This is a genomic window from Siminovitchia acidinfaciens, from assembly GCF_003605385.1.
Classification (GTDB): Bacteria; Bacillota; Bacilli; order Bacillales; family Bacillaceae_C; genus Siminovitchia; species Siminovitchia acidinfaciens.
This window is the reverse complement of sequence record NZ_QYTV02000005.1, coordinates 57672-115342: the sequence shown is the minus strand read 5'-3', so window position 1 is coordinate 115342 and position 57671 is coordinate 57672. Positions and strand designations below refer to the sequence as shown.

Genomic DNA, 57671 nt, shown 5'->3' with positions numbered 1-57671 from the left:
AAAATCATGGAAGGGTGCCAACCGTATCGGAAATTGCCGATCATCTTGAGGTGCCTCTAGAGGATGTCATTATGGCACAGGATGCAGGGCGGACCCCGGCATCCATACATGAAACTGTGTATGAGAATGACGGTGATCCAATAACTTTGATGGATCAATTGTCAGACCAGAATGAGCATAAATGGTTTGATAAAATTGTCCTTGAGGAAGCGATACGTGGACTAGATGAACGCGAACGGCTGATTGTTTACCTTAGATATTATAAAGACCAAACGCAGTCTGAGGTAGCAAAACGTCTGGAAATCTCCCAAGTTCAGGTTTCCAGGCTGGAAAAGAAAATACTTGAACAAATGAAGGAGCGCATGGATACCTCGTAAACGGGGTTCTGTGCGCTTTTCTTAATGTTAGAGAAATTATGGGAGAATTAGGGATTTACATTCGAAAAGGATAGCTCCAGGCGCCATCGGCTCGAGGTCACAAGCCACAGGAAGCTTATTCAGGATGAATGTTCTCCTGCCCCATAACTTATTCGAAGAAGCTTTGTTCAGCTCGTCGCAAAGCTGCATAATGCAAATTCAGAGATGTTTCTCACGGTGTGCTTGAAATCAGTAGCTTTGCTGTGGTGGCTGAAAAGCTTCCTCATCAAAATTTGTCTTGTGCTTGTCGCAGATCGCTTTTCTAATCAATGCATGACTGTAAATAATATGAAGCATAATAAAACATACACAAACGCATAATTCAGGAAGTGGAATGATGGAGAATACGATATATATTCAAATGAAGCACCGGATGAAGCTAAAAAAGGGTGCCGTTATAAGGCTCGGAGACATCGCACAGCTCATAGTCCCGGATAGTTTAAAACACCTGCATGAATTACAGGTGTTGAAAAATACAAAAGATGTTGAAAAGAAATTTATTGTACTGGACGTTATGGCTGTAATCAGTAAAATCAAGAATCGTTGCCCTGATGCAGACGTCCAGGTCATAGGGCCCACCGAAATAATCTTTGAAATCGAAGAGAAAAGGAAGGCATCCCCTTCTATAATTTTTGTTCTCGTCTGGCTTCTGCTTTTTATCGGATCGGGTCTGGCCATAATGAACTTTCATGAAGAAACCAGCATGCAGACGATGCATCAGAAGATATATTGGATGATGACAGGGAAAATTAACTCCAATCCTTATGTTGTCCAGATTCCATATTCCTTTGGCTTGGGGTTGGGCATGATCCTGTTCTTTAACCATCTTTTTAAGAAAAGAATCAATGAAGAACCAAGTCCTCTGGAAATTGAGATGTTCAATTACCAACAGGACTTAGATCAGTACGTTGTATTAAATAAACATAAAGAAAGCACGAATTATAGTGACGATCATTAAGGCCATCCCAGTCATATTTGTCGGCTTGTCAGGAGGCATTGCCGTGGGTATCGGGTTTGTCGCTTTTTTAACTGTCCTGGGGGTGATTCCGCGGCTGACCCAGCTCACGAAAACGGGTGAAAGCATCCGCTCATACGAATGGGCTGTTGTTATCAGTGTTGTTATGGCCAGTTTGGCTGACCTAAATAACTTTTCCATTCCGATCGGGGCTGGTATTTTGATTCCAATTGGATTTGCGAGTGGAATATTTATTGGTATGTTGGCAGCCGCTCTTACGGAAGTGCTGAATGTGCTCCCGATCTTGTCAAAGAGGATTGGAATGGAAGGGATGCTTATCAGCCTGCTTATGGCGCTTGTGATCGGGAAGTTGGCAGGATCGTTGTTTCAATGGTTATTTTTTGTAAATTATTGAAGCTGTCTCTGGAAAGGAGCCTTATGATGGGAAATAAATCTGAGAAAAAATTCACCGAAATTCCAAGGGACCTTTACCTGTTGGAGCAATTTTTCAAGGACAGGGTCGGCCTCGGTACAAGCTTCGATCTTGGTCAGAGAAAGCTTGTCATATTAAAGAAAGAAGTGCAATTATATTATGTAAATGGCCTTTGTGATACCGAGTTTATCATTCAATTAATCAAAGAGCTTGTCAATTTAAATGAACGAGAACGGCCAACCAAAAATATCTTTGAAATCGTCCAGAATAGGCTTGTCCATGAATCAGTTGAAATTGTAAAAACAATCGATGAAATGACTGACCAGGTTTTATCGGGGTTACTTGCAATCGTCGTGGAGGGCGAGCAATCCGCCCTGATCGTTGATGTTCGGAGCTATCCCGGCAGGCAGCCGGAGGAACCGGATACAGAAAAAGTGGTCCGCGGTTCCCGTGATGGTTATGTGGAAAATCTTATTGTAAATACAGCGTTGACAAGGCGCCGGATTAGGGACGAGAATTTAAGGTTTGAAATTTTTAAAGTCGGTGAACGCTCGAAAACGGACATTGCAGTAGGTTATATCAAAGATGTGGCCAATCCGCAGTTGATCGAAACAATTAGGAAAGAAATTTCCAGTATTGATATTGATGGAATATCCATGGCGGATAAAACGATTGAAGAATATTTGCTGAAGCAGGGATATAATCCTTATCCGCTTGTTCGATATACAGAAAGGGCTGACGTAGGAGCCATTCACCTGTTGGAAGGGCATGTATTGATTTTTATCGATACCTCCCCGAGTGTTATGATCACGCCAGCGACATATTTCCACCACGTCCAGCATGCTGAGGAGTATCGGCAGTCACCGGCTGTCGGCACTTTTGTCAGATGGACAAGGTTTCTCGGGATTTGGGCTTCCCTGTTTTTATTGCCGCTATGGTTTCTGTTCGTCATAGAACCTTCATTGCTTCCAGAAAACCTTGCATATATCGGTCCAAATAAAGAATCAGACATTCCTTTGATCATTCAATTGCTGATTGCTGATTTGGGTATTGAGTTTCTAAGGATTGCAGCCATTCATACCCCTACACCTTTATCAACAGCCATGGGTTTGATTGCGGCCGTTTTGGTCGGGCAGATTGCGGTGGATGTCGGACTTTTCCACTCGGAAGTAATTCTGTATGTGTCGATCGCGGCGATTGGTACGTTTTCCACCCCAAGCTATGAGCTGAGTGTGGCAAATAAAATTTTCCGAATGGCTTTGTTAGTGGCAGTGGCTTTGTTTAAGGTGCCCGGGCTGATTGTTGGCTGTACCGTTTATTTTTTGTACCTTATATCGCTGCGCCCGCTTAACGCCCCGTATATGTGGCCTCTATTGCCATTCAGCCCGAAGGCTTTTATCCATGTACTGATTAGAAGACCGGTTCCAGGAAGTATACTGCGTCCAAGCATTGTCCATCCTAGGAACAGATTTCGTCAACCGGAGAACAAGCCGTGACAGCCCGTTGCTAAAAGGCATAAATTATGGTAAAGTTATGCTTACTTATTTAAAGTTTTTGTTAATTGTTGAAGCAATCGGATACATCCGATTGCTTTGTTATTATAAACGTTCGGAGGGAAAGAGATGTACTTACATGGAACCGCATCGATCAATGATGAAGGCCACCTTGAGATTGGCGGATGCGATACAGTAGAACTTGTTGAAAAATATGGCACCCCTTTATATGTTTATGATGTGGAACTCATCAGAAGCCGGGCGCGTGCTTTTAAGAAAATGTTTGATAAGCATGGAGTGAAATCTCAGGTTGCCTATGCAAGCAAAGCTTTTTCATCTATAGCGATGCTGCAGCTTGTTCATGAAGAAGGACTTTCCCTGGATGTTGTTTCCGGCGGTGAGTTGTATACAGCAGTTGCCGCGAAATTTCCTGTAGAAAAAATTCATTTTCATGGAAATAACAAAAGTGAAGAAGAGCTGGAAATGGCTTTGGATCATGAAATCGGCTGTATTGTCGTTGATAATTTTCATGAGCTTCACATGCTTCACCATTTGTGCCAGGAACGAAAACAAAATGTTAATATCTTACTTCGCGTAACACCAGGTATTGAAGCTCATACGCACGATTACATCCTTACTGGGCAGGAGGACTCGAAATTCGGATTTGATTTGGAGAACGGCCAAGCGGAAACCGCGCTTGCCATTTCGTTGGATAGTGAGTATTTGAACGTGCTTGGAATCCATTGTCATATCGGATCACAAATCTTTGAAACTGCCGGATTTTTGCTAGCTGCGAAGAAAGTGCTGGAAAAGCTTAGTTTATGGAATAACGAGTACGGGTTTGTGCCGAAGGTACTTAATCTGGGAGGCGGTTTTGGTATCCGTTACACGGAAGAGGATAAGCCGTTGTCCCCAGAAGAGTACGTCGAAGAAATGATTCACGAGGTAAGAAAAGAAACTGAACGGCTATCACTTCCGATGCCGGAAATTTGGATTGAGCCGGGCCGGTCCCTTGTTGGCGATGCTGGAACAACTTTGTATTCTATCGGTTCAAGAAAAGATGTGCCAAATGTAAGAAAATACGTGGCAATCGACGGCGGAATGAGCGACAATATCCGACCGGCGTTATACGATGCAAAGTATGAGGCAATACTTGCAAACAGGGCTCTTGACAAACAGGAAGAAGTTGTGTCGATAGCAGGGAAATGCTGTGAATCCGGTGATATGCTCATCTGGGACCTGCCATTGCCTGAGCCGGGAACAAATGATATTTTAGCTGTATTCTGCACGGGTGCCTACGGATATTCCATGGCAAACAACTATAACCGCATCCCAAGGCCGCCGGTTGTTTTTGTGGAAAATGGAAAAAGTCGCCTCGTCATCAAGCGGGAAACTTATGAGGATCTTGTCAAGTTGGACGTCCCTTACGGCGAGAAAACAACCATTTAGGAAGAAAAATCGGACAACATTTGCGAAAAACACCAATTACCGGTAAAATGGTCGGTGTTACTCAACTGATCAAATCAAGCGGGAGTGTTTGTTTTTGCGCAAAAACAACATATTATTGTTTGTTATCTTTTTAGCCATGGCGTTCGTATGGGGATTGATTTATTGGCTTTTTATTGTGCCGAATAAATAAAAAACTATTCGAAAAAAGAATGATGAGGGGTAAATGATGTTAATTCGCTATAAAAAAGCCTTTGAAAAAATTGCAATGGGCCTTCTTTCATTCATGCCGAATGAAAAAGATTTGAAGAAGCTGCAACAAACGATGAAACAATATGAAGAAGGTGACAGTTGGCAGCTTTATTTATGGAAAGCAGAAGATGATATCATTGGTCTCATTGGTTCGGTCATTGACGAAGATTCAATTGAGATCCAGCATATTTGTGTCACTCCTTCTCATCGCCATGAAGGAATAGGGAAGAGTATGGTAAAAGCATTGAAGCAGCTCCATTCGAACAAAAGCGTTCATCCAAATGAAGATACAGCTGCATTTTTTGAAAAATGCCTTTTGGATGAAGAAAACCCGGATGAATAGTCATCCGGGTTTTTTTATTTAACATCAACAAGTTGACTTTCCGAAAACTCTCTTCTGGCAATATGCTTATTGACGATGTATGGGTCAAAAACATCATTTTTGGAGCCCCATTCCAAACCGAGTCCACGTACACGCTCTTTGCACACAGTTAATAATTCATCATCGTGTATGGGAAGGTTCGTGTTTATGAATTCATATGGTATGTCTGAATCCATGTCCCGTCTGCATTGGTTCAGAATCGCAATTAACTGCTGATGATTGATACCAAGCGTATGAACCGCTGCTCTTTTATTGCTTAAAATTTGGAAAGCTTTATCCATCATCTTGAGTGCGCCAGTTTTATTTTCACGCCGATAATGGTATAGACTGACGGCAATTTGAATCAGGCCGACCCATACGGAGTTTCTTTCCATTCCGTGTTGCTTCCAGTGCTCCTCCAAAACTTCATGACATTCAAAAAAATCTCTATCCCCATGAAAGTGGGTGAGAAACTCAATATATGATAAAGGAAAAATCACCAGTGATGCTCCTTCCAATTCAATAGCTTTATATTCTAGTTTAACATATAAATAGGGTGTTTTTCTAAAAAAATTGCCACTCTTGGAGGAAAGTATTGTATGATGATAAAGTAGAAATATCAATGTTTATGTCGAAATTGGTGATATTTTATGTCTTACCAAATTAAAACAGAAGTGTTTGAAGGCCCTCTTGACCTTTTGCTGCACTTGATCAAGCGGATGGAAATCGATATTTATGATATTCCAATGGCCGAAATAACAGACCAGTATTTATTATATATACATACAATGACGGAGCTTGAACTTGATCATGCAAGCGAATATCTTGTCATGTCAGCGACGCTGCTCTCCATAAAAAGCAAGATGCTCCTTCCAAAAAACGAAGAGGTTGAGGAAGAAGAACTGCCCTATGAGGAGGAGGACCCTCGTACAGAATTGGTGAAACAGTTAATTGAGTATAAAAGATTCAAAGAGGCAGCTATGCTATTCCAGCAAAAGGAAAATGAGAGGAACGAAATTTTTACCAAACCTCCAAGTGACCTTTCCCAATTTGAGGAAGATCTGCCAAAGCTGCAGAATGCAGGAGTGACGATCTACGACATGATTGGAGCCTACAATAAACTGTTGAGGAGAAAGAAAATTCGTCAGCCATTATCTGCCAAGGTTGCAAGGGCCAAAATTACAATTGAACAGCGGATGGATGAATTAATGGGTACACTCGAAAGAAGTGGGACAAGACTTTGTTTTTCCACTTTCTTTCAAGTACCGGATAAACATTTTATCATTATCACTTTTCTGGCCATGCTGGAATTGATGAAATGTAATGCTATTGAAGTTTGGCAAAGCGACAATTTTGAAGACATATATTTATCAGCTAGAGAGGAGCCAGCAGTTCTTGAAAGCAGTTAATTTAAAAGCGGCACTGGAAAGTCTGCTGTTTGCTGCAGGGGATGAAGGGCTGACTTTAAAACAAATAGGAACAGCCCTCGAAATTAATGAAAAGGAAGCAGAAAGTTTAATCGAAGATCTTTATGATCAATACGAGTCGGATGAAAATAGAGGACTGACGGTCGCTATTCTTGCAGGTACTTACCAGCTCGTGACGAAAAGGAAATTTTCTGTTGTTTTACAGAAACTCGTGGAAAGCTCACATACTGATTCCATTTCACAGGCCGCGCTCGAAACGATGGCCATCATCGCTTACAAGCAGCCGATCACAAGGGTCGAAATCGAGGATATCCGAGGTGTGAAGACAGAACGGCCATTGCGGACCCTTCTGGCAAAGGGATTAATAAGAGAAACCGGTAGGAGAGAAGGGATTGGCAGGGCCATACTCTATGGTACTACCCGTGAATTTCTGGATTATTTTGGGTTGACGGATATAAAGGAGCTCCCTCCTTTGCCCGAACCTGCTTTGCAAAAAATGAAGCTGGAGGAAGCAGGACCTCTGTTTGATTTGACTTTGAACACAAGTGAATAAAATATGAAATGGCCCCCGTATGGGAGCCATTTTTTTTATCATATGAACCCAATAACTGCATAGACTTGTACAAATGCAGGAGAGGGGCGGGAGGATGTCGTCTTTCAAAGGTTTTTTGGCTTTATCTATATGTGCAACCATAATACTCACCGCCTTTTCACAAAGAGAAAATCCGGATTTGCAGGTTAGTGCCTCCACTGCTGTTTTGATGGAGCAGGATTCAGGCAGAGTGCTTTTTGAAAAAAACCCCCATGAAGTCCGCAGAGTAGCCTCAATTACAAAAATAATGACAGCCATTCTTGCCATTGAATCCGGAAAGATGGGTGAAACGGTGAAAGTCAGCCGCTCGGCTGCCTATGCAGAAGGTTCATCCATTTATTTAATTCCGGGCGAAAAAATAAAATTGGAAGATCTTATTTACGGGTTGATGCTTCGTTCCGGAAATGATGCCGCAAATGCTATAGCGGAACATGTTGGAGGCAGCATGGAGGGATTTGTCTTTATGATGAATCAAAAAGCAAAAGAAATTGGCATGACCAATACAGCATTTTCAAATCCTTCAGGGCTTGACAGCCATGAAAATCATTACTCTACAGCATATGATATGGCTGTACTTATGCGTTATGCCATGCATAACGATACGTTCCGTGTAATTTCAGGAACAAAAATGCATTCTTTTAAACGTGAGGATGGACCGCGGCATTGGAAAAATAAGAACAGGCTTCTCACAGAAAAATACAAATATGCCACAGGCGGGAAAACCGGCTATACAAAGAGGGCCGGGAGGACGCTAGTTACGACAGCCACCAAAAACAACAAGGACATGATTGCGGTCACACTGAATGCCTCAGATGACTGGAATGACCATATCTCTATGTATGAGTATGGGTTCGACCATTTTAAAATGAAAGAAATAATACCCGAGGGTCCACTGCGAGATGTACAGCCACTTAAAGGAAAGAGAATATTATATATAGAACATCCTGTTCATTACCCATTGATGAAGGAAGAATATTCGGAGGTGCGCGTCCGTTACACTCTGCTTTCACCGAAGGAGATGAAAAAGACTAAGGAAGGGGAAGTGGGAAGAGCGGTCATTTATTTACATGATCGAGCCGTCCGCAAAATACCGGTTTATATAACTGAGGGAGAAGTACAGAGCAAAAGCTCGTGGACGACCAAGCTGAAGGCCCTGTTTTTTGGACGGGCAGGTGTGAAAGTGCCATGATTAATATTATCTGGGTTGCAATGACAGTGATCGGTCTCATATTTGCCGCAGCAAACGGGAAGATGAATGAAGTGAATGAAGCGATTTTCCATTCAGCGAACGAAGCTGTAACACTTTGTATCGGATTGATCAGCGTGCTTGTTTTTTGGCTGGGGATGATGCGGATAGCCCAGGATGCAGGCTTGCTCCAAAAACTTTCCAATTTATTCAAACCGATTATTCTTAAGCTTTTTCCAGAGGTGCCGAGCGATCATCCCGCGGTTGGCTATATATTGTCAAACATCATTGCAAATATGTTTGGTCTTGGAAATGCAGCCACCCCGCTCGGAATTAAGGCAATGGAACAACTGAAAGTCCTCAATGGCGGTAAATCAAATGCAAGCCGGTCAATGATTACTTTTCTCGCCCTTAATACTTCGGGGTTGACATTAATACCGACAACCGTCATTGCCGTTAGGATGAATTACAATTCAACGGGACCAACAGACATAGTAGGTCCTACATTAGTGGCAACGATTTGCGCCACAGCCGGTGCTATTATCATTGATAGATATTTTTACCACCGCCGGGCTAAAAAGGGAGACAAGTGACAATGCATGTGATTTCAGTTATCTCATTGTGGATCGTTCCTGTAATAATTGCCTATATTTTACTTTACGGAACATGGAAGAGGGTTCCCACGTATGAATCCTTTGTTGAAGGAGGCAAAGAGGGAATAAAAATCGCTGTCTCCATCATACCTTTTTTGGTTGGAATGCTCGTCGCCATTACAGTGTTCAGAGCATCAGGTGCGCTAGACTTTTTTATCGGACTTGCTAAGCCTATACTTGATCAGATTGGCGTCCCGGCGGAGGTGGTCCCGTTGGCTCTTATCAGGCCCATTTCCGGTACGGCTGCATTGGGGTTGATGAGCGACATTATTTCAGTTCACGGACCCGACTCCCTCATAGGGCGGATGGCTTCGACCATCCAAGGCAGCACTGATACGACATTCTATGTTTTAACCGTCTACTTTGGAGCCGTCGGCATTAAGAAGATGGGAGATGCAATCAAAGTAGGGCTTCTTGCGGATTTAATAGGGATTTCTGCAGCAATCATAATTGTGACACTTTTGTTCGGTTAAGAAACCGGGCTTTTTTTTATTCCCAAATTTGACTAAACTATGTCCACGAGCTAAGATTCTTTGATTTTCCTTTTTTGTATGCAATAATTCAAACAGAAAATGCATCCATAGAGGTGAGAAAATGGAAAGATTGCAAAAGGTCATCGCTCAGGCGGGTGTCGCTTCGCGCCGAAAAGCGGAGGAGTTGATTACTGAAGGAAAAGTGAAAGTGAATGGCCAGGTTGTGACTGAACTGGGCACGAAGGTTTCTATGACGGATAAAATAGAGGTTGAAGGTATTCCACTCGTGGAAGAGGAAAAAAAGTATTTCTTATTTTATAAACCCCGTGGAGTAATCAGTGCTGTGAAGGACGATAAAAATAGGAAAGTTGTTACGGACTTTTTTAAGCATGTCTCCCAGCGGGTCTATCCGGTCGGCCGACTGGACTATGATACGACAGGGCTTCTGCTATTGTCGAATGACGGGGAATTTACCCAGCTGCTAACCCATCCAAGCCATGAGATAAATAAAACCTATGTCGCAAAAGTAAAAGGCGTCCCTTTGCGTGAAGCATTGAAAAAGTTGGAGAGGGGAATTGTCTTGGAAGATGGAAAAACAGCTCCCGCTAAGGCGAAACTCCAATCAGCGGATAGAAGTAAAAATACCGCAATTGTTGAAATCACGATCCATGAAGGAAAGAATCGTCAGGTGCGAAGGATGCTTGAGGCGATCGGGCATCCAGTTTTAAAGCTGAAAAGAGAAAAATTCGCTTTCCTGGAATTGCGCGGTTTAAATGCAGGCGAATATAGGGAATTGACTCCCCATGAGGTCAAAAGGCTGAAAGTTCTGGCCCAAACAGGGCAATGATGTTAGTGACATGCATCAGTTTTCACATAACCTTCATATGAACCGGCTTAGCCGAACTTATATAATGATATAATTAATGTCGAATATCTGCGCTTCAAGGAGGTTTTATTAATCAAATGGCTTCGAAAAAGAAGCGGCGTCTAATCGTTAGAACCGTAATCTTAACTGTTATGACAGCAGCAGTTATTTATACTCTATACGCTAACTTTACTAAGGATTCAAGATCGAAAGTTTCAGCAGGAGCAATGGCCCCGGATTTCATTCTGGAAGACCTGAACGGGAACCAGCATCAATTGTCCAGTTATAAAGGTAAAGGTGTGTTTCTAAACTTTTGGGGGACATGGTGCAAGCCGTGTGAAAGAGAAATGCCCTACATGAACAATTTATACAAGGAATACAAAGATCAGGGCGTTGAAATTTTGGCAGTGAATGTCGGTGAGCCGGAGTATTTGGTTAATAAATTTGTTCAAAAACATGATTTAGTTTTTCCGATCTTGAAGGATAAGAACAAAGATATCATGAATATGTATGGGGTTTTCAACTTGCCTGCTACCCTTTTAGTTGATCCGGAGGGGAAGGTCATTAAGGTCGAAGAAGGCGAATTGACAGAGGGAAAGATCAGGGAAATGATGGAGAGTATTAAACCTTAAGGGGAGCTAGTTATGAAAGAAGTAAAATGTGTCTGCGGCCATGTCAATCCAGTGGGCACGATTCTCTGCGAATCATGTGGCCGTGCCCTTACCGAGGAAGCAAAGCGGGAAAATCTTCATGATATGCGTTATGAAGGCAGTGCCCGCCGTTCCCAAACATACAACAGGACTTTTATAGATAAAACATGGAACTTTTTTTCATCGGTCAAGGTAGGTATTTGGCTTATAGTGATTACACTCATTGCTTCAGCACTTGGAACCATTTTTCCTCAAGAGATGTACATACCGCCAACCGCCGATCCAGCACAGTACTATGGTGAAGAATATGGCACACTTGGCCAAATATATTATTGGCTTGGTTTTCATGATTTATACAGTTCCTGGTGGTACCTGCTGCTGATTGCGTCCATCGGGGTTTCACTCGTCATTTGCAGTCTTGACAGGGTTATTCCGCTATACAGGGCTTTGAAAAATCAACGGGTTGACCGCCACGAAGGCTTTCTGAAAAGGCAGCGGTTCTTTATTCGTAAAGATATGGATATCCCGGAAGAGGACATTGAAAAGTTCAAAAAAGGCCTTAAAGATAAGAAATACAATATTCGTATCAAGAATGGAAGTATCCTCGCCGAAAAAGGAAGGTTTTCCAGATGGGGACCATACGTTAATCATATCGGTCTAATCATATTCCTGATCGGAGGGATGCTACGATTTGTTCCTGGTATGTATGTGGACGAAATATTGTGGCTTCGTGATGGAGAAACGAAAACAATCCCCGGTACTAATAATGAGTATGTTTTGGAAAACAAAAAGTTTACTTTGGAATTTTATGATAAAGAAAAAGATAAGGAAGTTTACAATTCTGCTTTAGAGAAAGTGGGTCCCGTCGTCAAGGAATTTCAATCAGATGTGGTGCTTTATAAACGGGATCCTGATCAGACAATTGGATCCGAGAGTGATCTTGTCAAGGTGAAAACTGCGGAAATCCGCGTCAATGAGCCGTTGAAATTTGAAAACTTTGCCCTTTACCAGACGAGTTATAGGGAAGGCGAATTCGATTCGATGACATTCGACCTTGTAAACAAAAAGCAGGATAAAGCTTTTGGAGAGGTCACCATAGATTTATTTGATCCGAAAGACAGTTATGATTTAGGAAATGGATATAAGGTTGAACTGATCGGCTATTATCCTGATTTTTCCGGGTTTGCCGAAAATGGGGAGCCCGAGACAAAATCGCCGAATCCAAACAATCCAGCCTTTGTATTTAACATGATTTCTCCGGAACACCCTAAAGGGGAGGTCAGCTTTACAGCCATCAGACAAACGGTTGAGCCGTTGGGAGAAACCGATTATAAGATGACGTTCAAAGGGATAGATACAAGGAATGCCACTGCGCTTACAGTCAGAAAGGACTTGACACTGTGGATCCTCGGAGTGGGCGGCGCCATTTTCATGATTGGTGTCATACAGGGCTCATTCTGGATGCATCGAAGAATCTGGCTTCAACGCAAAGACGGTGAAATTTTAATCGCAGGGCATACAAATAAAAACTGGCATGGGTTGAAAAAAGATATATCTGACCTTATTAAAGACACAAAAATTCCGGACGTGATAGACCAGACGGAAGAAAATAAAGGAAAAGAAAGTGGGAATAAATAATGACAGGACTTGTACAAGTAAGCAGTAATCTGTTATATGCTGCTTTCATTCTATACCTTGTCGCAACCTTCCTTTTCAGCGGTGCCATCCGTGATAAAAGGGGAAGAGAAAAACTGACGGGTGTTAACCGTTGGGGAAGACTCGCAATCATTGTTACGGTGATCGGTTTCATTTCCCAGGTTGGCTATTTCATTACGAGGTGGATTGCTGCAGGCCACGCACCTGTAAGTAACCTTTTCGAATTCACGACATTTTTCGGAATGATGATCGTCGGTGCATTCATTCTCTTATTCTTCCTTTATAAGCTCAACGTGCTTGGTCTATTTGCCTTACCGACAGCGCTACTTTTGATTGCATATGCCAGTATGTTTCCAAGGGATGTCAGTCCGCTTATCCCAGCACTGAAAAGCGACTGGCTCCATATTCATGTAACAACGGTTGCTGCGGGACAGGCAATCCTTTCCATCAGTTTTGTGGCAGGTATCATGTATCTATTGAAAGCTGTTGAACCAACAGTAAAAGATAAAAGATCTTTCTGGTTGGAAGCAATTATGTACTGTGTTGTCGCCACAATTGCATTTATCATTGTTTCAACATCATTTAATTTGACAAATTATAATGCAGATTTCGCTTGGGTTGATAAAAATGGTCAGCCGGCAGAAACATCATATCAGATGCCAGCGCTTGTAGGCCCCCATGAAGGTGAACTCCTGACTGAGAATCGGATGAGCCCGATTGTATCAATGCCTGCAATCGTGAATGCAAAGAAGTTGAATACAGTTATTTGGACAGTTATTGCTGGTACTATTCTTTATTTGCTAATACGACTGATTACTAGAAGACGGGTCAGCCAATTATTAAGGCCGCTAGTCAAAAACGTTAATCTCGATCTTCTCGACGAGATAGGATATCGCTCTGTTTTGATTGGTTTCCCTGTATTTACTCTGGGAGGTCTAATTTTCGCCATGATTTGGGCACAAATTGCGTGGACGAGATTCTGGGGTTGGGATCCAAAGGAAGTTTGGGCATTGATCACCTTCCTCTTCTACGCAGCATTTCTTCACCTGCGGTTATCAAGGGGATGGCATGGAGAAAGATCTGCATGGCTCGCCGTTATAGGGATTGCGATTATTATTTTCAATCTGGTGTTCGTTAACTTGATTATTGCAGGACTGCACTCTTATGCATAAGGTACTTCAGAAATATTGTTAAACAAACCGTCTGGATGCCTGTCGCAACAAGACGGGCATCGCAGTAAGGTTTTCCTTGCCTTTCTGGGAGGGGATGCTTGGAGCCTATGGAACACTAGGCAATTGAAGCAGAGTCCAGCGCTTTATAGTGCGCTTCTTATTTAGAAAAGCCCTCACTATTGTGGGGTCTTTTTTATGGTTGGTGAAATTAAAGCTGTTTGAAGTATATTCTAAGACAGCATATGTAATAATGTTTTAAGTTAAAGAAAGTATGAAATTAGACAAGGTTTTCAAAAAAGTATACTTTCTATCTAGCTTGAGGCCCCATCGTCTGCTTAAGGGGAAGCATATGTTTCCCTTGTCACATAGCTGCCAGAAGCATATTCGGTGATGATTTCTTACGTTATTATTGGAGTCAGCTGCTATGCTGTGGTGGCTGAAACACTTCCTCATTAAAGTTCGTCTGATGTTTTTCGCCGATACACGGGCGACTTTCGTTTTTCTCTATGGCCCCATGTAACCTAGAGGCATGTATTAAAAACCAAAATCAACCCAAAAATAAGAAGTGTGAAAGAAATATAATTTTTCTTTTCAACATACCCCCAAAGTATAATACGAGTCATTAATCTATATAGGTGTCTCTTCCCTTTGAACCCTCAAATGTGAAGCCTTAATTTCTATTTAAAAAGGTATTGTTACTTTTTACAGTTCGTCAGCGCTTGTTTAATGCTTGCCGCCGCTAGACGGGTTTTTTAAATGAGTAAAAAAGTTTTGAGTCTGATATAGATAACTGGCCAGCTTCGACGGCTGGGAAGCCCTAATTCCACACGGACAGGAAGTGTAGTGTAAGCGAAACTACAGGATGTGGCGCTAGCATGCGGCCAGCGCCTAGCCCCTCGAGGTCACAAGCCAGCGAGGAAGAATGTGCTCCTGCGCCAAATCTTATTCGAGGAAGTCTAGTTCAGCTCGTCGCAAAGCTGCGTGAAGCACACTTAGAGAAGTTTCACAGGATGCGATGGGAGTCAGCCGCTTGGCTGAAGAGCTGCCTCCTCAGGAGTCGTCTTGTTTGCCCGCGCTAAACGAGGCGCTTACGCTTTTCTAGGTGTCCAGCTTCAGGCGCCAGGGGCTCGAGGTCATAAGCCAAACGCTTCGGAAGGAAAAAAACGCCTTCTGTCAGCGTTTGTCTTATGCTTTTTCGCCCCTAGACGGGCGCCTTACGCTTTTCTAATAAACATGGAGGTGCTTTATCATTGCTGAAATTTGAACATGTATCGAAAGTATATAAAGGAGGAAAAAAAGCAGTTAACGATCTCTCTTTACACTTTAAAAAAGGGGAGTTTATTTGTTTTATCGGACCGAGTGGCTGCGGTAAAACGACTACGATGAAAATGATTAATCGATTGATCGAACCATCTTCCGGAAGTATCTACATAAATGGTGAAAATATTTTAGATAAGGATCCGGTCCAGCTTCGACGGGAGATTGGGTATGTTATTCAACAAATTGGCCTGTTTCCTCATATGACAATCCAGGAAAACATTGGGCTTGTTCTTAAGTTATTGAAATGGCCTGAAGAAAAACGGAAAGCAAGGGCAAGGGAATTAATTAGCCTTGTTGATCTGACGCCGGACTACTTGGATCGTTACCCACATGAACTCAGTGGCGGACAACAGCAGCGTATCGGCATTTTACGTGCGTTGGCGGCCGATCAGCCGCTTATATTAATGGACGAACCGTTCAGTGCACTAGATCCTATAACGCGGGATTCGTTGCAGGAAGAGTTTAAAAAGCTTCAACAGAGGTTGGGGAAAACTATTGTTTTTGTTTCGCATGATATGGATGAAGCCCTTAAGCTGGCGGACCGGATTGTCATTTTACGTGATGGTGAGTTAGTTCAATGTGATACACCAGATGAAATTTTGCGGAATCCAGCAAATGAATTCGTTGAAGAATTTATTGGAAAAGACCGGCTTGTTCAAGCGAGGCCTAACATTCAAATGGTTGAACAAATCATGAACCCAAATCCCATAACGATTACTAAAGACCGCTCATTGTCGGAAGCAATCCAGTTAATGAAGGAAACAAGAGTTGACACTTTGCTCGTTGTGAATGAGAAGAATATCCTAGAAGGATTTATTGATGTTGAGATGATTGATCAGAAACGAAAAAAGAAAAGCTTGGTGGCAGACGCATACGAAACGGAAATGTTCACTGTAACGGAAGGGACGCTTATTCGTGATGCAATCCGCCGAATTTTGAAAAGAGGAATGAAATACATCCCAGTAATCGATCAAAATCAACGGTTAATCGGGATTATAACGAGAGCAAGTCTTGTTGATATCGTTTATGACTCCATTTGGAGCGAGGACGAGCTTTCACTACAGTAATACCGGAGGGAAATGCATGGAAAGCATTATTAGTTTTTTGAGCAGTAATGGCTCTGAACTTCTATTTAAAACATGGGAACATATTGGTATTTCGTTGATCGCGGCATTGTTGGGAATCATTGTCGCAGTTCCGCTCGGAGTTATGTTAACAAGGGTTCCCAAAATCGCCAACGTGGTTATGGGTATCTTAAGTGTCGTGCAAACATTCCCGAGCTTTGCGATATTAGCATTTTTCATTCCAATATTTGGTGTTGGAAAAGTACCGGCAATTATCGCTTTGTTTTTCTATTCCGTTTTACCTATCTTGAGGAACACGTATATAGGTGTCAGCGGAGTGAACCGTGATTTGCTTGAAGCAGGGCGCGGTATGGGGATGACTGCGTGGGAAAGGATTATTTATGTTGAATTACCGCTTTCGATTCCAGTAATTATGACAGGAGTTCGCTTGTCTACCGTTTATTTAATTGGCTGGGCAACGCTTGCTGCGTATATTGGGGCTGGCGGCTTAGGGGACTATATTTTTAGCGGGCTTAATTTATATCAAGCTGAATTTATTATTGCAGGGGCCATCCCTGTAACGATCCTTGCACTGTTAACGGATCTATTTTTAGGGCGAATTGAAGGGTGGGCAACGCCGAAAGGTTTGAAAAAGCTGAAGGAAGTTAAATAGGAGGGGCAATTGTTACATGTTTAAACTCAAACGATTTTTTATTATTTTGGGCGTAGGATTGTTGATAACAAGCGGCTGCTCACTTCCTGGACTTGGTGGACCTGCGAAAAATTCAATCACAATTGGAACGCTCGACACATCGGAATCACAAATTATCGGTCATATCTTGAAACTCTTAATTGAACACCACACAGATGCTCCAGTGTCAATGGTGAATAATTTGGGGTCATCAATTGTCCAGCACAAGGCGATGCTCAGTGGCGATGTGGATATAACGGCAACAAGGTATACAGGAACTGATTTAGCTGGAGCATTAGGGATGGAGCCGGTCAAAGATCCTAAGGAAGCACTTGAAATCGTTCAACGTGAGTTCCAAGAAAGATTTAACCAAACATGGTTTGACTCCTACGGATTTGCTAATTCTTATGCCTTCACGGTGAGGAAAGATGTAGCTGAAAAAGAGAACTTACAAACTGTTTCCGATTTGGAACCAGTTGCTGGAAAATTGAAATTCGGCGTTGACAATTCATGGTTAAAACGAAAAGGCGATGGTTATCCAGGGTTTATTGAGGAATATGGTTTCCAATTTGGTGAAACATTTCCGATGCAGATCGGATTAGTTTATCAAGCGGCCTCAAGCGGTAAGATGGATGTCGTGCTTGCTTATACTACGGACGGACGAATAAAGGCTTTTGATTTAAAAGTGTTAGAAGACGATAAACGTTTTTTTCCGCCTTATGATTCATCGCTCGTAGCACGTAATGAGGTTCTGGAAAAGTATCCGGAACTAAAAGGGATTCTGCAGAAGTTATCTGGAAAAATCGATACGGAAACAATGCGGGCAATGAATTATGAAGCCGATGGCGAGATGAAAGAACCATCAGTTATAGCGAAGGAGTTTTTAGAGGCAGCCAATTATTTTGAATAAGGTGGTGACTATGTTGGAAACGATGCAAGATGTTTTATTCTATTATTCGCAAAATGCTTCATATGTCTGGGAACAATTTTATCGGCATTTTCTTATGTCCATCTATGGAGTGTTGTTCGCCGCAATTGTGGCGATTCCGGTTGGCATTTTAATCGCGCGCTATCATCGATTAAGTACATGGGTGATTTCACTTGCAAATGTGATTCAAACGATACCCGCCCTGGCAATGTTAGCAATCTTGATGCTAGTGATGGGGCTTGGTACGAACACAGTAGTGTTCGCCCTCTTTTTGTATTCATTGTTACCGATCATTAACAACACTTATACTGGAATTCGCAATGTCGACCATGCCTTGATCGAGTCCGGTAAAGCGATGGGGATGACGAAGTTTCAAATCCTTCGGATGGTTGAGCTGCCCCTAGCTTTATCTGTTATCATGGCAGGGTTGAGAACGGCTTTGGTTATTTCCATTGGTGTTGCAACCATTGGGACATTTATCGGGGCTGGCGGCTTAGGAGATATTATATTGCGCGGAACAAACGCGACAGACGGGACCGTGATTATTTTAGCAGGTGCGATTCCTACAGCTTTAATGGCTGTTTTCGCCGATGTCGTCTTGGCTTGGTTTGAACGTCGATTGTCTCCAAACAAAAAGCGTAAAGGCGCTTTTCAAGTGGCTGGAGAATAAACGATTTAGAATACAGCCGTTTAAAAGGGGGATTACTGGCACTGGCCAGTAATGAAAAATAAAGATAGAAAGGAATTAGGGCTATAAAAACAATTTTATCTCTGAAAAATGAATTGCCATCGTTACCTGTTCCACCTTTAAGCAGCACGAAATCTAAACTTCTTGAATGGGTGGAACCGTTGGTGACTAAGGAGCAATTTCAAAAAACATCAAATGTGATTGAACGTTTCTTTGAGGAAAATGGGGAGGCAGTAAAGCTTCAAACAAAATTATATGAATGGGATCAAAGTCGGACCGGAAGCTGGCTAAAGCCCTTCTGGGTCAATTCCTATTTAGAACATCGGGATCATTTGCCTTATAGTATGAATTTCAATATTTTATTAAAAAATGACCATTATAAGAACCGCTTCACTATCGCGGAAATGGCCGGGCAAGTCAGCTTTTTAGCTGCAGAGCTGTATCATGCTATTATCGATGGGGATGTGGAGCAGGATGCCGTAAAAGGAAAGCTGCTCGATATGAGTCAATATAAATATTTTTTCCGGTCTGTGAGAATCCCGAAGTTGGAAAGGGACACATTTTACGTCGCTGATTTTAATAAAAAGAATAATCATGTCATCATCTTATATAAAAACAATGTTTATAAGGTACAGGTAACAAACCATGTAGGTGCGATCTATCAAAGTCATCAAATTGCAGCTGCGATTGAAACGGAAATTCTTGCTGATCAAGATGAGGGTATAAATGTAGGTATATTTACTACAGCAAAAAGAGACAAGGCCGCTAAAGCGTACGAGATGCTGAGTACGTCAAAATTGAATGCCGAAATATTACAAGCAATTGCGGATTCAATCGTTATTATTTCGATCGATGAAGATAGCAAGGACTCTGAAGAGGCAATTAAGAACCTTATGCTAAACGCAAACAATAAATATTTTGACAAGACTATCCAAATGATTATTACGAAGCAGCACGAATTAGGATTTAATATCGAACATAGCACTGTTGATGGTACATCGATTGCTGCTGTTATTAGCCATATCAGTAAAGGTTTGAAGAAAGACTTTCATCAAGCTGGGCAAACGTTTGAAATTCCAATAGTTGAAAAACGAACATGGGAATTGAAACAAGAGAGCTTGGCCATGTTAAATCAATTCCACGATGATCACCTGCGGCAAAAAGATAATTATCATCTTCAGTCAAGAGTCTTTACTGATTTTGGAGCAGGTGAAATCAAAAGAATGAATTTTAGTCCGGATGCCTTTCTCCATATGGCGTTGCAAATCGCGCAATATCGAACCTATGGGAGATTTGAAAGTGTATACGAGCCTGTGTCCGTCCGTTTCTTTTACGAGGGAAGAACAGAGTGCGCCCGTGCGACAAGTATGGAAAAGCGCAGGCTTGTGGAAGCTATGGATCATGGGGGAGAAAGTAAAAAAGTGTTGTACTCTTTGATGCAAAGGGCGAGCGCTGCCCATTCGGATCGGATAAGGGATTGTCAAAAAGGGTATGGTGTCGAAAGACATATGTATGGACTTGAACAAATGTACCATTTATTCGGCCCAGAACTAGGTTTGGAAGAATTGCCGGAAATTTTTAAGGACGAGGGATATTTAACGATGCGCCGCGACTTCATTTCAACAAGTGGCATGGCTTACGAAAACGTTAAATATCGGATGTTTGGCCCCGTTGTTGAAGACGGTCATGGAATGGCATACATCATATTGGAAGATTCAATTTCTATTAACATCTCAAGCTATACAGAAAATAAAATCAAGGGCAATCAATTAATGGAACATTTGTTACAGGCGTTGAATGAACTGAGAATGATCGGTGCTAAAGACCTTTAAGCTTGTTTTGCTTTAGGTGTTGGACTTTTTCTTATACAATAGAGTTAGTACACTATCATGATGCCAAGGGGGAAAGAAAATGGAACAAGAAGTCAAAATTTTGGTGGTTGACGACGAAGATCGTATTCGCAGATTATTAAAAATGTATCTTGAACGTGAAAATTATATAATCGATGAGGCAGCTGATGGCGAAGAGGCCATTGAAAAGGCAATGACTAACGACTATCACTGTATTTTGCTTGATTTAATGATGCCGAAAAAAGATGGTGTCGAAGTTTGCAAGGAATTGCGTGAAGAAAAGACCACTCCCATCATCATGCTGACTGCAAAGGGAGAGGAAGCAAACAGGGTCCAGGGTTTCGAAGTGGGCGCTGATGATTATATTGTCAAGCCATTCAGCCCGAGAGAAGTAGTACTAAGGGTGAAGGCGGTCCTAAGGAGATCATCTCAAACGAGCTTTCTTCATACTGACCCGACCGCACGTGATATTATCGTGTATCCGCATTTATCAATCGACCATGATGCACACCGGGTTACGGCTGATGGCAAGGAAGTGAATTTGACGCCTAAAGAATACGAGCTGCTGCATTTTTTGGCAAAATCGCCGGATAAGGTATTTGACCGGGAGCATTTATTAAAAGAGGTATGGCAGTATGAATTTTTCGGGGATTTAAGAACAGTTGACACTCACATCAAAAGGTTGCGGGAGAAATTGAACCGCGTATCGGAAAAAGCAGCGGGAATGATTGTCACTGTCTGGGGAGTCGGTTATAAATTTGAGGCAGGTAATGAATGAGACTTTGGCGGAGCGTCGTCGGAAAGCTATGGGTGACCATTCTGCTGCTGGTCTCCTTTGTTTTGATCATTCTTACCATTCTCTTGATACAGTTCTTTGAAAAATATCATGTAAACCAAATTGAGAAGAGTCTGTCGGATACGGCAGAGAAAATATCGGATATTATTGAATCCCACAGAAATGACGGACTTGGAGAAGAAATTGTTTTTGAAATTGTGGATGACCCGATGGGGGTTGCAATTGCGTATGATAAAGAAAAGTTTCATTATTCACCGAATTTAGAGGAAAGCAATAAGATCCCTTCCTATGTATTTTTAAGCGATAACGACCTAAGTAAGGTGTTTAGTGAACAGGCGGTCATTCAGAAAGAGCTGTCACTTTCGGAACTTCATGAATCCGGCAGCAGATTTAAAAACTATATTGTGGCGGGTGTTCCACTTCATCTGGGTAATAATGAGACGGGAGCCATTTTCATTTACCAGAGTCTTGGAGTCCTGAAAGAAACAACAAAACAGACGGCAAACTTGATTTTGCTGGCAGCCGGTATTGCGATCGTTCTGACTACTTTCTTCGCTTTCTTTTTGTCCACCAGAATCACTGCACCGCTCCGTAAAATGAGAGAAGCGGCCTTCGAATTGTCAAAGGGGAACTTTGATACGAGGGTTCCTTTTTTAAGTCATGATGAAATCGGAGAACTGGCGATTGCGTTTAATCAAATGGGAAAGCGTCTGAAGTTTAATATGAATGTACTTCGTCAGGAAAAGGAGCAGTTGACAAATATTTTAAGCAGCATGGCCGATGGTGTTATGACGTTCAGTCGTGATGGCACCATTTTGATCACGAATCCGCCTGCAGAAAGATTTTTGCAGCAATGGCCATTTGACAGCGGGGAGGCGAACTATCCGATTCCGGCCGAAATGGCAGAACTTTTGGAGCATGCAATTGCGGATGAAAAAGAGCAAACCGGAGAGCTTTCAATTAAGGGAAGGTTTTATGTCGTTATAGTCAGTCCTTTATATACACATGATCAAAAAAGTGTACGGGGGGCGGTTGCCGTTATAAGGGATATGACGGAAGAACGACGTCTGGATAAGCTCAGGATTGATTTTGTGGCAAATGTTTCACACGAACTCCGTACTCCAATAGCCATGCTTCAGGGATATAGTGAGGCAATCATAGATGATATTGCAGGCTCCGAAGAGGAAAAGCAGGAGATCATCAAAATCATTTACGACGAATCACTTAGGATCGGACGGCTCGTCAATGAGTTGCTAGATATGGCCAGAATGGAAGCGGGTCATATCACTTTGAATTTCGAAGATGTTGATGTAGGTGCTTTTGTTGATAGGATCACTTCTAAGTTTCAAACAATTGCGCGTGAAAATAACATAGAGCTTACAAGTAATATCGAGCAGAAAGGAATTTCCTTTTCCTTGGATCCGGATAGGATTGAGCAGGTATTGACCAATTTGATTGATAATGCGATGAGGTATACTCATGAAAACGGCAATATAAAAGTCACTCAGGCATTCGGCAAAGATGGGATCACCATTTCTGTTGAGGACGATGGTACAGGTATTCCCGAGGAAGACTTACCTTTCGTTTTTGAACGTTTTTATAAAGCGGACAAGGCGAGGACCAGGGGAAGAGCCGGCACAGGACTCGGCCTTGCCATTGTCAAAAATATTGCCGATGCGCATCATGGCCAATTGACAGTGATAAGCAAGCTCGGTGAAGGAACGACTTTCACTTTGTTTTTGCCAAGCAAAAAATGAGGAAAATTGGTGAAGGATGCCGTCCAATCTTGTTTCACGCGTAACAAAATTCATTCTAGAAGAGCTGCACTTAATTGTGCGGCTTTTTTTGTATATTTTCACCTCTACTTACAAAAAATAGGACAGTTACTTATGAGAAATTTTTGGGTCAACAGGGGGGAAATATGAACGAGTTTAGATACATCGTTGCTGGGTTGCTGCTTATCGTTATCTATAATGTGTGCAATAAAGAGGTCGCTGTTTCTGCCCAATCAGTGGATGAAATTCAAAAAGTGACCGGAGAATGGGTATTTCCGGCAAATGGTGTGGTCAGCGATGTTTTTTCGTCCAGGGGCGGTATTCACAAAGGCATGGATATTGCCGGATTAGCGCAGTCTTCAATTTATGCGGTTGCAGAAGGCAATGTTATTAAGTCATATTATTCCGATACATACGGGCATGTCGTCTTTTTAGAGCATCCGGACGGATTTGAAACAGTTTATGCTCATTTGGATAAAAGACTGGTTTCAAAGGGGATGAAAGTGTTAAAAGGGCAGGAAATAGGAAAAATGGGCAACACAGGGGATTCGTTTGGAACTCACCTTCATTTTGAAGTTCATGACGGCCAATGGACGGTTAGCAAGGAAAATGCTTTTGATCCTTTCATTGTTTTCGGAAAAGGAATGGTTGGGGACAAGGCTGTTGCATTGCAACCCTCAATAAATGAAACGATTGAAACGTATGCACGGCCGGCGGAAGGCCCGACGACTTATGTAGTTAAAAAGGGTGACACGGTCTGGAGTATTTCCAATAAATTTAATACAACTGTTGAATCTCTCTCAGAGCGTAATAATTTGGATACTAACCATTTGGTCCTTGAAGGACAAACTCTCATTATAAAAGAATTTTGACAAATATCTTCACAAACCCAGTTTCTTGTTGTATAATAAAGGTAAATAATATACGATTCATCTTCGGGGCGTGGTGAAATTCCCGACCGGCGGTAATGAGATAACAGGTCTCTGAGCCCGCGAGCCTGGCAAAGGCAGGATTTGGTGCGATTCCAAAGCCGACAGTATAGTCTGGATGGGAGAAGATGAAGGTAGCCGTCGTACGTTCAAATTGCAGGAATTTGAACGTTTATTCGAACATGCCTTAATTCTCCCTCAAAAGTTATTGTAACTTTGAGGGATTTTTATTTCAGGCAGCGAAATTTGGCTGACCTTTCTTCGACATGGGATGAATCTCCAAGGAGAGAGGATATTGAAAAAATTCAACACAAGATCATTTGTTGCAATTGGGATGCTGAGCAGTTTATCATTTGTATTGATGCTCATTAAATTTCCCATCCCGCCATTTCCGGCTTATTTGACAGTGGACTTTAGCGATATTCCTGCATTGATCGCTGCACTTATGTTTGGTCCGCTTGCCGCAATATTAGTGGAATTGATTAAAAATATTATTGACTATTTAATGGTTGGCAGCGAAGCCGGAATCCCAATCGGTAACTTTGCAAACTTCATCGCAGGGGTCATGTTCGTCTTGCCGACTTACTATGTATTCAAAAAGCTTAAAATGAAATGGGGATTAGCCATTTCTTTAATCTTTGGAACTATTTTTATGGCAGTTTTCATGAGTGTTTTAAACTACGTGGCAATCCTACCTGCCTACACGCTCTTGCTCGGATGGGATCCGATGTCGACTTCGGACCTCCGCCAGCTTGTTGTAGCAGCAATCCTGCCATTTAATCTTGTTAAAGGTTTGATAGTGACAGTTATCTTCTTATTAATATATAGCCGTATGCGCCACTGGATTGATAAACAAGTGGCTTACCGGAATATCTAATCAATTAAAAACATTCCAAGTTGGGCCAACAATGATTTTTATCATTGCTGGCTTTTTTCTTTAGCCAAAACATATCTATACAGAAAAGTTGGTGTCTGTGTTTATTTCAAGGTATCAGGCCGTATCAAAGGATATTTGGGATGAACGTGCATCTGCCATGAGCATTAATAGAAAAGCTAATACTTTGTTGCAAAGCCGTATGATATTTAAATCAGCCGCTTTGCTGCAGTGAGTTAAAAACTTTTGTCCTAAGGCTTGCACGCTCAGCTAAAAAGACACGACTAAATACAAAGGAGTAAAAAAAAATACGACTAAAGTCTATATTTTCAATCAACAAATAAACTATACTGATGTTATAGGAAAAATATACTAATTTTACAGGGGGGAAATGAATGATCTGGTTTACAAATTGGGCTTTGAGGAACAGGGCAGCTGTCATATTGATGACTGTCTTAGCTTTAGGCCTGGGGACACTTAGTTATTTTACACTGCCGAAAGAATTTTTGCCTGCCGCAAACAATCCCGCAGTAACAGTGATTGTCATGGGGCAGGGAACAGATGCCGATACCATGGCTGAGCAGGTGACTAAGCCAATTGAAAAGGCGATTGGTTCAGTCAAAGGGAAAAAGCATGTATTCTCCACATCTGCGGATGGTTATTCATCCATAGATATTGCACTAGATCCATCAATTGACATGAAAGAAGCAAAAGCCCAGGTTCAGGAGGCGATTAGCGGAATTGAGCTTCCTGAAGGATTTTCTAAGCCAATCGTATCCCAATTGAACCTGGACATGATTCCTTTGTGGCAAATCGGCCTTTCCTTTCCAAAAGGGATTAACAGAGAAGGCATGGAAAAGATAGAAAATGATATTGTTCCCATGTTTCAGGGTATTACCGGAGTATCTGACGTTCTTGTATATGGAAAACAACAAACCCAAGTGAATATACAACTCGATAAAGAAAAAATGTCCGATCTCCATATACCTGTCCAGGCATTGATGGGGCTGCTCCAAGGGAAGAATTTGGCACTGGCTGTAGGCGAGGAAACGGTTGACGAGAGAAAAGCCAATCTGAAAGTGGTTGGACAGATAGAAGGAATAAAAGAGTTAGAGAATATGGAAATTGCACCGGAAGTTCGGCTGAAAGATATTGCAAAGGTAAACATCAGCGATTCAAGTGAAACATTCTTCACCCGGGTCAATGGGGAGGAAGCCGTAGCGTTGCTTCTTCATAAAGAATCCAATGCAAATGCAGTTTCTGTCGGTAAAAAAGTAGAGAAGACAATGGCAAAAGTGAATAAGGATTTTAAACCGGCTATTGAGGCATCCATGCTCATTTCATTCTCGGAATTCATAGTAAATTCTGTTGACAGCATGATGCAAGCGGTATTACTTGGAGCATTATTTGCCACCATAATTATTTTTGTCTTTTTGCGCCATTTGCGCATGACGCTGATAACCGTCGTAAGTATCCCGTTGTCTCTTGGTCTGACGTTATTCTTACTGTCGCAATCCGGTATAACGTTGAATGTATTGACAATCGGGGCCGTTGCTGTTGCTGTTGGACGGCTGGTGGATGATAGTATTGTTGTCATAGAGAACATTTTCAGAAAAGTACAAAGCGGTGATTTTTCCAATGAAGTGATTGTGAATTCAACAAAAGAGGTAGCAGCAGCCATCACATCGTCGACACTTACAACAGTCGCCGTGTTTTTACCGATGGGACTTGTAAAGTCACTCGAGGAACTATTGCTGCCATTTGCGCTGACGATTACATACGCGCTTTTGTCTTCACTTCTTGTAGCGCTGATTGTCGTCCCTCTCATGAGTTCGCGTATGCTGAAGCAGGGAAAAATGCCTGTGTATAAAAAGCCGAAACGATATATGAAAATATTGGACTGGAGTTTAAGGCATAAATGGGTGCCGCTTTTGCTCTCTTTCTTTATTTTTGTCGGAGCGGTCGGTATGTATGTTGTCATGCCAAAAGGAACGGCTGATGCTTCTGATAACGATGTGTCCGTAACGGTTTCTTATCCGGATGACATTTCTTTTTCCAAAGTGAAGGAGGAAATTTTAGAGCTGGAGGGCTATTTGATAGATCAGCCCGAAGTGGATGAGGTCATTACTTTCCTGGGGTCGAATCCTGAGGATGCCCAGTTCAGCCAAATTAACTCTCAGAATCAGGGAAACCTCCATGTCATAATGAAAGAGAACGCTGATACCGAAAAGCTGATGGATAAAATAGAAAACCAAAAGGAAAAATATACTGAAGCGGACTTTGATATGATGATAGCATCCATTGTCAATTTCAGCGATTCAACAATCACACTGGACGTTGTCGGAAATGACACTAACAAATTGATCGAAGCATCCAAGAAAGTGATGGATGAAGTTGAGGGTATTAAGGGCGTTGAGAAAGTAACAAGCAATCAAAATGAGCTTAAAACTGTCTATGATATTAATATTGACCAAAAGAAAGCCAATACAGAGGAAGTGGCCAGACAGGTGCAACTATTGCTGAACCCATTTCCAATCGGGATGATCAAGGTGGATGGCAAAGATACGCAGGTCTTGCTTGACAGCTCGGTACACCCCACAACAGAAAGAGAGTTAAAGGATATCTCTGTTCTGGCAAATGAAAAACCAGTAAGGCTCTCATCAATTGCAAAAATCGAAAGAGCGGAGAAGCCAACAAGTGTGCTTCGTAAGGACGGAAAAGAATATGTCCGTGTCAGTGTGGAAGCCGATCCTAAAAAACTATCGAAAATTGCAAATGAAGTTAATATGAAGGCTGCCGGCCTGAGTTTACCAAAAGGGGTTTCGTTGGAATATGGGGGAGCTGCCAGTACGCAGTCTGAACAGTTTATGGAGTTATTCCAATTGATGGCTGTCTCCATCGGGCTTGTTTATCTGATTATGGTACTTACATTTAAAACGCTTCGTGCACCGCTCGTCATTCTGTTTACTCTGCCGCTGGCATTGATCGGCGCAATCCTTGGTCTGCTCGTTTCACGGACACCAATTGATATTGGATCGATGATAGGGGCATTGATGCTAATAGGAATCGTTGTCACAAATGCCATTGTTTTGCTTGACCGGGTAAGACAGAACGAAAAGACCATGCCGATTCGGGAAGCTTTGCTTGAGGCGGGTGCCACAAGGTTCCGTCCGATAGTCATGACTGCATTGGCTACAATTTTTGCAATGGTTCCGCTTTTGATGGGAAAAGAAGAAATGGGGAGTCTTGTATCAAAAGGTCTTGCCGTTGTAGTCATTGGCGGATTATCGGTTGCCACTTTACTGACATTGGTGATCATACCGGTTGTTTATGAATTATTTCATTTTAAGAAAGCGAAAAAGCAGAGGTTGGCAGAACAGAATAAAATCGCAATGTAACAATTACAGACACCTGATTGGATTATATTCTTAACAAAAGGCAAAAGAGGGAGCCGAGCTCCCTCTTTTGCTTGTATTAATCAAATTTCAACGGATCTCCGTCAAATGGTTCATCGGCAATCTTGATTGATTCAGTCGGGCAGCCCTCAAAAGCATCCAACATATCATCTTCTAAAATATCCGGTACTTCTGCAACCCCTTTATTGTCATCAAGGACAACATATGCCAAGCCCTCGTCATCGTAGTCATATATGTCAGGAGCTGCCGCCCCGCAAGCACCACAAGCAATGCAAGTATCTTGGTCGACCATTGTATACTTGGCCATTAGTAAACCTCCTATCACTATCTATGTCAATGCTGTTTGATAAACGTGCAATCGGCATGAAGATTTGTTTCTATACATATATTAATCCTCTGCAAACAACATTTCAACATAAAAGGGAACCCACCTTAAATGTCGAACTATTTTATTAAACGGAAGATCAACGAGAACATAGTCGAAAAAACTGTTTCATGATAAAATTAAGGTAATCTTTGTAAACAAAACTGTAATCCTTTAGTGTGCATGTTTATTATTTCAAAACGCCAATTACTATGCACACTGCAGGGTGTCCCGCGAATCAGTTTAATATGCAGGACTACAAACTCATACTTATAAATGATCAAAGTATATAAAAGAGTGATTTTAATGCGACAAAAAAGCCAGGCCGAACTTATCCGGCAAATGTCACATCGGGAACTGGTAGGACACCTGTACCTTACACAGCTGATTTTGTTGGGGATCTCCCTGATAGCCGGCCTGTTCCTTTTTGACCAAATAACGGATATATTTTCAAGGTTCAGATTTGATTCAAGATGGGTACTTTGGGGAGTTATCAATGGAACCGTAGTTGTTGTCATCGATATTATCCTGATAAATGTTTTGCCGAAAAGATATTACGATGATGGCGGAATCAATAATAAAATATTCCAAACGATGCCATTATGGCAAATACCAGTTGTGGCTTTTGTTATTGCATTTTCTGAGGAGCTGCTGTTTAGGGGAATATTGCAAACAAAATTCGGTCTTATAGCAGCAAGCATCATTTTTGCCATCATACATTTACGGTATTGGTCCCATTGGTACTTATTGGTAAATGTCATTGGATTAAGCTTTTGGATTGGAATTGTATATAATCTGGCTGATCAACAGCTATGGCCGGTTATTGCCATGCATTTTACCATAGACTTTCTGTTAGGTATGTATATAAAATTCGGTTTTTCCCGAAAGGATTGTAAAAGAGGGGATTGAATATGAATATGAATAAAAGGGGACGCAATAAGCAAACCGATGTAGATAATAATAATATTTATGAAAAAACAGAAATGCTCCCATCTAGGGCTGAATATCACGGAAAAAAGAGAAAAAAGAAGACAGCCCGTCCAAGTAATAAAAAGAAAATGAAGATATCGATTCCGTTAATTCTTTTACTAGTCTTATTGATGCTTCCAATCGGCATCTTGTCCATTATCAATAGCGGGGATCGCTCAAAAGCGAATCCTGTCAGCGGAAGTTCAGGAGAAGAAGTTTCTTTTGAGACAGTTGATACGGCGACAGAACCAGAATCTGCAGAAGATGATTTGGACGAGTCGGATAATGATACAATAAAACATAAAGAAAAAGATAAACCAAAAGATAAACCAAAAGATAAACCAAAAGATAAACCAAAAGATAAACCAAAAGATAAACCAAAAGAACCTGCTGCCCAGGAATCTGGAAAAAAAGAAGAGTCTAAAAACGATCAAGAGCCACCGGTGAATGAAAATCCGGAAACTGAAAAACAAGAAGACCAAAATGGGGAAAACAGTGAAGGCAGAGCCAAATATCATACTGTCCAACCAGGAGAAAACCTTTTCCGGATTGCGTTAAAATATTATGGTTCCCAGGATGGCGTTGAAAAAATCAAGCAGGCCAACGGTCTTGGAAGCAATGAAATCAGTGTGGGACAAACGTTAACAATTCCTCAGTGATATATATGTTCATACTATGAAACAACCCTTCATACAATTTGAATGAAGGGTTGTTTTTTTAGTTGCAAGTATAAAATTATACCAAATTTTCTCTTCAAACATGGATATGTTATGTCTAGCTCCGACGGACAGGAGGTCCTATTGCCGGCTGAGCCACAGGAAGTGGTGCCTTATATCTGCCAGGCGCATCGGCTTGATGTTACAAGTTGCAAGGAGAAATGTTCAGAGTGATGTGTTCCTGCAGCATAGCTTATTATTCGAGGAAGCCCATGTTTCCCCTCGTCACAAAGCTGCTAGAAGCAAGTTCGCTGATGTTTCTCATGATGTGATTGAAATTAGCTGCTTTGCTCTGATAGTAGAAAAGCTCCCTCATCAAAATTCGTCTTGCCGCCTATATTAATGGGCGCCTTGTGCTTTTCTTTAGGAGGTATACAGGATGGAGAAAATAATGCTTACATTAGATGACCAGGTGGATGAAGCGACGAAAAAAATGATACAGAAGCTGATAGAAAAAAAGATAAAGTTCGATCATTATAAAAACACTCATTTTTTTATTTTGTCGTTCTTCATTCTATACTGTTTGACTCTATTATTTCTCAGCTACACATTGGTCATCAAACCAAATGAATATTCAATTATGAACAGCATTACTGAATTACTTGGGACAAATTATCTAATCTTTCTTTTATTGCTGGGTGTCCTTTTGTTTGGTGCCTTGAAATTTTATTTTGAAAAGAAAGAAAAAACTGAAACGGAGTTTCATGACCTGAGGTGTGAAATCATCGAGAAAAGCCGCGATCTATGGGATGGCGAGCATTGGGCGAATCGCCATCATGTTTTTGATCAAATGAAGAACCAATATGATATTAACCTTTACCATGAAAGCAAGTAATAAGATTGACCAACTTTTCTAATTTTACAATATTATGTTATGTCTAGCTCGTCCGACGGGACGTCGTAGTGGCGACGGCGTCACAGTACGTGCGCTTTAAAGTCAAAGTCCGCCAGGCGCCATCGGCTAGAGGTCACATGTCGCAAGGAAGTTATTCAGGATGAATGTACTTCATCGCTATAACTTCATCGAGGAAGGCTTGTTCAGCTCGCCACAAACTGCATGAAGCAAATTCAGTGAAGTTTCATACGAACTGATTGAAATCAGCTGCCTTGTTGTTTTGGCTGAAGAACTGCTTCCTCCTAGCTATTCGCCTTGTCCATATCCTTATAGCCTAAGGCTGCGCACCTTGTGTTTTTCTTTATGTGTAAAAGAATTTTCTGTTTTTGTTGACAGAATGGAAATTACCGCCTATAATACACTTTAACTTACCAACTCAATAATAAGTATTGACCGGTCAACCGGAAATACAGCCTTGTTAAAGGTTTGTATTTCCGGTTTTTTGTTGTTTGGGAAGTATGTAGCACAATTTAATAAGACAGCTTTTTCTTATCAAGAGAGGTTGAGGGAATGGCCCTGTGACGCCTCAGCAACCACCGTTTCAAACGGAAAGGTGCTAAATCCAGCAAGTTGGAAACAACTTGGAAGATGAGAAGAACCCTATTTTTTTTGAGGCTTCTTCTTGTTGAGAAGGCTCTTTTTATTTTTGGCTCTGAAAAACAATACTGATGACCTCCTCGAAAACTGCTGAATATAACAGAGCTATATTATAAAAAAGCCTTCCTAACACAAAAGGGAAGGAGAATGACTAATGACTTTAAAACGAGAAACATTGCTTGTCCAAACAGGAAATGACAGGGAAGAACCTCGCGGTGCAGTTAACACTCCCATTTATTTATCGGCGCCTTTTAGACATGGTGATATCGGATTGTTAAATGGTTATGACTATATCCGAACAGGAAATCCTACGCGGGATGTCCTGGAAGACTCGATTGCCAAACTGGAAAAGGGAGACCGCGGATTTGCCTGCAGTTCAGGAATGAGTGCAATACAGTTAGCTTTATCCTTGTTCAAGTCGGGGGATCATATTATTGCCACGAGGGATCTATATGGAGGTTCTTACAGAATATTTGAATGGTTTTCTGCCAAATACCACCTGGAATTTTCATATTGGAATCAGGATAAGGGCAGTATTAACGAGCTCGTTCAAAAAAATACGAAAGCCATATTCATAGAAACACCGACCAATCCCTTGATGACTGAAACGGATTTAAGGTTTGCAGCAGATGTTGCTGCAAAGCATCAGCTTTTGTTGATTGTCGACAACACCTTCTATACACCGCTAATTCAAAGGCCCATAGAGCTCGGCGCAGATGTCGTCATTCACAGTGCAACCAAGTACTTGGGTGGACATAACGACGTACTTGCAGGCCTGGTTGTATCGGGTGACCATGAATTGAGCTCAAGGTTGTTTGAAAGTCAAAATACTTCGGGTGCTGTTTTGGCGCCATTTGATTGTTGGCTCTTAATCAGGGGAATGAAGACATTGGCTTTGCGTATGAAACAGCATGAAGAGAATGCGAAGAAAGTACATTCTTTTTTAACTGCTCATCCCTTGGTTGACAAGGTGTATTTTCCTGGACAAGGCGGCATGGTGAGCTTTGAGATTTCAAATGAATCACTGGTTTCGCCATTTCTAAAAAAGTTAAAACTGTTTACATTCGCTGAAAGTCTGGGAGGCGTGGAAAGTCTTATCACGTATCCTGCGACACAAACTCATGCAGATATACCCCAAAAAACACGAGAAAGTTACGGCCTAAGCAACCGTCTGCTCCGAATATCCGTTGGAATCGAGCATGCAGATGATCTGGTAGATGATTTGAAACAGGCATTCGATCAAGTGCAATCAGAAGTCTTGGTTCCTTCAGAGGATAAAAAAGGAGGCAGCCATATTGAATTTATTAGATAGTTTGAAAGAGAAAATTATGATTGGTGACGGTGCAACAGGTACCCTTCTTTACTCTTGTGGAGTAGACCGCTGTTTTGAGGAGCTGAACCTAACACATCCGGATGACATTTTACATGTCCATAAGGAATATTTACAGGCTGGAGCGGATATCATCCAAACTAATACCTATGGGGCGAACTATATTAAACTCTCAAGATATGGATTAGAAGAACGTGTTAAGAAGATTAACAGTGAAGCGGTAAGGATTGCTAGAGAGGCAGCTAAAAAGGATGCTTTTGTAGTCGGATCGATTGGCGGAATCCATGGAGCGAGATTTCACACTAAACTGAAGGATGAAATTAAACGAAGCTTCAGGGAGCAGCTTTATTGCTTATTGCTGGAGGGCGTGGACGGTCTATTGATGGAAACGTATTATGACATTGATGAATTGACCTCTGTTTTGAAAATCGCTCGAGAAGTGACGGACATTCCAATTATCACCAATATTTCCATGCATGAACCGGCTGTGCTTGAAAACGGTATGCATTTATCCGAAGCTTTTAACCGACTGGAAGCTCTTGGGGCGGACGTCATAGGGGTAAATTGCCGGCTGGGTCCGTATCATGTGCTGAAGGCATTAGAAGCAATTCCCATACCGAAAAAAGCCATACTGTCAGCTTATCCGAATTCCAGTTTACCGGAATACCGCGACGGAAAGCTCCTTTATAATTCCGAGCCTGAATACTTCAGGGAATATGCTCTTCATTTCCGCAATGAAGGAGTCCGGTTAATGGGCGGATGCTGTGGAACAACTCCCGAACATATTAAAGCCCTGAAGGCAGGAATTAAAGGGCTGGATCCGCTAAAGGAAAAGGAGGTGAAAACGCCGCCAAGAGTTATAATTTCCGAGGAGAAGCATCATGAGGGGCTAACGCTATACGAAAAGGTGAAAGCGGGGCGTTCGATCATTGTTGAATTGGATACTCCGAAACATCTGGACACAGAAAAATTCTTTGAGGGAGCGAGGGCATTGAAAAATGCAGGGGTTGATGGTCTGACTGTGGCTGATAACTCACTTGCCTCTCCAAGGATATGCAATAAGACAATGGCATCTCTCGTAAAAAGGGATATAGGTCTATCCTCTTTGGTACATATTACATGCCGGGACCGTAATTTAATCGGCCTGCAATCTCATTTAATGGGGCTGCACACCCTGGGTATCAGGGATTTATTAGCGATTACTGGTGACCCGACCAAAATTGGAGACTTCCCTGGAGCAACATCTGTATTTGATGTAACATCTTTTGATTTGATTAAACTTATCAAGCAATTTAATGAAGGTATATCTTTTTCTGGAAAATCACTGAAACAGAAAACAAATTTTCATGTAGCGGCTGCTTTCAACCCAAATGTTCATAATATTGGGAAATCAGCTGAGCGTCTGGCGAAAAAAATCCAATATGGTGCTGACTACGTGCTGACACAACCGGTATTTAGCAAGGAAAAAATTATTGAAACGTGGGAGGAGACCAACTATATTGACGCTCCGATTTATATTGGGATCATGCCGCTTGTCTCCGCAAGAAATGCGGAGTTCCTACACAATGAGGTGCCTGGCATCAAGCTATCCAACGACACTAGAAAAAGGATGAGTGCAGCAGGGAGCCCAGAAGAGGCGGTCCAAGAAGGGCTGTCTATCGCGAAGGAATTGATTGATACTGCAGTTCAGTATTTTGACGGGATTTATTTGATCACACCTTTTATCCGATATGAATTGACAGTGGAGTTATCTAAGTACATTCAGCGTAAGACTAAGGAATTGAATGCAGTAAAGGCATCGCAACTGGTTTTATCAAAATAAAAATACATGAAAATAATAGGAGGAAGTATCGTGACAAATGTAAAGAGTTCAAATTTGGGTTATCCAAGGATTGGAGAACAACGTGAGTGGAAAAGGGAGTTGGAAAAGTTTTGGGGTGGAGATATTACAGAGGAGGAACTTTTACAAAATACAAAATCTGTCCGTTTGGCAGGACTAAGAAAGCAACAGGAAAGGGGAATCGATCTTATTCCGGTTGGGGACTTTTCATTGTATGACCATGTGCTCGATACCTCCGTAATGTTTGGTGTGATTCCTAAAAGATTCCAGGAAGATTGTAGCAGGACGCCGCTGGAGACATATTTTGCGATTGCCCGGGGGATGGAAAATGCTGTCGCATCTGAAATGACTAAATGGTTTAATACAAATTATCATTATATAGTTCCGGAGTTTAATGAATCCAAACCGGCATTAAAAGAAAATCGTCCGCTCGCATGTTATAAAGAAGCAAAAGAGGAATTGGGGATTGAGGGAAAACCGGTCATCCTTGGGCCCATCACATTTATTAAGCTTGGAAAAGGATATGAGAAAGAAGAGTTTCCAAGATTGGTAAAGGAATTGCTTCCTTTATATATTCAGGTATTACAAGAATTGAAGGCAGCCGGTGTAACATGGGTACAATTGGATGAACCTATCTTCTCTACAAAGTTATCAGAATCAGAGCTTTATCAAACAAAACATGTATATGAGACGATTGCAGAAGAAGTTCCTGAAATTGATATTATTATCCAGACATATTTCGAATCCATCAGTTCATATGAAGAGATAGTAAATTTGCCGGCAGCAGCGGTGGGACTTGATTTTGTCCATGGTGATTCACTGGAACTACTTCGACAGTATGGATTTCCTAATGATAAGATCCTTGCTGCAGGGATAATTGATGGTAGGAATGTTTGGCGTCAAAATCTGAATGATCAACTGGAATTGTTGGAGAGCGTTAGCCAAATCGTGGATAAAGAAAGACTTATTGTCCAGCCATCTTGTTCATTGCTGCATGTTCCTGTGACGACAACTACCGAAATAACATTGGACCCTGTCATTAAAGACGCTCTTTCCTTTGCGGATGAAAAATTGGATGAGATTGCTATTCTAGTTAATGGGTTAAAGAACGGGAAGGAGAGAATCACAACAAAGATAGAAGAAAGTATCAACGCAATCGAAAAGCTGAACAATTCCAAATACCGCGAGCAAGTCCATCAGTCTGACAGTAGTAAACTGAATGTTGATCGGGATCTGCCTTTTAAAGAACGGATTGCTATTCAGAAGGAAAGACTTCGGCTGCCACTTTTGCCGACGACAACAATTGGCAGCCTGCCGCAGACTACAGAAGTCAGAACCCAACGTTTGAATTGGCGTAGAGGTGACATTACAGACCTTGAATACGAGCACTATATAAAAAAGGAAATTGAAAAGTGGATTAATATCCAAGAAGATATCGGGCTTGATGTTTTAGTTCATGGGGAATTCGAACGTACAGACATGGTTGAGTATTTTGGAGAGAAGCTGAACGGATTTTTAGTAACGAAATCCGGATGGGTACAATCTTATGGCTCAAGATGTGTCAAACCCCCTATCATCTTTGGGGATGTTAGCTTCAATAAGCCAATGACAGTAAAGGAAAGTGTATATGCGCAGTCGTTGACTGAAAAGAAGGTAAAGGGGATGCTGACAGGACCGGTCACCATTTTAAATTGGTCCTTTGTCAGAGATGATATTTCCCGATTTGATGTCCTGGATGAAATTGCGGCGGCACTCCGAAAGGAAATTGAAGAGCTGGAAAGAAACGGAGTTAAAATTATTCAGGTGGATGAACCGGCATTGAGGGAAGGATTACCGCTTAAAGAAGAAAAATGGCAGGAATATTTAGACAGAGCGGTACATGCATTCCGGCTGGCAACAGCATCAGTGGATAACAGTACGCAAATCCACACGCATATGTGCTATTCTAATTTCCAGGATATTTTCGAAGCTATCAGCGCATTGGATGCCGATGTCATTTCCATTGAAACATCCCGAAGCCATGGGGAACTCATTTCAGCTTTTGAGGAAAATACGTACGAGAAAGAAATCGGGCTTGGCGTTTACGATATTCATAGCCCAAGGGTCCCTAGTATCGACGAAATCAGAAGCAACATCAACCGCGCTCTGAAAACTATCCCATTCAATCAATTTTGGATCAATCCGGATTGCGGATTAAAGACAAGACAGGAGGCGGAGACAATCGCTGCCCTGAAAAATATGGTAGAAGCGGCAAAAGAGACGAGAGAATCACTGCTGGCTGTACAAACGAATTAATCTGAATAAAAATTCGAGTTTTTAATGGTTTTTGATTTCGGAATCAAGCCCTGGTACTCAAATTTAAGTACCAGGGCTTGTATTTTCTCAACTATTCGGAGCCTTGTCACTATACTTTTCTTCCAGTTGTTGTAAAGCTTCATTAATATTTTTCTCATTAAGCTCTTTTAATTCTCTTTTTAAACTTTTATATTCTTCTTCGATCCAATTGTGATATTCTCTATTTTTCTCTCTTAAATAATCATGGCTTTCACGGGACATTAATTTCTTTGTTTGGTATAAATACTGCAGTGTAAATCCAACCTGCTGGCCTTCATCCACTCTTTTTTTGTATTCTTTTGATTCATATACAAAAATGTCGAGCCCATTTTTGGTTTTATCATACTTTAGGCCGGCTTCCGTTTGCTTTTTCCAGTCTTTCCATTTAGCCGCAATTTCTTGTGCTTGATCCAACTCTTCTTGAAGAGATTCATAATCTTGAACATCCTGATAAGAACCTTCCGTTGCTTTTGCGACTTCTTTCAACTGCTTTTGTCCCGCATGGTCCACGTTAAAGCCAATAACGTTGACAATAGGTGTAATATCGGAGTCGTAAAGGCTTTTTGCTGCCGCAATGGGGTCGTCATCACAAGTAGACACACCATCACTGACCAAATAAACGATATTCGTATTATTTTCACCATTAAATTTATCCAAGTCTTTTTCAGCTTCATTCAATGCAAGCTGTATAGGTGTCCATCCAGCTGGTTGAGCTTGATTCAAGGAAGCTTGGAATTTGGCTTCGTCATACTTTTCAAGCGGATAAATAAGCTCACTGCTAGAACATGACATTTCTTTGTCAGAGTCGCTGCCTGTACCCTTGTGTCCATATATTCTGAGTCCGACATTCGCCTCAGCAGGAAGGCCTTCTACAAATCTTGTAATTGCTTTTTTTGCTGCCTCCATTTGGGTTTGGCCCCCAATGTCTTTTCTCATGCTGCCTGATGCATCCAGGATAACATGGACATTCATGTTTTCCTTGAATTGCATTCGCGGATCTTCGATATCAGGACTTCCGATCGCTTGAAATCTTAATTTGGCAAGCAATTCCTCTGGTCCGTTAAAATCATGCTGGAAAATCGACAGGAGCTTTCTGTAATACAGATCAAGTTCATCTTTCGTCGGTTCTCCGGATATGTCCTGAAGATCTTTTGTCAATTCGTCGATTTTCTTTTGATCTTCATCTTCCAGTATGGATAAATATGGGCCAGTGTAGCCTGGCGGCAATTCAGCCAATTCGGTTAATGTCTGTGGAAGGGGAGGTGCTTCAATATTTTCCGCATTTTCAATTGCTTTTTCCTGAGCAGCATCGGTTTGTGCGGCCTCTTCTTGTTCATTATTTGAAAGGGAAGCGGACTGGCTAAGTTGGGTTTTCTTCTCATCGACTTTTTTTTCCCCACATGAAGCCAATAGAAAAAGCAAGCAAGTACATATTAATATAAATTTATGATTCATTCTTTCCTCCTAATGAACTAATCAGTGTTTACTAGATGATATTTTAGCATTTTTCAAATTCCAGATGGCATTTATTGTCACAATTAAGCCAAAGGTCATGGGAGTAAAATTGCGAAAGAGCCCTAATCGTCATACTCCTCGGTACAAAGTCATTCTATCTTTCTGGTTTACGTTATCCAAGGTCTCCCATAATTTGAGTTAATTGACAAATAGTGTTTTTGTAAAAAAAATTTTGGAGTGAAAATATCTATAGATGATTTTGGTTCTGGGTATTTATCGTTTGGCTACTTACAAAAATATCCAATTAATATTCTGAAAATCAATAGGGCATTTATCACCGGTATATCAAGTAAGAAAGATTGTGCTGCACTTGTTAAGTGTATATTAACATTAGCGCAACACTTGCAGTCAGATGTAGCGGCTGAGGGAGTAGAAACAAAATCTGACCTTTATTAAAAACCCTCAAGGCTATTAGATTGGTTACCCGATAAGTGCTGAAAAATTTGAAAGAGAGTTTTTAGGACAAGAGCATCAAAGATAACTCGATAAGAAATATTATCCATATTAAAGGATATTAGTAAAAAGAGTAGAATTACATATAGCAAGTAAATAAAAACTTGGCAGGGGGTTGGTGACAGTGAGTAAAAAAATCTTGATTGTAACTGGAGATGCAGTAGAGGCCCTAGAGGTGTTTTATCCGTATTATCGCTGCCTGGAAGAAGGGTTCGAGGTTACGATAGCTTCACCATCGGTTAAAAAGCTGCAGACGGTAAGTCACGATTTTATCGAAGGAATGGAAACTTATGTAGAGAAGCCTGCATATGGCATTGATTCCCACGCTGCATTTGCCGATATTGACCCTTCTGAATATGATGGACTGATCATACCTGGTGGCCGTGCTCCCGAATACATCCGCCTTGATGAGTCAATGCCGGGATTCCTTCGCCACTTTTTTGAGGCGAATAAGCCGGTAGGTGCTATTTGCCATGCAGCACAGGTTTTGGCAATTGTACCTGACCTGATGGAGGGACGTGAATTTACAGCCTATACTGCCTGCAGGCCTGATGTAACGGGATGTGGCGCTACTTATATTGAAAAACCGCTACATACACAAGGAAACCTTGTATCCGGGCATGCATGGCCGGATCTGCCAGGGTTTATGCGCGAGTTTATTCAACTTTTAAAATGAAACAGAACTTATTAATCAATGGGCCTCATTCATCAGTTCGCTGAGTTTGGGGCTCTTTTTTTAATGATTTCTCGAGTTATCATTTAATTATTTTGTTTCAGGTGGTATGTGCTTTTTCTTAACCAACTCAAAGCTTTTCCAATCTATCCACTTTCTGATACAATTTCAGTAGGGAATTTTTTCTAAATCTTTTGATAGAATGGTATTGTTGGCGGGGTGGATGGATGGAACAGCGTAAGATAATGTGGACCTATGCTTTAGTCAGTATGATGATTACAATTTGCATCTCAGGATTTGGAAGGATGGCATACGGGATTCTTATGCCATTCATGAGAGATAGCCTTTCACTATCTTATCAGCAAGCAGGAATGCTGGGGACCTCAACTGCGATTGGATATCTTGTCATGGTTTTGCTTGTTGGAATTATGGCCTCCAAGTGGGGTTCAAAACCGCTCGTGGTGATTGGTCTGGTGCTTTTAGCCGGCGGCTGCCTAATTTTATTCACTGTTGAAAGTTTTGTTACATCGCTGGTAGGAATGGTCATTCTTGGGGTTGGAACCGCTTTTGGCTATACTCCCCTGGTAAACATCGTTGTCGGATGGTTTCCAAATAACAGGGGGTTGATGATTGGCCTTTTATTAAGTGGTATGGGTTTAGGCACCTTGATTGCAAGTCTTCTAACGCCGATTTTCAATGCTTGGTTTTACAGCGAGGGATGGCGGTATCTATGGCTCTTGTTTGGAATCGTTTCAATTATTACCACTTTAATTGCATTTAGGATTTTAAAAGATCCGCCTGTACCCCTGCGTAAAGGCGGAAAACGGAACGAATCCTTGTTTAGGGAAGTTTATTTTCAAAAAGGGGTTTTGCTTGTAGCCGTCATTTACGGCTTGGTCGGATTTGCTTATTTAATCCCGCAAAGTTTCTTTTTCAGCTACATTTTGGAAGAAGGTGTAGATGAAAATATAGCAGGAAATGTCATGGCGCTTGGTGGTTTGATGAGTATCATCAGTGGGCCGGTATGGGGAGCCATATCGGATAAAATCGGCAGAAAGTTCTCGTTGTGCATGACAATTTTTTTAGGGGCATTATCGATTTTGATGCCTGTTTTGTTGCCAGTTTTTACGGCGTTTTTACTAAGTCAGACACTTTGGGGCTTTACGTTCGTAGGCATGCTTTCGCTTATTCAGGCGCTTTCAACTGAACAGACCCATCAATCATATGCACCGATTGCACTGGGATATGTAACAATATTCTTTGCAGGAGGACAGATACTGGGGCCGGGTCTTGGTGGCCTGTTGACCGATAAGTTAGGCGGAATTTCCGCTGCACTTTGGTTGTGTGTCGGATTATTGGCAGCAGCACTTCTACTGTCTACCAGACTGAGTGCGTCAGCAGCCGAACAATACGAAGAAGCGGTACCTCAAGTCCCGTCTAGGTAAAAAACCTATAAAATTGCGAATAATAAAAAATGAAAAAATAAGAGATTATCAAATTTCCATTGATGATGATTTGATAATCTCTTATTGACTTAAAAGATCTTTTTTCTGTCACGTTCCTCTTTTAATATTTCCACAGCTTCGCGGAAACGTTGCGAATGAATTATTTCCCTTTCTCTTAAAAAGCGCAGCCCGTCATTAAGGTCGGGATCGTCACTCATATTTATTATCCACTGATAAGTAGCACGTGCTTTTTCTTCGGCGGCAATATCTTCATACAAGTCGGTGATTGGATCTCCTTTCGCCTGGATATAAGTGGCCGTAAATGGGACTCCGGCGGCATTATGATAAAACAGCGCTTTATCATGGTCTGCATAATGGGCACCCAAGCCGGCTTCCTTCATCTGTTCCGGCGTTGCATCCTTTGTTAGCTTGTAAACCATTGTCGCTATCATTTCAAGATGTGCGAGTTCTTCTGTCCCAATGTCCGTTAACAGACCAACCACAGAATCAGGAATTGAATATCGCTGATTTAAATAACGAAGAGCTGCGGCCAATTCTCCATCCGCACCTCCATATTGCTCAATCAGAAATTTTGCCAGCATCGGATTACATTGACTTACACGTACAGGATACTGCAGCTTTTTCTCATAAACCCACATGAAAGGGAGAACCTCCTTGGATTAAGGTTTTCGTGTTTCGTTTTTGTTTTTTCCAACTTCAACAGGCAGGATGCCTTACTCCCACCGACGATGAAATTGCTTGTGCAAGCGAAGCGGCAGGATGTCGGATCTTGGGCCTGCTTAAAGGCGGCCGCTCCCAGCAACCTTTGCTATCCACTACTTGAAAAAGATCGGCTTATTTTGCTAAACCTGCCATGGCCACGGCGCTTCTTTCCATTGCCATGGGTACTTTGAATAACTGTAACCAAAGCTTGTGAGTGGTCCAAATTCCTTTTCAAATTGTTTAACAAAAGCTTTTCTGTTTTTCACATACTCATTGTACTGACGGATCGCGTCCATATCACCGGGGTGAGTATCCAGGTATAGAGTCAGCTCGACAATGACAAAATCCATTACTTGAAGCTCTTCCAATTGCTTATAATATTCCGGAGGCATTTGCCTCATGTGTCATTACCCTCCTTTGCCCTTTCATATGGGCTGTAGTATGGATCATAAAAAACTTTCCACAGCGTTCCGTTTCTTAATGCTTCCCTTGGTGGAAATTGAGGGAGATTTGGCGGTTGGAAACCCAAATAAAGATGGGGTGGTGTGGAATATGATTTAACTGTAATTGGCGGACATGGATCAAAAGGGCTGATATAAGGATGGTATGTCTTATGATGTGTGGACATGGAAATCCTCCTTCTAAATGTCATCATTATTAATATATTGGTCTGGGTATTCGAACATTCCCCCCCTTAATCATTCTGTGATAAATATTGAGGCTGTTTTTTGGAGGCATGCATATGTTAAGATGAGGACCGTACAATATTCTGCCTATTGTTTCATCGGGCAGAAAGATGAAAATCAGGGTGATGATATGACAGGCGTATTATTTTTCGTCGCTGTCGCCGGAGCGGCGCTTTTTTATGTTATGGTCCGAGCGGCCTTTGAGAATACAGTCCAGACAGTAGTATTGGCTTTTGATGATTATCCCGATGGGGTAGATGATTTATCCATATTTTTCATTTCAGATATTCACCGCAGAAGTATCCATGAAAGTATCATCGAAAAAGTGAGAGGAAAAGCGGATGCCGTCATCATCGGTGGTGATTTAACAGAAAGAGGTGTCCCGTTTTCACGTGTCAAGGACAATTTGAGAAAGCTTGCCGATGTGGCGCCTGTCTATTTTATTTGGGGGAACAATGATTATGAGGTCGATTTAAACAAATTGGAATCTTTGTTTTTTGAGTTTAATGTAACCGTTTTGAAAAACAGTTCTGTTTATTTGGCAGGTTATGATAGGAATATCGTTTTGATCGGTACTGACTTTATAGATACGATTCAACCCTTAAGGCCTATCCTTCATTCAATCAAATCTCCGGCGTTTCGAATTGTCCTAAGTCATAACCCAGCAATTGTAAAAGGTGTGAGTCATGCCGACAAACTGTCCCTGATAATGAGCGGCCATACACATGGAGGCCAAATTCGGATATTCGGAATAGGGCCTTACGAAAAAGGGGGCGTTAAAAACTATCCTTGGACAACGCTGTTTGTAAGCAACGGATATGGAACTTCTTTGCTGCCTCTGCGACTTGGAGCCCCGGCGGAGGTGCACTTGATCACGCTTTGCAAAAGGAGATAACTGAATCGTCCATGAACCATCCGCCGACACTTTCATAGTATGAGGATAACAGTATTCCTCAGGGGGCGGGGCAAATGAAGCTGGAGAGAATATCATCAAATAAAATCAAGTATTCCATCACATTCGAAGAGTTGACAAAGAAGGGTTTTTTACAAGATGAATTGCTTAAGGACTCTTTCATTTGGGATGTTTTATTTGATGAAATGTTAGATGAAGCAAGCCGGATTTACGAACTCAATGACTTTGGGGCCGTCTCCATCGAGATCTTTTCTTTGACATCAAGGGAACTCGTTTTGATTTTGACAATGGAAGAGGAAGAATCCCTTCAAGAATCAACAGTAACAGAAGAACCTCTTAATACAGATAAGAATCAGGCTCTGTTATTTAAATTTGATGAGTTTGAGCATATTGTTTTATTGGCCAAAAGGTTGGATTCATTGAATAAGAAACTTGTGTGCAGTTCCTTGTATTCTTTAGAAGAAAGCTATTATCTAAAAATAGATGACGCAAGAGACCGCGAGGCAATAGAGAGTCTTTGTGGAGAATACGGCGAGCAGGCTGGTGTGACAGAAGCCTATGTTGAGGATTATGGAATTGAGATCATCAGGAAAGACGCAATCCCGTTAATCAATTTTCACTTTTAAAAACTTAACTTTTGCACGGTTAATTAAAATCTCCTATCATATAGAAAGGAGATTTTTTAATGTAAAGGCAAAGTAGTTTAGATATAAGTGACTAAAAGTACTTTGTTGTCCGTCTGCTACGGACAGAATGTCTGGTGTTGTGTTGTATTGCTCAGAAAGGAGAGTCGGTTTGGATGCAGCAAGAGGAGTGTATAATTGTCGGTGGAGGGCCGTGCGGGTTATCGGCGGCAATTGCGCTGAAACAAATAGGCAAAAACCCCCTCGTCATTGAAAAAGGAAATATAGTAAACGCCATATATCGCTATCCGACTCACCAAACTTTTTTTAGTACGAGTGAAAAGCTGGAAATAGGCGATGTCCCATTTTTGACGGTTAACCGGAAGCCCAAACGAAATGAAGCTCTTACTTATTACAGGGAAGTAGTCAGAAGAAAAGACTTGAGAATACATCGATTTGAAACTGTCCAATCGGTTAAAAAGAAAGATGGCTTTTTCAACGTGATAACTGATCGGAAAGCTTATAAAGCACGATATGTCATCATCGCTACAGGATATTATGACAATCCGAATATTTTGGGTGTCAAGGGAGAAAGCCTTAAAAAGGTCACCCATTACTTCAAGGAAGGACATCCTTATTTTGATACAGATGTAGCTGTCATTGGGGGCAAAAACTCGGCGATAGATGCGGCTCTTGAACTTCAAAAAGCCGGGGCCAGGGTAACAGTAATTTATCGGGGTGGAGAATATTCCTCTAGTATAAAACCTTGGGTGCTACCCGATTTCGAAGCATTGGCAAGGGATGGAGAAATTAATATGGTGTTTAACGCAGAAGTCCAGGAAATAACAGATACTAGTATCATATATGCAACAGGAGAGGTTAAAGAGGAAATTCCGAACGATTTTGTTTTTGCCATGACCGGCTATCATCCGGATCATTCGTTTATAAAGGCAATGGGTGTGCAATTGGACGATTTGAGTGGAAGGCCACAATTCAATCCAGAGACAATGGAAACAAACGTTAACGACTTATTTATTGCGGGAGTAATTGCCGCAGGAAATAACGCCAATGAGATTTTTATAGAAAATGGGCGTTTCCACGGCAGCCAAATTGCAGCAGCAATAGAAAAGAGAGAAGTAATTTATACAACATCCCGGCCACTAGGTTGATCGGGATGTTTTTTAAAAAAGGAATTACTTTGTGTCGAAAGTTTTATATAAAAAAAGTATTTCTACGTCCAGCGACGCACAGGATGTGCTGGTGCAGGCGAAGCGCCAGGTTGTCGCTAGTCCCGTCTGCCTCCAGTCCTAGCCCTTCGAGGTCACAAGCTTGCAAGGAAGCAAAACTGCTTCTGCAATATAGTTTTGTTCGAGGAAGTCTTGTGCAGCCTGTCGCAAAGCTGCATGGAGCATCTTCAAAGCAGCTTCTCAAGATGCTATCAAGTATGCTGCTTGGCTGAAGAACTGCCCTCTTCGGGAATCGTTTTGTGTGCCCACGCTTGCGCTTTCTTATGAAAAATATTTATCATTTAATACTAGTATGTCATCTGTTTGCGTTAATGCAGAGAGTAGCTTTAATCGGGCTTTCTGTCCGCTCAGTCCCCTGCAAAAAATGACTCCAAGTTCTTTCAACTGTTTTCCGCCACCTGGATAATTATATGTGTCCTGTATGATACCCTTCAAACATCTTGATACCAAAACCACAGGGATCTGATTGGTCAGCAGGGTTTCAATTCCCCTAACAGCGGATGGGGGAAGGTTTCCCTGTCCAAGTGCCTCGATAACAACTCCATCATATTTTAAGTCCTTTAATGCTTCCAGAATGGATGAATCCATGCCTGTATATGCCTTGACTAATGCAACACGCTTTGTAATTTCTTTTACTTTTATTTTCTTTTGCGGTAAACATCCATAATGGAAGGTGATTGATTTATTCGTTATCATCCCAACCGGTCCGGATACGATGCTTTGAAATCCTGCAGCGTTTGTCGTATGGATCTTTGTCACTTCTTTAGCAGTATGTATCTCATCATTGAATACAACCAACAAACCTTTTCCCTTAGACTCTTCATTGACTGCTGTGCGAATTGCCGCAATAAAATTATATAACCCGTCTGAGCCCGTTTCATTGCTGGAACGCATGGCACCTGTCATTACAACCGGTACATCGGTTTCCAACGTCAAATCAAGAAAAAATGCCGTTTCCTCCATTGTATCTGTCCCATGGGTAATCACGACTCCGTCAACTTTTTTGCTTTGACATTCTGACTCTATCAGGAGTTTCAGCTCAATCATATCGTGGACCGTAATGTGGGGGGATGGTTTTTGGAATGGCTCTCTTACAGTCAGTCGGGCAAGATTATTTAAATCTTTTGTTACCATTGTCATTGGATTCGTATCACCAATATCTACGGTTTCATTGTCCGTATCCGCTTCCATGGAAATGGTTCCGCCTGTATGGATGACAAGTATGTTTTTCATAGTCTCAACTCCAGCTTAATTTAGTGCCGATTTGCATGTTCAAACTTTCTTATCCATGATACGATGTAGGAAATGAAAAAGAAAGAGGGCTGTTTATGCTGGTGGTATTTACAGCTGGTGTTGCCCCGGGATTAGCTCTTTTAAGTTATTTTTACTTAAGAGATCAATTTGATCAAGAACCTATATTGACAGTGTTCAAAACATTTTTGATGGGTGCGATCATCACTTTCCCTATCATGTTTATCCAATATGTCATGTCTGCGGAACAGATATTTCAGGGAAATTTCCTTTCAGCTTTCCTATCAGCAGCGTTATTTGAGGAGTTCTTTAAATGGTTTGTACTTTTCTTAGCCATATACCAGCATGCTGAGTTTGATGAGCCTTTTGATGGAATTGTCTATGGGGCCAGTATTTCCCTTGGATTTGCAACAGTCGAGAACATATTATATCTTGCAGCCAATGGAATAAGCTTTGCACTTGGACGTGCCCTACTGCCTGTATCAAGCCACGCTTTGTTTGGAGTAATCATGGGCTATTATTTAGGAAAGGCCAAGTTTCAAACAAATAAATCACAAAAACGCTGGATCTTTTATTCTTTTTTTGCCCCTTTTATTTTACACGGATTATACGATTTTATCTTACTTTCCGAAAAAAATTGGTTATATTACATCCTTCCGTTCATGCTGTTTCTCTGGTGGCTCGGTCTGAGGAAAGTCAAACATGCCCATCTTCTTACAAAGAGATTGTATGGCAGAAAAATTCAAAATAAGAACGCGTCTATCTAGAAAAGATAGATGCGTTTTTTGTTTATTCATTTGAATAAAAAGGCTCTGAATCCAAATACTATCGGCATAAAAATGAATAAATATGGAGGGTTCAGCAGTATGAAGTTTGGCACGATAAGCAAAGTATTGATCGTAATATTATTTTGTGCCGTCGGAACAACAGCCTCTCCTGGAGTGGAAACTGGTGCCTTCACCAATCAGGTCATTCAAAAAGGGGCGGTCGGTGATGATGTGATTGAACTGCAGGCAAGGCTTCAATATCTCGGATATTACCATGGAAAGATTGATGGGGTTTTTGGCTGGGGCACATATTGGGCGTTAAGAAATTTCCAAGAAAAATTCGGGCTTCCGGTGGATGGTCTAGCCGGCGCAAGTACGAAAGCAAAATTGGTTAAGGCCTCCAAATATGATAAGCAATATGTAAAAGGGCAAGTGAATAAAGGAAAAGACTTTACGTATTATGGAGGTGCTGGAAAGAGTGCCAACAAAACAGCTAAGACTTCAAAGCCGTCAGCAGTTAATACGCCAGCAGGATTTTCGCAAAACGACATTCAATTAATGGCAAACGCTGTGCACGGTGAAGCGAGGGGGGAACCATACGAGGGACAGGTGGCAGTAGCGGCAGTTATTTTAAATCGGGTAAACAGTCCATCTTTTCCAAATACAGTATCCGGGGTGATCTTTGAACCGTTAGCGTTTACTGCTGTGGCTGATGGTCAAATATGGCTGACGCCCAATGAAACTTCAAAGCGCGCGGTTTTGGATGCAATAAATGGCTGGGATCCTTCAAGCAATGCTCTTTACTATTTCAATCCGGACACTGCAACAAGTGCATGGATTTGGTCAAGGCCGCAAATCAAAAAAATCGGTAAACATATATTTTGCAGTTGACGGAGGTGAACAAGGTTGATCAGAAACATACTTGTAGTATTATTGGCGGTCGCAGCAATAGGAGCAGGTGCATGGGGTTACCAGGAGCACCAGGAAAAAAACACAATTTTAATCAATGCAGAAAATAATTACCAGCGGGCATTTCATGATCTTAGCTATCAAATGGATTTACTGAATGAAAAACTTGGCGGGACCATAGCGATGAACTCTAGCAAATCCTTATCTCCTGCATTAGCTGATGTATGGAGGATTACATCCGAGGCCCGGAGTCAAGTCGGGCAGCTGCCTTTGACACTGTTGCCTTTTAATAAAACGGAGGAGTTTTTGTCGAATATCGGTACATTCAGCTATAGGACAGCCATCCGGAACTTGGACGAGGAGCCTCTGTCAAAAGAAGAACAAAAGACATTGAAAAACTTATACAAGCAGAGCGGGGAAATTCGGAATGAACTTAGAAAGGTCCAACATTTAGCATTAAAAAATAATCTGCGGTGGATGGACGTTGACCTTGCGTTAGCATCAGGAAAGGAAACGGCGGATAATACGATTATTGACGGTTTTAAAACTGTAGAAAAGCAGGCGACAGGTTATGATGAAAAAAACCTGCAAAATCCGTCAATCGTAAGCTTTCAAAAACGTGATGAAAATTATGAACGTTTAAAAGGGGAAAAAGTCTCAAAGAAAGATGCTATCTCTTTGGCGCAAAAATACAGCGGTATTAAACAGCCGGAAATAGTCGAGGTCACCGAAAGCAGGAAGGGGTCCTCCTACGGTTTTTACAATGTCGTGCTCGTCAATGGCAAAGGACATGAGGCTACCATGGATATTACAAAAAAAGGCGGATATCCGATCTGGTTCATCGATTCAAGAGAAGTGAAGCAGCAGCAAATCAGCTTAAATGAGGCGATGAACAAGGCAGATGAGTTCCTTAAACGGCACGATTATAAACAGTTGGAAATGGCTGAAAGCATGCAATATGATTCCGTCGGGCTATTTACCTATGTTACCACCCAGAATGGGGTCAGAATTTATCCGGAATCAATCAAAGTGAAAGTTGCACTAGATAATGGGCAAATCGTCGGATTTGCGGCGGATGATTATTTGAAGAGCAGTAATAAGAGAAATCTTCCTGAACCGAAAATCACTTTGGAAGAAGCTAAAGCAAACTTAAACCCTCATTTAAAGGTGATGGAAGACAGAAAGGCCGTCATTGTCAATGATTTGGGCAATGAGGTGCTTTGTTACGAAATACTGGGTACAATGGACCATGGTGATACGTATCGAATTTATATCAACGCTGAAAGTGGATTTGAGGAAAAGGTTGATAAATTGAAAAATGCAGAACCTGTTTATGAAGATTTGTTATAAAAAAAAGCGGCCCGAACGGCTGCTTTTTTTAGTGGAAAACGCTCTCGTATCATGTATAATATAATCATTGGAATGAACAGGAAGTGTATACATATGCTGACAATCGGAATGGATCTAACTATTGAAACTGACCGTAATGGAATGGTGAAAAAATATAAAAGTAAAGTTGCTGACATCCAGCAGGATAAGCTTTACATTTATTATCCTCTCAGCGTCACCGATAATAAACCTGCGTTTTTGCCATCTGGGTCCAAAGTCATTATTAGCTTTATTAGCGGGGATTCAAATGTGTTTTTATTTGAGTCAAAAGTCCTCGGTATGCAAAAGAGTGCGGTTACTTTGGTTGAACTTTATTTACCTGAGGAGAAGTATTTTAATAGGGTTCAACGGCGTGAGCATGTCCGGGTTATCGCTGGTGTAAATGTGGTCTTGGATTTTCCGAACTCGGGGCAAAAATTTAAATCCGTGACCAGCGATATCAGCGCTGGAGGGTGTGCCGTCATTGTCCCGCCGGATGTTAAGGTACAGCCTGCTGAATCCGGAACGATAGAACTTTCAATCTTGATGGAGTCCGGCGAACAATTTCAGTTAACTTTTACTTGTGAGGTAATTCGAATATTCACAAAGAATAAATTGGACTTAATGTCGCTTAAATACATTGAACCTACACCAAGCGAACAACAGCTTCTTACTCGTTTTTGTTTTGAAAGGCAGCTTTCCGATAGAAAGAAAGGTTTATATATTTAAAATTCGGTATATCCCGCTTTGGTTTTTCACATACTGAGAACAAAAGCGTAGGCGCCTGTTTATCGACGTACAGACTGACCTGAAATGCGGAAACGCCTTGGTCAGCCCCGACAAGCACAAGACGATTCCCGAGGAGGCAGTAGTTCAGCCACCACAGGGAAGCGGCTTACTTTAATGCCACCATGTGAAGCTTCCCCGAGTCTGCCTCGTACAGCTTTGCGACGAGCTGAACAGTTACTTCCTCGAATAAGCTTTGGCGCAGGAGCACCTTCTTCCCGAATTTGCTTCTTTGCAGGCTTGTGACCTCGAGGGGCTAGGCGTTGCAGCTAGACAATAGTGCCTTCAACGAGATAAAGGAAACACGGCGAAGCCAAAGGCAAGCCGATGTTAACTTATCGTAAGAAGAGGCGCGAAGTCTGCTAGTCGATAGGCGCTGTAGCTAGACGGTAGAAAAAGTGAGGGATCGAGTATGTTTGAGAGAATCCTTTATAAACTCATTTTTTTCCATTTGCTTACACTTATAGTTGTTCAAGGGTTTTTATCACCTACACCCCTTATTAAAAGTTTGAATAAAATTTATTTATATGAAGGTGTGGGCGCAGATATCGATGAAAAAAAGCTGGATGTGTTTGAACATCAATGAAGGCATGTTACCTGTCTTCATTTTTGTTTTTTTTAGTAGGTATCTGTCCGTAAAAGAGGTGAGAGTACAGGAGAACCGGCTCAATGTGGCGTCCTGAGCCGGTGGAACCGAAGGATGAGGGGCCTGCACCTAAGCATTTTTGAGCTCTCGAGCCTACGTAAAGTTTGGGAACTGCATGTTTCATTCAGATTGATGTTTTGAAGTTAGTAGATTCCACATGGCCGAAGAATCCCTCATTGGAAATCGTCTTGTTTGCCCGTAAGAGGGGTATGCGCTTTTTTTGAGCAATCAATGCCATAGTCTGTTTCCAATTATGGTAAAATAAGTGCAGGTATATAAACAGACAAGCAGGTGAATAGTTTGACAAAGAAAATAAGCATAGCCATTGATGGCCCGGCAGCATCCGGGAAGAGTACTGTGGCAAAAATAGTCGCTGAAAAATTATCATACATATATATTGACACTGGCGCCATGTACAGGGCTGTCACCTATAAGGCATTGATGAAGAAGGCGGATATTCATGATCAAGATGAGTTGATACGTCTGCTCAAAGAGACTGATATTGAATTAAAGCAAAAAAATGGAGGGCAAGCAGTCTTCCTTGATGGAAAAGATGTCTCAAAGGAGATTCGTGATACTGAAGTGACCAATTCCGTCTCAATTGTTGCAGCGCATGGATTGATTCGTGAAGAATTAGTTTACAGGCAGCAAAAATTGGGTGAAAAGGGCGGAGTAGTAATGGATGGCAGGGATATAGGTACAAAAGTGCTGCCGGATTCCGAACTGAAAATTTTCATGTTAGCGAGTGTCGATATCCGTGCCGAGCGCCGTCACAAGGAAAACTTGGAAAAAGGATATCCTTCAGACTTTGCCAAGCTGAGAGAAGAGATTATGCTGAGGGATAAAAATGATACGGAGCGTGAAATATCTCCCCTTAAGAAAGCGGATGACGCAATTGAGATAGATACATCCTCACTCTCCATAGAAGATGTGGTTGCACGTGTTGTCGCGTTGGCAAGGGAAAGGATCGAACAGTAGTGGAATTTTATTATTTTGCAAGGGCAGTCGTGAAAGGCATTTTAAGGCCATTATATAGAATCGAAGTAATAGGTAGAGAAAACTTTCCGAAATCGGGAGGGGTCCTTTTATGTACGAATCACATTTCCAACCTTGACCCTCCTGTGGTCGGGATCACTTGTAAACGCCCCGTTTCTTTTATGGCAAAAGAAGAATTATTCCGTGCTCCAATCCTTAAGCAAATTTTGCCGAATGTCAAAGCTTTTCCTGTTAAGAGGGGGATGAGCGACAGGGGAGCTTTAAGGGCCGGGTTGGCTTTGTTGAAAAAAGGGGAAGTTCTGGGACTGTTTCCGGAAGGTACTCGCAGTAAGACAGGCAAGATCGGCAAGGGATTAGCCGGAGCGGGATTTTTTGCATTACGGTCCGAAGCGAGCATCATCCCGTGTGCAATTATTGGGCCTTACAAGCTTTTTGGGAAATTGAAAGTTGTTTACGGCAAACCGATTGATTTTGCTCCACTTAAAAAGGAAAAAATCTCAGTGGAAGAAGCTACCGATATCATAATGGATGAAATAAAAAAATTAATTGAAGCCAACCAGGATTGACATGTATTGCTTGACAAAGAACCTTATTTATAAGAAGTTAATATCAAGATGAATTTACAAAAATGTGAGGGTTTTTTCATTTCCTTCCATATGAGCAGGAGTGAAATGAATTCTTGCACGATTTTATTAGTCGGATAGGAGGAGTAAATAGTGTCAGAGGATATGAATAATATTGAAGTGGAAACATTCACCGAAGGTGACAAGGTAAAGGGAACTGTTACTAAAATTGAAGAAAAGCAAGTGCTTGTTGATATTGAAAATAGCAAGCTGCATGGAATAATCCCAATTAGTGAACTTTCAAGTCTCCATGTGGAAAAAGCATCTGATGTAGTTTCCGAAGGGGATGTTCTTGATTTGATTGTTACAAAAGTGGAAGAAGATCTTCTCGTTCTTTCTAAACGCAAGGTCGATGCTGAAAACGCTTGGGAGACATTAGAAAAGCGCTTCGAAAATAATGAAGTATTTGATGCAGAAGTAAACGAAGTGGTCAAGGGCGGCCTCGTGGTTGACTTGGGTGTGCGTGGATTCGTCCCTGCGTCATTGGTAGAGGACTACTATGTTGAGGATTTCAGCGGCTATCAGGGTAAGACACTTTCTTTTAAAATTGTTGAGCTCGACAAAGAGAAAAATCGTCTGATTCTCTCACATCGTGCAGTAGTTGAGGAAGAGAAGGAGCAGGAGAAAAAAGACCTGCTTGCGAAATTAGAAGTGGGACAAACAATGAAGGGTACTGTTCAAAGACTAACCGATTTCGGTGCTTTCGTTGACATCGGGGGAGTCGATGGATTGGTGCACATTTCCCAGCTTGCCCACCACCATGTCGAAAAGCCTTCTGATGTAGTAAGTGAAGGTGATCAGGTGGAAGTGAAAGTTCTTTCTGTCGACAAAGATAATGAAAGAATTTCCTTATCCATCAAAGAAACTCTTCCCGGACCATGGACAAATATTGCAGAAAAAGCTCCCAGAGGTACAGTTCTTGAAGGGACTGTAAAAAGACTTGTTTCATTCGGTGCTTTTGTTGAAGTCTTCCCTGGAGTAGAAGGGCTTGTTCATATATCGCAAATCTCTCATAGACATATCGGCACTCCTCACGAGGTCCTTCAGGAAGGCCAGATTGTCAAGGTGAAAGTGCTTGATACGAATGAGCAGGAACAACGTATGTCTTTAAGCATGAAAGAGCTTGAAGAAGATAATATCCAGCAGGAATACGAAGCTCCTGAAGAAACAAAAGGTTTCCAGTTGAGCGATATGATTGGCGACAAGCTAAAAGATTTTAATAAAGAGTAAAATGCCGCGGCCTTCCGTTTCTGACGGAAGGTTGTTTTCTTATTGCAAACAATGCATGACTTTTGGGATTTTCGAAGTGACTAAACCGTCAAGCGCCACCGACGCAGGGTGGGGACGAATGTTCATAATTAATATGCTTTTGTGGAAAAGCAAGCAAAAGGATATAGGTGCATTATTTATCGGTCTGAAAATACATACATGAATAATATTCAGAACCTAATAACGAGATGATTGAAACGGAAAGTGTTCTACCGGAGTTGATATCGATAGCATAGTTTAACAAGCTCTTATGATTAAACCTTCATTTTCTTTCCCATAATGGGGAAATGGGGTGATGAATCATGCCGGGTTTGTTATTTTTATTTGTGGCCTGGGGAATTTGGATAATAGCGACATTTATCCTTGATAAACGGGATCCTATTCGTATCTATGCCGCTTTATTGTCTTTATTATTAATCATTCTGCAGCCAATATCGTTCACCTTTTATTCTCTTAATGTGAGCGCTTCATCTTTCCTTCTAATATTTTCGGCTTATTTATCTATTTATCGAGGGTCGTTTTTTAAAAAGATTTATTTGTTTTTTTCTGTTATGATCATAATGCTTGGATATGCTGGTTTTTTTCTCCTTGAGCTGTATGACCCGGTTTGGGTCATACTTGATCGCAAAATACTGTTGTCAGGCGGGCTTTTCATTATTAGCTGGGCTTTGTATCCATCTTCACTTTTGTATCGCTATTCGGCTGTAGTAATAGGATCACTGCAAGGGGAAGTGTTCTTATCAATTTTCTTGTCAAAATGGAAAATGCCCTATACGATAGGTTCCGCTGATTATCTGGATGTCTTCGCCTTGACGGTTTCAGCGATTTGCCTTACCCATGCAGCCGAAAGACTATTTTTTGCGTTAAAAAAGGCTCTCGAGGGAAAATTAAAAGAAAAAAAGCAAGTTGTTCATTAATATTGACTTTTTTATTCGTAGTGGCGGATGCAATTCCCCTGTGTTACGATAAAAAAGGGTTATATTGGCAGCATCCATTACCTTTAATACAGATTAAAATCAGCAATTATTATAGATTGAAGTGAGTGATGAAAATGGCATTACCGACTGTTGCGATTGTCGGCAGACCGAACGTAGGAAAATCAACTATTTTCAATAGGATTGTCGGAGAAAGAGTTTCTATAGTGGAAGATGAACCAGGTGTGACAAGAGACCGTATATACGGAACAGGAGAATGGCTGACAAATCAGTTTCATGTAATAGATACAGGCGGGATCGATATTGGTGACGCCCCTTTCTTGGATGAGATCCGTCAACAGGCGGAGATTGCCATTGAGGAAGCGGATGTCATCATCTTTATTGTAAACGGCCGTGAAGGCGTAACATCCGCTGATGAGGAAGTGGCAAAAATTTTATTCCGGTCAAAAAAACCTGTTGTTTTAGCCGTAAATAAAGTGGACAATCCAGAGATGAGAGCGGATATTTATGAATTTTATTCGCTCGGCTTTGGTGATCCGTTTCCTATTTCCGGCTCACATGGTTTGGGCCTAGGGGATATGCTCGATGAAGCTGTCAGGCAGTTTCCTGAAAACAAAGGGGAGCTGTATGAGGACGACGTAGTGAAATTTTGCCTGATTGGAAGACCCAACGTAGGGAAATCGTCATTAGTTAATGCCCTGCTTGGGGAAGATAGGGTCATTGTCAGTTCCGTTGCAGGGACGACCCGGGATGCTATCGATTCGGCTTATCGATATAATGGCCAGGATTATGTCATCATCGATACAGCGGGGATGAGGAAAAAAGGGAAAGTTTACGAGAAGACGGAAAAATACAGTGTGCTAAGAGCACTTAAGGCTATAGAGCGTTCGGACGTAGTCCTGGTCGTTCTTGATGGGGAGGAAGGTATCCGGGAACAGGACAAGAGAATTGCTGGATATGCACACGATGCAGGAAGAGCCATCATCGTGGTCGTCAACAAGTGGGACGCAGTGGAGAAAGATGACAAGACAATGAAAAAGTTCGAACAGGACATTCGGGACCAGTTTCAATTTCTCGATTATGCTCCGATTGTTTTCTTGTCTGCAAAAACACGACAACGTTTAGGGACATTGCTCCCGGCCATCCAAACGGTCAGTGAAAACCATTCGATGCGGGTCCAATCCAGCATACTCAATGAAGTGATTCTGGATGCCGTTTCTATGAATCCTGCTCCATCTGACAAAGGCCGGAAGCTGAAAGTTTATTATGCAACCCAGGTGGCAGTGAAGCCTCCTGCATTCGTGGTCTTCGTCAATGAGCCCGAACTCATGCATTTTTCATATGAAAGATTTCTGCAAAATACCATCAGGCAGGCTTTCACCTTTGAAGGTACCCCATTAAAAATCATTGCACGTAAGAGAAAATAATATGAAACGGGTGAAAAATGTGGCAGAACATAAAGAGAAAATTGCCGTCATTGGTGCAGGAAGCTGGGGAACAGCATTAGCTTTAGTTTTGGCGGATAACGGGCATCAAGTCAATTTGTGGATGCGTACCGAAGAACAAAAAAATGAAATAAATGAGCGCAGGACAAACCATAAATATTTGCCTGGGATCTCTCTTCCGGAAAATATTAGCGCCTTTACATCACTAAAAGAGGCACTCGAAGGAACGGACACGGAAATCATTGCTGTTCCAACCAAGGCGATCAGGGAGACTATGAAAAAAATCTCCGGCATTATAAACAATCCCACAACGTTTGTCCATGTAAGTAAAGGGATTGAGCCGGATTCGCTAAAAAGAATTTCAGAAATGATTGAAGAAGAGGTGCCCGCAGAGCTATTGAAAGCAGTAGTAGTTCTTTCAGGTCCAAGCCATGCTGAAGAAGTGAGTCTGCGTCATCCAACAACTGTAACTGTTTCTTCGAAAAATATGGAGGAAGCTGAAAAAGTTCAGGATCTGTTCATGAATCAGCATTTTCGAGTTTACACTAATCCCGATCTGCTTGGAGTGGAAATTGGTGGAGCGTTAAAAAATATTATCGCCCTTGCAGCGGGGATTTCGGACGGACTTGGCTATGGAGACAATGCAAAAGCGGCACTAATAACAAGGGGATTAGCGGAAATCTCAAGGCTCGGCACGAAAATGGGAGCGAACCCATTGACGTTTTCCGGTCTTGCTGGAATCGGTGATCTTATTGTTACATGCACGAGTGTTCATTCCCGAAATTGGAAGGCCGGCAATATGCTTGGTAAAGGTCATAACCTCGATGAGGTATTGGAAAGTATGGGGATGGTTGTTGAAGGAGTGCGAACAGCAAAAGCTGCCCACCAACTAGCAAAGAAATACGATACAAATTTGCCGATTACCGAAGCATTGTATAATGTATTATTTAACAGCGTTGAGGCGAAAGCCGCAGTCGATCAATTGATGCAGC

Annotated in this window: 55 protein-coding genes and 2 riboswitches (2 of these 57 cut by a window edge); of the genes, 48 read left to right on the top strand and 7 right to left on the bottom strand. The window is 41.7% G+C overall.

Translation table 11 applies throughout. The annotated features are described in order from the left end of the window. From sigF to D4T97_RS12595, 6 genes are all read left to right on the top strand, one after another. Positions 1–377 carry the final stretch of an RNA polymerase sporulation sigma factor SigF gene (gene sigF, locus D4T97_RS12620; protein WP_126051106.1) on the top strand. 385 nt of this gene lie to the left of the window's left edge, so only the last 377 of its 762 coding nucleotides appear in the window; the start codon falls outside the window, past its left edge; it ends in the stop codon at positions 375–377. Positions 378–753: 376 nt separating this feature from the next. After that, entirely contained in the window at positions 754–1374 is a 621-nt protein-coding gene (locus D4T97_RS12615; protein WP_126051105.1) for a stage V sporulation protein AA, read from the top strand. Then, positions 1361–1786, top strand: coding sequence for a stage V sporulation protein AB (locus D4T97_RS12610; RefSeq protein WP_328588770.1), 426 nt, complete (start codon positions 1361–1363; stop codon positions 1784–1786). Before D4T97_RS12615 ends, D4T97_RS12610 begins: the two co-directional genes overlap by 14 nt. Positions 1787–1812: 26 nt before the next feature. Next, on the top strand, positions 1813–3300 hold the full coding sequence (locus D4T97_RS12605; RefSeq protein WP_206435568.1) for a spore germination protein: 1488 nt from the start codon (positions 1813–1815) through the stop codon (positions 3298–3300). 126 nt (positions 3301–3426) lie between these two features. Then, positions 3427–4746 carry a diaminopimelate decarboxylase gene (gene lysA / locus D4T97_RS12600; RefSeq protein WP_126051103.1) on the top strand — a complete coding sequence of 440 codons (1320 nt, stop codon included), beginning with the start codon at positions 3427–3429 and terminating at the stop codon, positions 4744–4746. A gap of 226 nt (positions 4747–4972) precedes the next feature. Next, entirely contained in the window at positions 4973–5338 is a 366-nt protein-coding gene (locus tag D4T97_RS12595) for a GNAT family N-acetyltransferase (RefSeq protein ID WP_126051309.1), read from the top strand. Positions 5339–5352: 14 nt separating this feature from the next. On the opposite strand, the gene D4T97_RS12590 is transcribed toward D4T97_RS12595, so the two are convergent. Beyond that, positions 5353–5856, bottom strand: coding sequence for a DUF309 domain-containing protein (locus tag D4T97_RS12590; protein ID WP_164525568.1), 504 nt, complete (start codon positions 5854–5856; stop codon positions 5353–5355). Positions 5857–6006: 150 nt separating this feature from the next. On the opposite strand from D4T97_RS12590, the gene D4T97_RS12585 reads away from it, so the two are divergent. The 19 genes from D4T97_RS12585 to D4T97_RS12495 all read left to right on the top strand — a co-directional run bounded on the left by D4T97_RS12585 (position 6007) and on the right by D4T97_RS12495 (position 28343). Continuing rightward, on the top strand, positions 6007–6765 hold the full coding sequence (locus D4T97_RS12585) for a segregation/condensation protein A (protein WP_126051101.1): 759 nt from the start codon (positions 6007–6009) through the stop codon (positions 6763–6765). Continuing rightward, positions 6752–7336 (top strand): SMC-Scp complex subunit ScpB, encoded by a 585-nt coding sequence (scpB, locus tag D4T97_RS12580; RefSeq protein WP_126051100.1) that lies wholly within the window; start codon positions 6752–6754, stop codon positions 7334–7336. The genes D4T97_RS12585 and scpB overlap by 14 nt, the downstream gene beginning before the upstream one ends. Positions 7337–7430: 94 nt before the next feature. Next, positions 7431–8564 carry a D-alanyl-D-alanine carboxypeptidase family protein gene (locus D4T97_RS12575; RefSeq protein WP_126051099.1) on the top strand — a complete coding sequence of 378 codons (1134 nt, stop codon included), beginning with the start codon at positions 7431–7433 and terminating at the stop codon, positions 8562–8564. After that, a complete protein-coding gene (locus tag D4T97_RS12570) occupies positions 8561–9154 on the top strand; it encodes a nucleoside recognition domain-containing protein (RefSeq protein ID WP_126051098.1) in 594 nt (197 codons plus the stop codon). The genes D4T97_RS12575 and D4T97_RS12570 overlap by 4 nt, the downstream gene beginning before the upstream one ends. A gap of 2 nt (positions 9155–9156) precedes the next feature. Continuing rightward, on the top strand, positions 9157–9687 hold the full coding sequence (locus tag D4T97_RS12565) for a spore maturation protein (RefSeq protein ID WP_126051097.1): 531 nt from the start codon (positions 9157–9159) through the stop codon (positions 9685–9687). Positions 9688–9808: 121 nt separating this feature from the next. Beyond that, positions 9809–10534, top strand: a complete 726-nt coding sequence (locus D4T97_RS12560) for a pseudouridine synthase (protein WP_126051096.1) — start codon at positions 9809–9811, stop codon at positions 10532–10534. Positions 10535–10650: 116 nt separating this feature from the next. Then, the gene (resA, locus tag D4T97_RS12555; protein WP_126051095.1) at positions 10651–11184 is read left to right on the top strand and encodes a thiol-disulfide oxidoreductase ResA; all 534 of its coding nucleotides are present in this window, start codon (positions 10651–10653) and stop codon (positions 11182–11184) included. A 12-nt stretch (positions 11185–11196) separates the two neighbouring features. After that, the gene (gene resB / locus D4T97_RS12550; protein ID WP_126051094.1) at positions 11197–12840 is read left to right on the top strand and encodes a cytochrome c biogenesis protein ResB; all 1644 of its coding nucleotides are present in this window, start codon (positions 11197–11199) and stop codon (positions 12838–12840) included. Next, positions 12840–14030, top strand: a complete 1191-nt coding sequence (gene ccsB / locus D4T97_RS12545) for a c-type cytochrome biogenesis protein CcsB (protein WP_126051093.1) — start codon at positions 12840–12842, stop codon at positions 14028–14030. The genes resB and ccsB overlap by 1 nt, the downstream gene beginning before the upstream one ends. 1250 nt (positions 14031–15280) lie before the next feature. Further along, positions 15281–16417, top strand: a complete 1137-nt coding sequence (locus D4T97_RS12540) for a betaine/proline/choline family ABC transporter ATP-binding protein (protein ID WP_126051092.1) — start codon at positions 15281–15283, stop codon at positions 16415–16417. A gap of 16 nt (positions 16418–16433) precedes the next feature. Beyond that, positions 16434–17087, top strand: coding sequence for an ABC transporter permease (locus D4T97_RS12535; RefSeq protein WP_126051091.1), 654 nt, complete (start codon positions 16434–16436; stop codon positions 17085–17087). A 16-nt stretch (positions 17088–17103) separates the two neighbouring features. Next, positions 17104–18015 (top strand): osmoprotectant ABC transporter substrate-binding protein, encoded by a 912-nt coding sequence (locus D4T97_RS12530; protein ID WP_126051090.1) that lies wholly within the window; start codon positions 17104–17106, stop codon positions 18013–18015. Between the two features lie 22 nt (positions 18016–18037). Next, entirely contained in the window at positions 18038–18703 is a 666-nt protein-coding gene (locus D4T97_RS12525) for an ABC transporter permease (protein WP_408021608.1), read from the top strand. Positions 18704–18816: 113 nt separating this feature from the next. After that, entirely contained in the window at positions 18817–20553 is a 1737-nt protein-coding gene (locus D4T97_RS12520; RefSeq protein ID WP_164525567.1) for a choline/carnitine O-acyltransferase, read from the top strand. A 79-nt stretch (positions 20554–20632) separates the two neighbouring features. Further along, entirely contained in the window at positions 20633–21349 is a 717-nt protein-coding gene (locus tag D4T97_RS12515) for a response regulator transcription factor (RefSeq protein ID WP_126051087.1), read from the top strand. Continuing rightward, positions 21346–23124, top strand: a complete 1779-nt coding sequence (locus tag D4T97_RS12510; protein WP_126051086.1) for an ATP-binding protein — start codon at positions 21346–21348, stop codon at positions 23122–23124. The genes D4T97_RS12515 and D4T97_RS12510 overlap by 4 nt, the downstream gene beginning before the upstream one ends. A gap of 164 nt (positions 23125–23288) precedes the next feature. Next, a complete protein-coding gene (locus D4T97_RS12505; RefSeq protein WP_126051085.1) occupies positions 23289–24014 on the top strand; it encodes a M23 family metallopeptidase in 726 nt (241 codons plus the stop codon). 55 nt (positions 24015–24069) lie between these two features. After that, a riboswitch (FMN riboswitch) is annotated at positions 24070–24205 on the top strand. 161 nt (positions 24206–24366) lie between these two features. Further along, positions 24367–24948 carry an ECF transporter S component gene (locus tag D4T97_RS12500; protein ID WP_126051084.1) on the top strand — a complete coding sequence of 194 codons (582 nt, stop codon included), beginning with the start codon at positions 24367–24369 and terminating at the stop codon, positions 24946–24948. A gap of 392 nt (positions 24949–25340) precedes the next feature. Continuing rightward, positions 25341–28343, top strand: a complete 3003-nt coding sequence (locus D4T97_RS12495; RefSeq protein WP_126051083.1) for an efflux RND transporter permease subunit — start codon at positions 25341–25343, stop codon at positions 28341–28343. 76 nt (positions 28344–28419) lie between these two features. On the opposite strand, the gene D4T97_RS12490 is transcribed toward D4T97_RS12495, so the two are convergent. After that, positions 28420–28668, bottom strand: a complete 249-nt coding sequence (locus tag D4T97_RS12490; RefSeq protein ID WP_126051082.1) for a ferredoxin — start codon at positions 28666–28668, stop codon at positions 28420–28422. A gap of 363 nt (positions 28669–29031) precedes the next feature. Between D4T97_RS12490 and D4T97_RS12485 the strand changes: the two genes are divergently transcribed. The 6 genes from D4T97_RS12485 (at position 29032) to metE (ending at position 37367) form a co-directional block, all read left to right on the top strand. Continuing rightward, a complete protein-coding gene (locus tag D4T97_RS12485; RefSeq protein ID WP_126051081.1) occupies positions 29032–29634 on the top strand; it encodes a CPBP family intramembrane glutamic endopeptidase in 603 nt (200 codons plus the stop codon). A gap of 2 nt (positions 29635–29636) precedes the next feature. After that, positions 29637–30353, top strand: a complete 717-nt coding sequence (locus D4T97_RS12480; RefSeq protein WP_126051080.1) for a LysM peptidoglycan-binding domain-containing protein — start codon at positions 29637–29639, stop codon at positions 30351–30353. A gap of 436 nt (positions 30354–30789) precedes the next feature. Further along, positions 30790–31245, top strand: coding sequence for a DUF2663 family protein (locus tag D4T97_RS12475; RefSeq protein WP_126051079.1), 456 nt, complete (start codon positions 30790–30792; stop codon positions 31243–31245). A 546-nt stretch (positions 31246–31791) separates the two neighbouring features. After that, positions 31792–31900, top strand: a riboswitch (SAM riboswitch). A gap of 156 nt (positions 31901–32056) precedes the next feature. Next, positions 32057–33214, top strand: coding sequence for an aminotransferase class I/II-fold pyridoxal phosphate-dependent enzyme (locus D4T97_RS12470; RefSeq protein ID WP_126051078.1), 1158 nt, complete (start codon positions 32057–32059; stop codon positions 33212–33214). Then, on the top strand, positions 33198–35054 hold the full coding sequence (locus D4T97_RS12465; protein WP_126051077.1) for a bifunctional homocysteine S-methyltransferase/methylenetetrahydrofolate reductase: 1857 nt from the start codon (positions 33198–33200) through the stop codon (positions 35052–35054). The genes D4T97_RS12470 and D4T97_RS12465 overlap by 17 nt, the downstream gene beginning before the upstream one ends. Positions 35055–35084: 30 nt before the next feature. Then, positions 35085–37367, top strand: coding sequence for a 5-methyltetrahydropteroyltriglutamate--homocysteine S-methyltransferase (gene metE / locus D4T97_RS12460; RefSeq protein ID WP_408021605.1), 2283 nt, complete (start codon positions 35085–35087; stop codon positions 37365–37367). 87 nt (positions 37368–37454) lie between these two features. Here the strand turns inward: metE and D4T97_RS12455 are convergent, their stop codons facing one another. Then, positions 37455–38861 carry a VWA domain-containing protein gene (locus D4T97_RS12455; RefSeq protein WP_126051075.1) on the bottom strand — a complete coding sequence of 469 codons (1407 nt, stop codon included), beginning with the start codon at positions 38859–38861 and terminating at the stop codon, positions 37455–37457. Positions 38862–39098: 237 nt separating this feature from the next. Here D4T97_RS12455 and D4T97_RS21105 point away from each other — a divergent pair, with 237 nt between their 5' ends. From D4T97_RS21105 to D4T97_RS12440, 3 genes are all read left to right on the top strand, one after another. Next, positions 39099–39317 carry an EAL domain-containing protein gene (locus D4T97_RS21105; protein WP_126051074.1) on the top strand — a complete coding sequence of 73 codons (219 nt, stop codon included), beginning with the start codon at positions 39099–39101 and terminating at the stop codon, positions 39315–39317. 181 nt (positions 39318–39498) lie between these two features. Continuing rightward, positions 39499–40050, top strand: coding sequence for a DJ-1/PfpI family protein (locus D4T97_RS12445; protein ID WP_126051073.1), 552 nt, complete (start codon positions 39499–39501; stop codon positions 40048–40050). Positions 40051–40274: 224 nt separating this feature from the next. Then, positions 40275–41492, top strand: a complete 1218-nt coding sequence (locus D4T97_RS12440; RefSeq protein ID WP_126051072.1) for an MFS transporter — start codon at positions 40275–40277, stop codon at positions 41490–41492. Between the two features lie 89 nt (positions 41493–41581). Here D4T97_RS12440 and D4T97_RS12435 read toward each other — a convergent pair whose 3' ends face one another. From D4T97_RS12435 to D4T97_RS12425, 3 genes are all read right to left on the bottom strand, one after another. After that, a complete protein-coding gene (locus D4T97_RS12435) occupies positions 41582–42151 on the bottom strand; it encodes a manganese catalase family protein (protein WP_126051071.1) in 570 nt (189 codons plus the stop codon). Between the two features lie 204 nt (positions 42152–42355). After that, positions 42356–42616, bottom strand: a complete 261-nt coding sequence (locus D4T97_RS12430; RefSeq protein ID WP_126051070.1) for a spore coat protein CotJB — start codon at positions 42614–42616, stop codon at positions 42356–42358. After that, on the bottom strand, positions 42613–42843 hold the full coding sequence (locus D4T97_RS12425; protein ID WP_126051069.1) for a spore coat associated protein CotJA: 231 nt from the start codon (positions 42841–42843) through the stop codon (positions 42613–42615). Before D4T97_RS12425 ends, D4T97_RS12430 begins: the two co-directional genes overlap by 4 nt. Positions 42844–43085: 242 nt before the next feature. On the opposite strand from D4T97_RS12425, the gene D4T97_RS12420 reads away from it, so the two are divergent. From D4T97_RS12420 to D4T97_RS12410, 3 genes are all read left to right on the top strand, one after another. Continuing rightward, the gene (locus D4T97_RS12420) at positions 43086–43796 is read left to right on the top strand and encodes a metallophosphoesterase (protein WP_126051308.1); all 711 of its coding nucleotides are present in this window, start codon (positions 43086–43088) and stop codon (positions 43794–43796) included. A gap of 74 nt (positions 43797–43870) precedes the next feature. Further along, the gene (locus D4T97_RS12415; RefSeq protein ID WP_126051068.1) at positions 43871–44440 is read left to right on the top strand and encodes an adaptor protein MecA; all 570 of its coding nucleotides are present in this window, start codon (positions 43871–43873) and stop codon (positions 44438–44440) included. A 173-nt stretch (positions 44441–44613) separates the two neighbouring features. Next, entirely contained in the window at positions 44614–45606 is a 993-nt protein-coding gene (locus tag D4T97_RS12410; protein ID WP_126051067.1) for a YpdA family putative bacillithiol disulfide reductase, read from the top strand. A gap of 339 nt (positions 45607–45945) precedes the next feature. Here the strand turns inward: D4T97_RS12410 and D4T97_RS12405 are convergent, their stop codons facing one another. Continuing rightward, complete coding sequence (locus tag D4T97_RS12405; protein ID WP_126051066.1) at positions 45946–46917, bottom strand: asparaginase; 972 nt, start codon at positions 46915–46917, stop codon at positions 45946–45948. A 95-nt stretch (positions 46918–47012) separates the two neighbouring features. Between D4T97_RS12405 and prsW the strand changes: the two genes are divergently transcribed. From prsW to D4T97_RS12355, 11 genes are all read left to right on the top strand, one after another. Further along, positions 47013–47702 carry a glutamic-type intramembrane protease PrsW gene (gene prsW / locus D4T97_RS12400; RefSeq protein ID WP_126051065.1) on the top strand — a complete coding sequence of 230 codons (690 nt, stop codon included), beginning with the start codon at positions 47013–47015 and terminating at the stop codon, positions 47700–47702. A gap of 99 nt (positions 47703–47801) precedes the next feature. Further along, positions 47802–48593, top strand: coding sequence for a spore cortex-lytic enzyme (gene sleB, locus D4T97_RS12395; RefSeq protein WP_126051307.1), 792 nt, complete (start codon positions 47802–47804; stop codon positions 48591–48593). A 15-nt stretch (positions 48594–48608) separates the two neighbouring features. Continuing rightward, on the top strand, positions 48609–49961 hold the full coding sequence (gene ypeB / locus D4T97_RS12390; protein ID WP_126051064.1) for a germination protein YpeB: 1353 nt from the start codon (positions 48609–48611) through the stop codon (positions 49959–49961). Between the two features lie 93 nt (positions 49962–50054). Then, a complete protein-coding gene (locus D4T97_RS12385) occupies positions 50055–50708 on the top strand; it encodes a flagellar brake protein (RefSeq protein WP_164525566.1) in 654 nt (217 codons plus the stop codon). A 469-nt stretch (positions 50709–51177) separates the two neighbouring features. Continuing rightward, the gene (locus D4T97_RS20535) at positions 51178–51351 is read left to right on the top strand and encodes a DUF5359 family protein (RefSeq protein ID WP_164525565.1); all 174 of its coding nucleotides are present in this window, start codon (positions 51178–51180) and stop codon (positions 51349–51351) included. 360 nt (positions 51352–51711) lie between these two features. Then, positions 51712–52389 carry a (d)CMP kinase gene (cmk, locus tag D4T97_RS12380; RefSeq protein ID WP_126051062.1) on the top strand — a complete coding sequence of 226 codons (678 nt, stop codon included), beginning with the start codon at positions 51712–51714 and terminating at the stop codon, positions 52387–52389. Further along, positions 52389–52973 (top strand): lysophospholipid acyltransferase family protein, encoded by a 585-nt coding sequence (locus D4T97_RS12375; RefSeq protein ID WP_126051061.1) that lies wholly within the window; start codon positions 52389–52391, stop codon positions 52971–52973. Before cmk ends, D4T97_RS12375 begins: the two co-directional genes overlap by 1 nt. 150 nt (positions 52974–53123) lie before the next feature. Beyond that, positions 53124–54260: a 30S ribosomal protein S1 gene (gene rpsA, locus D4T97_RS12370; RefSeq protein ID WP_126051060.1), complete on the top strand. Its 1137-nt coding sequence runs from the start codon at positions 53124–53126 to the stop codon at positions 54258–54260. 341 nt (positions 54261–54601) lie between these two features. Then, the gene (locus D4T97_RS12365; RefSeq protein WP_126051059.1) at positions 54602–55216 is read left to right on the top strand and encodes a YphA family membrane protein; all 615 of its coding nucleotides are present in this window, start codon (positions 54602–54604) and stop codon (positions 55214–55216) included. A gap of 134 nt (positions 55217–55350) precedes the next feature. Continuing rightward, positions 55351–56661: a ribosome biogenesis GTPase Der gene (der, locus tag D4T97_RS12360; protein ID WP_126051306.1), complete on the top strand. Its 1311-nt coding sequence runs from the start codon at positions 55351–55353 to the stop codon at positions 56659–56661. Between the two features lies 1 nt (position 56662). Then, positions 56663–57671: the 5' portion of an NAD(P)H-dependent glycerol-3-phosphate dehydrogenase gene (locus D4T97_RS12355; RefSeq protein ID WP_126051058.1), read on the top strand. Its footprint extends 65 nt past the window's final position; only the first 1009 of its 1074 coding nucleotides appear in the window; it begins with the start codon at positions 56663–56665; the stop codon falls past the right edge of the window.

Coding starts and splice junctions, on each gene's coding strand:
- D4T97_RS12365 (WP_126051059.1), top strand. CDS start 54,602: ATGCCGGGTTTGTTATTTTTATTTGTGGCCTGGGGAATTTGGATAATA.
- D4T97_RS12495 (WP_126051083.1), top strand. CDS start 25,341: ATGATCTGGTTTACAAATTGGGCTTTGAGGAACAGGGCAGCTGTCATA.
- D4T97_RS12560 (WP_126051096.1), top strand. CDS start 9,809: ATGGAAAGATTGCAAAAGGTCATCGCTCAGGCGGGTGTCGCTTCGCGC.
- prsW (WP_126051065.1), top strand. CDS start 47,013: ATGCTGGTGGTATTTACAGCTGGTGTTGCCCCGGGATTAGCTCTTTTA.
- D4T97_RS12470 (WP_126051078.1), top strand. CDS start 32,057: ATGACTTTAAAACGAGAAACATTGCTTGTCCAAACAGGAAATGACAGG.
- D4T97_RS12435 (WP_126051071.1), bottom strand. CDS start 42,151: ATGTGGGTTTATGAGAAAAAGCTGCAGTATCCTGTACGTGTAAGTCAA.
- D4T97_RS12525 (WP_408021608.1), top strand. CDS start 18,038: ATGCAAGATGTTTTATTCTATTATTCGCAAAATGCTTCATATGTCTGG.
- D4T97_RS12485 (WP_126051081.1), top strand. CDS start 29,032: ATGCGACAAAAAAGCCAGGCCGAACTTATCCGGCAAATGTCACATCGG.
- D4T97_RS12605 (WP_206435568.1), top strand. CDS start 1,813: ATGGGAAATAAATCTGAGAAAAAATTCACCGAAATTCCAAGGGACCTT.
- D4T97_RS12530 (WP_126051090.1), top strand. CDS start 17,104: ATGTTTAAACTCAAACGATTTTTTATTATTTTGGGCGTAGGATTGTTG.
- D4T97_RS12585 (WP_126051101.1), top strand. CDS start 6,007: ATGTCTTACCAAATTAAAACAGAAGTGTTTGAAGGCCCTCTTGACCTT.
- D4T97_RS12515 (WP_126051087.1), top strand. CDS start 20,633: ATGGAACAAGAAGTCAAAATTTTGGTGGTTGACGACGAAGATCGTATT.
- D4T97_RS12535 (WP_126051091.1), top strand. CDS start 16,434: ATGGAAAGCATTATTAGTTTTTTGAGCAGTAATGGCTCTGAACTTCTA.
- D4T97_RS12575 (WP_126051099.1), top strand. CDS start 7,431: ATGTCGTCTTTCAAAGGTTTTTTGGCTTTATCTATATGTGCAACCATA.
- D4T97_RS12570 (WP_126051098.1), top strand. CDS start 8,561: ATGATTAATATTATCTGGGTTGCAATGACAGTGATCGGTCTCATATTT.
- ccsB (WP_126051093.1), top strand. CDS start 12,840: ATGACAGGACTTGTACAAGTAAGCAGTAATCTGTTATATGCTGCTTTC.
- D4T97_RS12440 (WP_126051072.1), top strand. CDS start 40,275: ATGGAACAGCGTAAGATAATGTGGACCTATGCTTTAGTCAGTATGATG.
- resB (WP_126051094.1), top strand. CDS start 11,197: ATGAAAGAAGTAAAATGTGTCTGCGGCCATGTCAATCCAGTGGGCACG.
- D4T97_RS12595 (WP_126051309.1), top strand. CDS start 4,973: ATGTTAATTCGCTATAAAAAAGCCTTTGAAAAAATTGCAATGGGCCTT.
- D4T97_RS12615 (WP_126051105.1), top strand. CDS start 754: ATGGAGAATACGATATATATTCAAATGAAGCACCGGATGAAGCTAAAA.
- D4T97_RS12385 (WP_164525566.1), top strand. CDS start 50,055: ATGCTGACAATCGGAATGGATCTAACTATTGAAACTGACCGTAATGGA.
- sleB (WP_126051307.1), top strand. CDS start 47,802: ATGAAGTTTGGCACGATAAGCAAAGTATTGATCGTAATATTATTTTGT.
- D4T97_RS12405 (WP_126051066.1), bottom strand. CDS start 46,917: ATGAAAAACATACTTGTCATCCATACAGGCGGAACCATTTCCATGGAA.
- D4T97_RS12410 (WP_126051067.1), top strand. CDS start 44,614: ATGCAGCAAGAGGAGTGTATAATTGTCGGTGGAGGGCCGTGCGGGTTA.
- D4T97_RS12475 (WP_126051079.1), top strand. CDS start 30,790: ATGGAGAAAATAATGCTTACATTAGATGACCAGGTGGATGAAGCGACG.
- D4T97_RS12430 (WP_126051070.1), bottom strand. CDS start 42,616: ATGAGGCAAATGCCTCCGGAATATTATAAGCAATTGGAAGAGCTTCAA.
- D4T97_RS12490 (WP_126051082.1), bottom strand. CDS start 28,668: ATGGCCAAGTATACAATGGTCGACCAAGATACTTGCATTGCTTGTGGT.
- D4T97_RS12505 (WP_126051085.1), top strand. CDS start 23,289: ATGAACGAGTTTAGATACATCGTTGCTGGGTTGCTGCTTATCGTTATC.
- D4T97_RS12565 (WP_126051097.1), top strand. CDS start 9,157: ATGCATGTGATTTCAGTTATCTCATTGTGGATCGTTCCTGTAATAATT.
- resA (WP_126051095.1), top strand. CDS start 10,651: ATGGCTTCGAAAAAGAAGCGGCGTCTAATCGTTAGAACCGTAATCTTA.
- D4T97_RS12415 (WP_126051068.1), top strand. CDS start 43,871: ATGAAGCTGGAGAGAATATCATCAAATAAAATCAAGTATTCCATCACA.
- D4T97_RS12480 (WP_126051080.1), top strand. CDS start 29,637: ATGAATATGAATAAAAGGGGACGCAATAAGCAAACCGATGTAGATAAT.
- D4T97_RS12425 (WP_126051069.1), bottom strand. CDS start 42,843: ATGTCCACACATCATAAGACATACCATCCTTATATCAGCCCTTTTGAT.
- D4T97_RS12510 (WP_126051086.1), top strand. CDS start 21,346: ATGAGACTTTGGCGGAGCGTCGTCGGAAAGCTATGGGTGACCATTCTG.
- lysA (WP_126051103.1), top strand. CDS start 3,427: ATGTACTTACATGGAACCGCATCGATCAATGATGAAGGCCACCTTGAG.
- D4T97_RS12420 (WP_126051308.1), top strand. CDS start 43,086: ATGGTCCGAGCGGCCTTTGAGAATACAGTCCAGACAGTAGTATTGGCT.
- D4T97_RS12455 (WP_126051075.1), bottom strand. CDS start 38,861: ATGAATCATAAATTTATATTAATATGTACTTGCTTGCTTTTTCTATTG.
- der (WP_126051306.1), top strand. CDS start 55,351: ATGGCATTACCGACTGTTGCGATTGTCGGCAGACCGAACGTAGGAAAA.
- D4T97_RS20535 (WP_164525565.1), top strand. CDS start 51,178: ATGTTTGAGAGAATCCTTTATAAACTCATTTTTTTCCATTTGCTTACA.